The following is a 57,671-nucleotide window of genomic DNA, read 5'->3' on the forward strand; positions in this document are numbered from 1 at the left end:
GAGTTGCCTTAGCGACTCAAGGGAAGCGAATCTTACGCTTTCCTGTGCTTTTGTCAACACTTAATTTTAAGTTTTATAAAAATCTAAACTCAAGTTTTACTCGACTCACTAAGTGACTTGCTTGCAGCTTAAGCGTTGCCTGCTCTGCCGTCTCAGTGGGGTCGCATTATAGGGAGCCGCGAATTTAACGCAAGCCTTTTTTAACTAAAAAAGTGATTTAAATTGCACCCCAAGCAAGCGCACACCCTAAACACAAGTTACTCACAAAACCCTGTGTATAACTTTACTTTTTAAGCTGATTTTCTCTGCTTTAACATCTAAGAGTCATCAATAAAAAAGCACCTTTAATAAAGGTGCTTTTATTTAGCCGGACTTATAATCAGCTTTTAATATAAAATACTGTATAGCTTTCTACGATATTTAGCTGCGAGCGCATCGCCATCTGGTAGAGAAGCTATTATAGCTAAAAAGCTTGGTTTAGCTTCGTTATAGTTAAGGTCCTTTTGTAGTACTTTGAATAGCACTTCTAATGCCTCTTCTTTTCTTCCTGCTTCGTTTAATAAAGCACTGAGCTCTTCTTTAAGTTCTAAATCGTTCGGATACTTATCTACTTGCTGTTGCTTTTGTTGTATCTCTGGAGAATCTTTTGCATCTAAAGCAGCTTCGCATTTTGCTTTGATGTTATTGAAGTACGCATCTTGATCTTGCGAATCAATCGTTTCTATTAATGCTTGAGCTTCATCTAATTTGTGAATTTGAATACAAATATCTGCAAGCACTAATTTAATACGTACATTAGTATTATCTATTTCGTATGCTTGCTTTGCATAATTAAACGCTGCATTGAGGTCTGATTTAAGTAGAGCCTGCTTAGCTTGTTCTAATAGCAAATCCTGTTGAGCAGGTAAGTGCTTAGATAGGGCTTCCCGTATTTGTGACTCAGTTTGCGTACCTGCAAGCAAATCGACAGGGGCAGAGTCTTTTAATAGCACAAGCGTAGGCAGCGTTTGTAAGCCAACCTGTTGTGCTAATTGTGAAGCTAATGCTTGCTCTGCATCACAATCTAAATTTGCTATTACTATATGGCTTGTATATTCAGCCGCTATTTTATCTAAAATTGCAGCCTGCCCAATACAATCAGGACTTTGAGGTGAGAAAAAGTTAAGTAATACTAATTTTTGTTGTGATGTTTCTCCAAGGACCTGCTGAAGGTTTTGTGCATTAATACTTACTATATTACTCATTGAATTGATTGCCATACTTATCTATTTAGGGTTTTATATGGTGATTAACATAATAAATACAAGTCGTATAACTAAATCACTCGGCATACATAATCAATTAATGAGGCAAATCATGAAACTATCTTACCTTAGCGCTGCATTTTTATTTGCAGCTCCGCTTTTGCAAGCTAAAGGACTTGACCTAGACCTAAACAAAACAATGCCTAGTATTGAAAAGTTTTACCTCGATTTACATCAATCGCCAGAACTTTCATACAGCGAAAAAAATACAGGTAAAAAAATAGCTAACAAGCTTAATATGCTTGGATTCGAGGTTACAGAAAATGTAGGTGGGTATGGTGTTGTTGGTATTTTTAAAAATGGCAATGGCCCAACAGTTATGATACGCACTGATACGGACGGCTTACCTATTACCGAGCAAACAGGTAAACCCTACGCTTCAACTGTAAAAGTTATTGACGAGCATGGTGCAAAAGTTGGTGTTATGCATGGCTGTGGCCATGATATTCATATGAGCTCATTTATAGGCACTGCCGAGCAACTCATTACTCATAAAAATAAATGGAAAGGTACATTAATGATGGTTGCACAACCTGCAGAAGAGGTTGGAGGTGGAGCTAAAGCGATGCTAAATGAGGGGTTATTTAGTAAATACGCAAAACCCGACCACGTTATTGCATTGCATGTTAGTGCCAGTGTACCTGCTGGTAAAGTAACTATGAAAAATGAATATACCATGGCTAGTGTGGATTCTGTTGATATTAATATAAAAGGTAAAGGTGGCCATGGCGCTTACCCTCATACCACTATTGACCCGGTAGTTATTGCTGCGCGCACAGTACTTGCTTTACAAACGATTACAAGTCGCGAACTTTCACCTTTAGAACCATCTGTTATAACAGTCGGTTCCATACATGGCGGCTCTAAACATAATGTTATTTCTGATGAAGTGAAACTGCAACTTACACTGCGTAGTTACAACCCAGATGTACGCAATGCACAAATTGCTGCAATAAAACGCATAACCGCAGGTATTGCGCAAAGCGCAGGGCTTGATGAAAGTGATTACCCCGCTGTTATAGTCCATGAGGATGAATCAATTCCATCTACTTATAATAACCCTTCGCAAACTAATATAGTACGAAGTGCTATCAAAAATGCGATAGGCGACACAAACGTACTTGAAACCCAAGCCGTAATGGCAGGTGAAGACTTTGGTCTTTATGGCCGCACCGACGAAAATATCCCAATTACATTATTTTGGTTAGGCGGTGTTAATCAACAGCAATACGCAAAAGCAATAAAAAACAACGAAACACTTCCTTCATTGCACTCAAGTAAATTTGCACCAGATTATAAAGTAGCTTTACCTACTGGTATAAAAGCCATGAGTAATGCGGCAGTTGCATTATTTAATACAAAATAAATCCCACTTAAGGGCTCAGCCATTAAACTGTTGTCGAGCTCTTTTTATAATTAGATTTTTTATTTTTACTGCGCTTGGCAAAACGCTTTTTAGGCGGTGTTTGGGGCAGTTTTGAAAATACATGGCTATCGCAATTAGCTGCTTGCATTACAAAGCCTTCAAGCTCCACCAGTAACGGTTGTAAAAATTGTTGGTAGCTCATTGCTTGTTGAGCAATGCTGCCTAAACTTGCCTCCCACTTTGCTGTTAAGTCAGGACTTGCTAAACCTTCAGGCAAAACACTAATTAATGCAAGGCCTGTTTCGGTGGCTTTGATTGTTTTGCCTTCACGCTTTAAAAAGCGCCGTTTAAATAACAACTCTATAATGCCTGCACGAGTAGCCTCTGTACCTAAACCATCAGTATCTTTTAATATTTTTTTGATATGTGGATCTTTTACATAACGGCTAATCCCTGTCATAGCACTCAGTAAAGTTGCATCAGTAAAATGAGCGGGAGGTGAAGTATACTTTTCTACTACATTACCTTGTGTACATATCAGGTCCATCCCTTTTTCAAGGTAAGGTAAAGTAGCCTCTTCTTTTAATTCTGATTTACCCATTAATACCTTAAAACCCAAACTGACTTCTTGTTTAGCGTTGGCTTTAAATAACCCACCAGCAATTGTCACCTCTGCTTTAGTTTCGTTATAAATACAGTCTGGGTAAAACTGGATCAAGTAGTGCCTACAAATAAGCTGATACACTTTTGCTTCATCCTTGGCTAAGCGAGCTGAATTTAATTGCTTTGCCGTAGGTACTATAGCGTGATGCGCAGCTACTTTTGAGTCATTAAAGCACTTACTGCGCAGCTTATCATTTGCACCATTTACTAACTCCACTTTTTGACCGTCATTAGTTGCAACTGCTTTTAAAATTGAAGGTGCATCTAAATGATGTTCCTTAGGCAAATATCGATTATCTGAGCGAGGATAAGTAATTAATTTATGGCGTTCATAAAGTGTTTGGCAAATATCAAGCACCTGTTGGGCAGCCATACCAAATGCCTTTGCTGCATCTATTTGCAGTGCTGATAGATTATAAGGTAGAGGTGCACTTTGCTTTTTTTGTTTTTGTTCAAGCGCTGTCACCTCTCCTGTTTGGTTAGTGATACGCGAAGCCACGTTTTCGGCCAATGCTTTATTTAGCACTCGCCCCTCTTCATCTTGATAAGGTTCGCAAGCTTTACTCGGTACCCACTTTGCTTTAAATACCTGCTTCTCAGGAGTAACTAAACTAGCTAGCACCTCATAAAATGGTTTTGATATAAAATTAGCTATCTCAGTGTCACGATTTACCACTAAGCCCAAAATTGGCGTTTGTACGCGCCCAACTGAGAGTACATTACCAAACCCTGCTTTTTGTCCCGCTAAAGTATAAGCCCGAGTGAGGTTCATACCAAAAAGCCAATCAGCTCGAGAACGTGCAAGTGCTGATACACTTAGTGGAATAAATTCCCGATTAGAGTGCATACTACCAAGCGCTTTTTTAACTGCAGCTAAGTTTAAATCGCTTATAAGTAGACGCTGAATACCTTGCTTTTTAGCTTTGCTTATTTTGGCTTGTTCTATCACTTCATCTACAAGTAACTGCCCTTCACGGTCGGGATCGCCAGCATGAACTAACGTTGATGCCTGTTTGATTAGCTTTTTTAAAATAGTTAATTGCTTACGAGTTTTAGGTTTAGCTTTTAACCGCCATTGCTCAGGTACTATAGGGAGATGTTCTAATTGCCATTTTTTATAGCGTTCATCGTAATCATCAGGTTCAGCTTGTTCTAACAAATGGCCAATACACCACGAGACACAATCACCATTTGCGACTTCAATGTAACCGTCGTGTTTTTTATGTGGTTTTGGGAGCGCATCTGCAATTGCACGTCCAAGTGATGGTTTTTCTGCGATGTAGAGTTTCATGCGCTGGCCTACAACTGGTTATATAAACAGTAGTTTAGCATAACTATTTTAAAGAGGGAGAGTTTTTGATTTATTGTCAGGTTCAATAAGTAGATGCTGGTAATAATTTGCAAAACTCAAAGCTGGGCTACTAATTAAGCCCAGCTTTATAATTTGAGCATTACCTCACATCAATAGGGTCAGACTCTTTCGCCTTACCTTGTAATATAGATATTTCAACTCGGCGATTCCGGCGTCGGTCTTCATTTGTCTCGTTAGGCACAAGCGGCCGAGTTTCAGCTCGCCCTACAACCATCATTCGTGTTTTATCAAACCCTTGAACTGTTTGCAATTCGCTAGCAACAGCCACTGCACGCTTAGAAGACAAATCCCAGTTATTTACGTATAACTCGTTTGATACCTGAAAATCATCTGTATGCCCTGATACTGTAATTTCACCTGGTACGTCTTTTAAAAGTTCGCCAATGTCTTGAATAATCGGTTTAAACTTAGGTTGTAAAAAAGCACTGCCCGAAGGAAACGAGCCATTTTCTCTAATACGAATAATAATTTGCTGACCTAATGATTCAAGTTCTATTGCACCATCTATTATTTGCCTTTCTAACTGCTGCGCTATTTTTTTAACCAGCTCATTTGTTTGCTCTTGATCTGCAGCGGATATTGCTTGTTCTGATGACTGCTCTTGTGAGGTACTTCTAGATTCACCGCCACGTTTATCGCCTCGCTGTTCTTGCCTGCCGCCCGCTGAACTTTCATCACCAGCCTGAAACTCTAGCATTTGCTGGGTCATTTCAACGGTTTGCTGTTGAATAGTTTCAATTGGTGTAGGCTCTGGCTTACCTGGAGTAAATTCCATAGCGATAACCGATGTCCCTTTTGGGATATCTTTAACTTCAATTTTATTTTGCACACCAAAAGCAAACTTCATTGAACCTGCAATTTGTTTAAATTTAAGTACATCCATTTCTGAGAATGCCAATAAGAGTACAAAAAAGCACATCAATAGCGACATTAAATCAGCAAATGTACCCATCCAAGCAGGCAAACCGGGTGGTGGGCATTTGCACTCTTCATCAGACATGGTTACTCCTCGGTATCAACTTTACGCTTAGACTCAGCCAAGTAGTTTTTCAAAATACCTTCAATAACTTTGGGGTTTTGACCATCTTGAATTCCTAAAATAGCATCGAGAATCAAACGCTGATTCATCGCTTCTTCGTCTTTACGCAGCTCAAGTTTTACCTGAATAGGAATTGCTACTACATTCGCCAAAAATGCACCATACAGAGTGGTCAATAGTGCCACGGCCATTGCAGGTCCAATAGCTTTGGGGTCGTCCATGTTTGATAACATGGCAACTAGGCCTATCAATGTACCAATCATTCCCATTGCGGGAGCTATGTCGGCAAGTGCTTTAAATAAGCCAGCACCTAGTTCATGACGGGTCGTGGTTAGGGAAATATCCTTTTGAAGTGTAGCGCGCACAACATCTGCGTCATGACCATCAACAAGCATGTCAACGCCTTTACGCATAAATGGATTTGGAATTTCAGCTTCTTCGAGTGCTAAAAAGCCACCTTTACGAGCAGAATCCGCAAGCTCTACTGCTTTTTCTATTAACTCTTCAGGCGACTCAATTTTAAACATGAATGCCTTACCAACCACCTTACCTATCCCTAAAAACTGAGACATAGTGAAGTTTGATAAAACAATAAACAGCGAGCCACCAAATACAATTACACTTGAAGGCGCATCGGCAAACATGCCCATTTCACCGCTACTACTCATAAACATAGACATGACAATTAAGCCTATTGCGCCTAGGATCCCTATTATGGTTGCTAAATCCACATTTCCTCCAGAGATTTCATGTTTAAATGCCTTATCATAAACTTTTTATTATTAACTGCTTATCGGCAACATACTGAATTGCTTAAGTCATTTTTGTAAATAAACATAAAAGTTATATTTATTATTTTATATCAAGTTAGGCGCACTGCCTAATTATCGAGTTTTCCTGACTAATAGCACTGATTAACACGCGATTAATCGCTCTAAATGTAAAAAACTCATATCATCCTTTGACCTAGTTTAGCATTCCCCCTAAAATTGGCTCCTAAATTTATCATGTAAGCTGAAATAAAGATGGCGACTAAAAAACCTGAAAACTTAAGTTTCGAAAAAGCACTAGAAGAATTATCAACAATTGTTAGTGAAATGGAACAAGGTGATTTATCGCTTGAACAATCATTAAAGCAGTTCGAGCGTGGTATTGCACTCGCTGGTGCGTCATCTGAAAAACTACAGCAAGCAGAACAAAAAGTATCTATTTTAATGGGTAATAGCGAAAAGTCAGCACTTACAAACTTTAATAATGATATGGAATAGTTGTGAGCATAAAAGACTATATTGAACGTGCTCAAATAGATGTAGCTACTACACTCAATAGCTACTTTGAACAACCGCTCGATAGCGATAAAACAATAAAAGAAGCCACTCATTACAGCTTATTTAATGGTGGAAAAAGGCTGCGCCCTTTTTTGGTGTACGCTGTTGGTGAAATGCTAGGCGCTAAAAAAAGTGACTTAGACGTTTTGGCTGCAGCCATAGAATGCATTCATAGTTATTCATTAGTACATGACGACCTACCAGCTATGGATGATGACGATTTACGCCGCGGCTACCCCACTTGCCATATTGTGTATGGCGAAGCGCAAGCCATTTTAGCGGGTGATGCATTACAAACTCTCGCCTTTGAACTTATAGCCACACATAACTTTAATTGCTCAGCGCAATCACAAGTAAAAATGATTGCTGCACTTGCACATGCATCAGGTATTGAAGGGATGGTTGCAGGACAAGGTTTAGACATTGCCGCAACTGACAAAGTTGTTTCTGTACAAGAGCTTGAGCGCATCCATAAGTTAAAAACCGGTGCACTAATTAACTGTGCTATAACACTAGGTGCACTGTGCAGTGAAAAAGCAGATGAACAAACTTTAGAAAACTTGAGCGTTTTTGGGTATGCTATAGGGCTGGCATTTCAAGTACACGACGATATTTTAGACGTGGAAGGTGACACCTTTATACTAGGTAAACCACAAGGCTCAGATATAGAAGCGAATAAAGCGACATACCCGGCGTTATTAGGTATGCTAGGCGCTAAAGAAAAGGCGCAAAATTTAATAACACAAGCCCACGAAGCGTTAGCACTTATTGATGCAGATACTACGCTTCTTGCGTCGCTGGCAAATTACCTTATTGAACGTGACCACTAGTCACAGTTTAAGCGTATTGCAAATAGCACTGACATTATTACTTAACATTCGTTGTTCACTCCCATTTGAAAGCGAATGTGATCGAAGGATATAAAAAAGCCATGACACTTGATAGTAGCAAGTATCCATTACTTAACTTGGTTGATAAACCAGCTCAATTACGAGACTTAGCGCAAGATAAACTTCCCGAGTTTAGCAATGAGCTACGTGAGTATTTACTTAACTCTGTATCGCAAAGTAGCGGTCATTTAGCGTCTGGTTTAGGCACAGTTGAGCTTACAGTTGCACTTCATTATGTATATAACACACCAGAAGATCGTGTAGTGTGGGATGTTGGGCATCAAGCCTACCCGCATAAGATCTTAACGGGTCGCCGCGACCAAATGCATACTATTCGCCAAAAGGATGGTCTGCACCCATTCCCATTTAGAGATGAAAGTGACTACGACACATTCAGTGTTGGCCATTCTAGCACCTCAATTTCTGCAGCTTTGGGCATGTCAATTGCTGCGCAAAAAGAAGGCGCAGGGCGTAAAACGGTTGCAGTTATTGGTGATGGCGCTATTACTGCGGGTATGGCATTTGAGGCGATGAACCATTTAGGCGATGTAAAATCAGACATGCTTATTATTCTAAATGATAACGAAATGTCGATTTCAGAAAACGTTGGCGCATTAACCAACCACTTTGCGCGTATTCTATCTGGTAGCTTTTACACCAACATTCGCGAAGGAAGTAAAAAGTTACTGTCTGGCGTACCGCCTGTTAAAGAGCTTGCCAGCAGAATGGAAGAGCATCTTAAAGGCATGGTTATCCCTGGTACGTTTTTTGAAGAACTTGGCTTAAATTATATTGGCCCAATTGATGGGCACGATGTAAACATGCTGGTTGATACATTGCGTAATATGCGTAATTTAAAAGGCCCACAACTTCTTCATATAAAAACGCAAAAAGGTAAGGGTTACAAGCCAGCTGAAGCCGACCCTATTGGTTACCACGGCGTCCCTAAGTTTGATCCAAACACATCTAGCTTGCCTAAATCAAAACCGGGCGCCCCTACATTTTCAAAAGTATTTGGCGACTGGCTATGCGACATGGCGCAGCAAGATGATAAATTAATGGCTATCACTCCTGCCATGCGTGAAGGCTCGGGCATGGTGCGGTTTTCAAAAGAACATGCTGATAAGTATTTTGACGTCGCGATTGCTGAACAACATGCCGTAACTCTAGCCGCAGGTTTTGCATGTGAAGGCTTAAAGCCTGTTGTTGCTATCTATTCAAGCTTTTTACAGCGCGCATACGATCAGCTCATTCACGATGTTGCATTACAAAACCTCCCTGTATTATTTGCTATTGACCGAGCAGGTATTGTTGGTGCCGATGGCGAAACACATCAAGGCGCATACGATCTCAGCTTTATGCGTTGTATACCTAATATGGTTATTATGGCACCTAGCGATACTAATGAATGCCGCCAAATGTTGTACACCGGTTACAAAGCTAATTGCCCGGTTGCTGTTCGTTACCCTCGCGGAAGCGCTGGTACGGCAGATATTCAGAGCGATATGCAACTTTTCGAAATTGGTAAAGCAAATACAATAAAAGAAGGTTCAAAGATTGCCATTTTGTCATTTGGTACATTGCTTGAAAACGCACAACTTGCTGCAAATGAACTTAATGCAACGCTTGTTAACATGCGCTTTATAAAGCCACTTGATACTTCACTGTTAAACGACATTATTAAAAATCATGATGTCATTGTTACACTTGAAGATCATGCCATTGCCGGTGGTGCAGGCTCTGCGGTTAACGAATACTTAGCCAGCCAGCAGGCCAATGTTAAAATACTTAACTTAGGTATTCCTGATGAGTTTATTAAGCACGGCACGCAAGACGAAATGCACGATGAAATGGGCTTAGGCGAGCAAGGTATTTTAAGTTCAATAAGGTCATTTACTGCTTAGTTAATTATTTTAACTGTTTATAAAAAGGAGCCTGTTGGCTCCTTTTTCGTTTTTATCATTATTTTTTGCATCCAATTTAACTTTTAAGCCGTTATTGCTGTGAGGTTAACATGTAAATAATCAGTGCTGCTTAGTCTGTGCTTTATAAGCAAGCCCTTTATTTACCTAAATTTAATGGAATATTTAAAAGGTAAAAATGATGAATAATGCTAATTTAACAACTCATACAGCACAAAAAAACACATTGAAACACACGCTTAGTTTTTCAGCGTTAACACTTGCAGTATTAATCGGCATTACAGGCTGTAGCTCAGACGATGGTAAAAACGGCGTAGATGGTATTGCAGGCACCGACGGACAAAATGGTACCGATGGAACAAATGGCAACCCAGGCTTTGCATCAGCCACATTTATTTTGGCAAACAATGGAGAAACTAACACGGGTACCATTGATTTAATTGACCAAAGCGCTTCTAAATTAAAAACTTTTAACACAACAGCTAACGAAGGCGCCGCTTTTGATAGCTTAGGTAATTTATTACAAGCAAGCGACAGCGAAAGTGGCAGTATTAAAACTATCTGTCAGCTTGCTAACCGTGCTGATGGCAGCAGCTATGATGCAAATACTGATCGCGAAATAACAGGTGCTAACACTACGCTCGTAAACCCTAAAGGAATTGCCGTAGCACAAAAAAGTGGCCTTATTTTTATTGCTGACTTTGGCGCGATGCAGGTAACGACTTTTGGCGCTACAGCCGCAGGTAACGCAATGCCTTTAGGCACAACCATAACAGAAGCTGCACCGTGGGATGTTGATTATGATGAAACAAATGACCGTCTTTATGTAGCACTTACAAATGGTGATGTAGCCGTTTACGATAATTTTGTTGGTGGTGAATTTGCCGCTATGCCAAGTCGTACAATTACCCCTAGCAATAATGATGGTACGCAAATATCTGTAAATATTCATGGCATTGTTTATGATTCAAATACTAATAAACTTATTTTATCTGATGTAGGCAGTGCCTCAGATGCAACCGATGGTTCGTTATTTGTAATCAATAATGCATCAACCGCAGACGGCTTAGTGAGCGTTGCACGCAGTATTGCCGGCCCAGCAACAATGCTTGGTAACCCGGTTGATATTAGCCTTGAAGGGAGTGACTTGCGTGTAGCCGAAAAATCAAATGATGCTGTTCTTGTATTTAGCAATATTTTTTCAGGTGAAAGCGGCGATATTACTCCAGACTTAGTCACTTCAACTATTAAACCTGAGTCAATTACTAAAGTGGGTATGCAAAATGTAATGGCTGACATTTCAGATAGTGATGCCGCTAATATGGCGCTTTTAGGAGTTGCCGTTAGCAGTAACCCGGGTACTACAGGTGAAACAACGGGGCAAATTAGTCGATTAAGCTCTCAACTTAGCACAGAAGTTGGCAACTATAATGCGGGTCAAACTATCGAGAGTGTAACTTTTGATAAAGCGGGTAATAGCTATACAACGTTCGATAACAGTACAACTTCTATTGGCGGTATTGTCATTTCAAATAAAGTGGCAATAAACAGAGATGGGCAAACGTATAATACAAACCAAGACAGTGTTATTACAGGGGCAAATACAGGCCTTATATCTCCTAAAGGTCTTGATGTAGCTTCTGATAGCGGTATGATTTTAGTTGCAGAAAATAATGCAGATACACCAAGTATCTCAATATTTTCAACGTGTACCACAGGAGATGCAAGCCCATTAATGACGCTTACTTTTGCTAACGGTGCGCGTCCTTGGGATGTTGATTACGATGCAAACACTGACCGTGCTTTTGTCGCACTCACAAATGGCACCGTTGCTGTATTCGACGAAGTCAAAAGCAAGCTTATGGCCGGAAATGCAAATATTGCTGTTGAAGACAGACTTATAACACCTGCTAATGCTGGAACCGCGGTAGAAGCGCCAAGCAATATACATGGCATCGATTACGACTCGCTTAGTGGCTCGTTAATTCTCTCTGATGTGGGTAGCGCCGCGGTTGCTGACGATGGAAAAGTATATGTATTAAATAACGTGGCAATGGCATCGGGGTTGGTAAACATCAGCACCACGATTAGCGGCCCAAATACCCTACTGGGTAACCCTGTTGATATTATGTATACCGGGACAGATTTATACGTAGCTGAAAAATCAAATAATGTAGTTATGCGTTTTAATAATATTTTAAGTATTACCGGAGGCGACATTAGCGCCGATGCAAGCACTGCATTTACGGCACCTGAGTCAGTTGCAATATTACCAGCTTGGCTTAATCAATAGCGTTAACCTCACCATACCTGACCAATCACTTTGGTCAGGTATTATCGCATCCACACTTTTATATCGGCCAAACCATTTTTCTGTAGCATACCCAGTTGCTGCTCTACATTAGAGTTTTGTTCAAACTCAAATGCATCTAGCTGCTCGTCGAAAGTAATATGCGCTACACCGTCTCCACCGCGTTTTTTAACTTGATGAAGCGAAATGTCAGCTAAATTAATAGAGGTTTCCCAACTAATTACTTGCCCACCAAGTAAGGGTAATGGGTAGAAAGACCAACCAATTGAGGCTGTTATATTTGTCATATTTCCGTTAGGTAATTGGAAAGAATACTCTGCAATCGCTTTACAAAGCTCTGAAGAGTAACTGTCTATTTTATTGCACTTAAAATCACGTAAAAGTAATAAAAACTCATCGCCACTCCAGCGCGCTACATAGTCAGAGCCCTGCGTACGCGAGTTTAATAGCGCAGCCATTTGCTGCAAACAGCTGTCACCTGCAATTGGACCAAAGGCATCATTTATACGGCTAAAGTTATCTAAATTAATAATAACCAGTACAAGTGATTTCCCTTGAGCCTGTAATGACTGTGAATTACGTTGAAAATGCTCAATATCTTTTGGTAATTGATCAAACAAGAAACGACGGCTACGCAAACCTGTAAGCTCATCAGAGTGGCTTACAAGTTTAAGTTGTGAGTTAACTTGCCCAAGCTTATCATTCGCTTGTCGAAGCTCTAACGTACGCTCTGTAATTAAACCTTCAAGCACTTCTTGTTTTCTGCGCTCTTGCGCTTTAAGCACCCAAAATACTAAGTAAAGAAGTAAAATAAAGCCACTGGTGATCAGTAATCTAAAGTAAATCGTTTCATCAAACCGCTCTGGCACAATAAACTCATACTCTACGTATTGCGCCTTTGACCAATCTTCACCTTGGCGTTTTGCCTCTAACTGAAATAAAAATGCCCCAGCTGGTAAGTTGGTATAAATAGCCTCGCGGCGCGTGTTTGCATAACGCCAATCATTGTCCAAACCACTTAACTGATACCTAAACTCAATACTGTTTGGCGCATAATAGTCTATCGCCGTATAGGTTAGTGTTATGTCTCGCTCGTCAGTTTCTAAAGTCGGCTTTTTACCTAGCGCAGCCGTTGTTAAATTACGCTCAGGAGTTGTAATTGTTTCAATAGTTGGTTTTAACGACAGCACCCCAAATAGCTCTACATTTTTAGGTATCTCAACAACACCTTGTAGGCTCGGATACCACATTGAGCTGCCCATATTGACAACTGCATCATGGCCTAAACCACTACAACACTGGTTAGCTTTGCCATCAAGCTGGCGATCGAATGACGAAATCACCTCTTCTACTTTTAAACTTTCTATGTTTGTTTTGAACTGCTCCGCTGGCATTCTGTAAACACCTTTCATGGTGCTCACCCACACGTTATTTAATTTTTCGTCGTACTCTAAGCTAAATATAGAGCCATACGGTAACCCATTTGCGGCATCAAGCTGTCGCCATTGGCCCTGCGTGCTTCGGTAAAATAATCCATCATTAAGCGAGCCTATTAAAATACCCACGCCATCAATATGCAAAACACTTGTAATATAAGCACTTTCAAGTGAAGTTTGATCCCCGACCTTTTCGATACCGCGATCAGTAAAGTAATACGCACCTTTACTGGTACCTATGACACCAAAGTTTCCTTTGTCTAAAACATAAGTTATAAATTTGCTGCCTAAAAAGGCGTTATAAGCAAAGGGAGTTAAACCTGCAAAGTTGAGCCTGTAGAGCCCACGGCCGGTGCCAATCCAAAACCCACCTTTACTAGAGCGACTTATAGCAAAAACGGGATTATCACGCAGTGCACGCCCAGGCACACTAAAGAGTTTATCGTCTTCGTATACGAACAACCCTCGCCCTGTGGCGATGTATACGCGCTCTCCATCAAACTGTAAATCGTGTACTGAGGCACGCCCATACTGACTACTTGGAATTAAATTAATATAACTTTTATTCAAGTCAAAATAACCAACACCACTTTTATTAGCGACCCATAATTTACCATCTGGAGCTTGGCTCAGCGCCATAACCGCTTCAGTCATTTGTGAAACAGCAGCGTGCCTTTCTACTCGCCCTTCGTGAGCAAGCCACAACCCTTCACTGAAGCTTGCTAACCAAATATTATTTTTATCATCTCTAAAAATATCAGCAAACCAAATACTTTGATCTAGCTGGCTCGGTTCAACCCATTGCCATTGGCTGGATTTATCTCTGAATAACAAGCGCCCATAGGTGGAAATCCATAAACCACCATCGCTGTCACTCATAAATTTATACACTGCAGAGTTATTCGCGTTGGGTAATGGAAAGGGCCTTAACTCGTCGTCTAAATCTAAAAAGTAAGCGCCTAGCTCCGAAGCTAAATATAAATTCCCATTTAAAAATGCAAGATCATGAACGATCGTTTGAGCTAAACGCTCGGGTAACGATATTTTAGCAGTAAGCTCTAAACGCAGTTTGGCAAAATCGGAGGAGTTTTTAGTTAAGCGTAACAAGTGACGATCGTTTACAAGCCAAATACCTTCTGGCGAAAGCGCCATTTGGCTCACTGAACCCACTATTTGAGTTATAACGGTTGCATTAGCCGTTGGTAAAATAGCTTTAGATTGACCGCGTAAGTTAACTTGACCACGACCAACGTAATATAACCCGTTTGCGGCTATCCAAGTGCCCCCTTTGGAGTCTTCTAGAATATCCCTTACAGGGCCTTTAATGTTAAATGCCTGCGCTGCAAAGGTCGCTGGATTAATAACCACTAAACCACTTCTAGTACCAACCCAAAGTAATCCATTCGAATCGATTAAAAGCTTATTAATGCCATTGCTTGGTAAAAAAGCGCTATTTTGGGTATTGTAGTTTGTAAACGTAGTGCCATCAAAGCGGCTCAAACCAAACTGTGTGCCTAGCCAAATGTAGCCTTGCTGATCTTGCACTACGCTTTTTAATGATTGTGACGGTAAGCCGTCTTTAATATTCCATTGTTTAACAACATAGTCAGTAATTGAAGCCCCACTTGGCATTGCGCACAACATCAGTACACACACCAGTAAAAATCGCATCATACGCTGCCACCTAGTTAAACTAATCAAATATAAACACTAAAAGGGTAGTAAACCTGCTTTTATTAATGCTTGCAAACAAATCAATGAAAAAATACCCGCTAACACGTCATCCGCCATAATACCAAAACCACCATGTACGCGTTTGTCTAACATACGAATCGGGCCTGGTTTTGCAATATCAAAAAAGCGAAAAAGTAAAAAGCCAACTAATAAAGTTTGCCAATTTAATGCTGCACCTATCATGGTGATGTAGTAGCCAGCGACTTCATCCCACACAATAGCAGGATGGTCATGCACACCCAGATCATCAGCTGTTTTACCGCATGCCCAAATACCAAATACACTGATCACAACTGCAAATACTATTTGTAACCAGATTGGATAATGCATTGTTATAAATATAAATGGCAATGCTGCAAATGTGCCAAATGTACCCGGCGCTTTTGGTGCAAGGCCAGTACCAAACCCTAAACCAAAAAACTGGTGTGGGCGTTTTAAGTTAAATAATCGGTTTTTATTCAAACCTGCTCCTTTGTAAAATGCTCAAAACCCTGTTGCTCAAAGTTAAACATTTCACCATTTTGTAAAAGCTCAATCTTACCGTTACCACTTTTTATCTGCCCAATACAGGTAATATCCACACCATATTGGCTTAGCTTTAAATCAAGCATACCTTTATTGTTATCGGGAACAGTAAAAATTAATTCATAGTCATCGCCGTAGCTAAGAATAAACGGTAATTGCTTATTAAAATCTAAGCTTGCTTTCATTGCCTCTGATGTAGGAATACTCTCAACATTAATCTCTGCATTTACTTGCGACATTTCAAGAATATGTGTTAAATCGGCAAGTAATCCATCTGATACGTCAATAGCTGACGTTGCAAGCCCACGGATGACCTGACCCGCAGCAACACGCGGTGTTGGGTAGTCAAATCGATTGTTTAAGTATTCTAAATGCGTTGGATCTATATTAATACCTTGCTTACGTGCTTCAATAGCAAGACCCGCGTCCCCTAAAGGACCCGTAACATAAATCCAATCACCTACTTTTGCACCACTTCTGCGTAGTGCCTTACCTTCCGGCACAGTACCTTTAGCGCAAATAGTAATGGTGAGTGGCCCTTGAGTGGTATCGCCACCAATAATTTGTACATTAAAGTATTCTGCAATTTCATGCATGCCTTCAGTAAATTCTGCAATCCACTGAGAATCTATTGTCGGTAACGTTAGTGCAACAGATACCCACGTAGGTTCAGCACCCATTGCAGCTAAATCACTTAAATTAACAGCAAGCGCTCTATGCCCCAATGCGCGAGGAGAAATATCTTCAAAAAAGTGCACGCCTTCAACCAAAGTATCGGTTGTGACTGCAAGTTGGCAGTTTTGTGGAACAGTGACAAGCGCGCAATCATCCCCTATACCTAGGTTAACATCACGACGAGAAATACCGCGACCTTTAAAGTAGCGGTTAATTAATTCAAATTCCTTCATACACAAAAAAGCCGACCTATGCCGGCTCTCCTTTTAACGGTTATATAAAGTAAATCTCTGAAAGCAAAGTCAGAGAAAAATACTATTACTTGCGTAAATGCTTTACAGCTTTATCAAGTACACCGTTTACAAATTTATGACTATCTTCTGCGCCAAATATTTTGGCAAGCTCAATACCTTCGTTGATAGCAACTTTGTAAGGTACATCTTCACGGAACTTAAGTTCGTAGCTGCTTAAACGTAAAATTGCTCGCTCAACCATATCTAAGTCATCAAATGGACGCGTTAAATGAGGTGATACTGATTCATCAAGTAGCTTATAATTTACAGCTACACCTGAGGCTAAATCTTTAAAGTATTCAACATCAATTTTAGTAACGTCGTTTTCGATCAACATTTGTTGCTCGATGTCGGCAATTGCATTACCGCTTAATTGCCAAGAATAAACGGCTTGAAGTGCTAAGATACGTGCTTTACGTCTTGCTGCTGGTTTCACAAAAATTCCTTAAACTTAAATTTTATCTAACACATTAACCATTTCAAGCGCACCCAAAGCAGCTTCGCCGCCTTTGTTACCCATTTTGGTACCTGCGCGCTCAATAGCTTGTTCAATGCTTTCAGTGGTTAATACGCCAAATGCAACCGGTATATCATACTCAAGTGATACTTGCGCAAGACCTTTGTTTGACTCGCCAGCAACTAGGTCAAAGTGTGGTGTTCCACCTCTGATCACTACGCCTAAAGCGATGATTGCATCATACTCTTTTTTTGCCGCAACGCGTTTTGCCGCTAAAGGTAATTCAACTGCACCCGGTACATAAATCACAGTAATGTCGTCATCAGATACACCACCGGTACGTTTTAGCTCATCAACAGCACCTTCAAGTAGGCTGCTACCAATAAAGTCATTAAAACGAGAAATGACAATGGCAAATTTTTTGCCCGGTGCGTACTTATTACCTTCAATAATTTTCATTTGATAACCCTAAAAATAAGTTCAAGCGGTTGCGATTGCGCAAAAATTGCTGCGCATCATACCATAATAATAATAAAATAGCCTAGTTTAAGCGTTTGCCTATTGTGGCTCAATGTAATCAATAACTTCTAAATGAAAGCCCGAAAGTGCATGGTATTTTTTAGGGCGACTCATTAATCGCATTTGCTCAATTCCTAAATCTGCAAGAATTTGTGAGCCTACACCAACAGTACGAGAAGTACCTTGAAATTTACGCGGTGTAACATTTTCACCAGCGTCTGCAGCAGCAAATGCTTTAACTGTTGCTTCAAGCTCTTCAGTACTTTCTTGTTTACCTAAAATGACTAGCACACCGTCATTTTTAGCTATGTATGCCATTGCATCCGATAAGCCCCAGCTTCTGTCTGCGCTTCTATCAGAAAGTAAAATATCGTTAAATGTACTTTGTAAATGCACACGCACCAAGGTTGGTTCTTGCGCTTTAATTTCACCCTTGAGTAGTACGTAGTGTAACTGACCGTCAATAGTGTCTTTGTAAGTGACTAAGTCAAATTCACCATGCTCTGTTGGCAGTTTACACTTAGCCACTTTTTCGATTGTGGTTTCGTTTAAATTGCGGTATTCAATTAAATCAGCAATTGTGCCAATTTTAATGTCGTGCTCTTTAGCAAAAACTTCTAAATCAGGGCGGCGTGCCATGGTGCCATCAGCGTTTAAAATTTCAACAATAACAGAAGACGCTTCAAGCCCTGCTAAACGCGCTAAATCACAACCAGCTTCTGTATGACCTGCACGTGTTAATACACCACCTGGCTGTGCCATAATCGGAAAAATATGACCCGGCTGTACAATATCGCTAGGAACAGCACCTTTAGCGATAGCTGCTTGTACCGTGCGTGCTCTATCTGCTGCTGATATACCTGTGGTTACGCCTTTTGATGCTTCTATCGACATAGTAAAGTTAGTTGAAAACGCAGCGCCATTATTTTTAACCATTAAAGGCAAGTCTAGTTGCTCACAACGCTCTTGTGTCATCGTTAAACAAATTAAACCACGGCCATGAGTAGCCATAAAGTTAATTGCTTCTGCGCTAATATGTTCCGCAGCAATGATTAGATCACCTTCATTTTCTCTGTCTTCATCGTCCATTAAAATAACCATTTTACCGGCTTTAATGTCATCTATAATTTCTTGTGCGCTGTGTAAATTCATAAATTCGCTCGTGTAAGTTGTCAGTTTCGTTATTTAATAAAGCCCGCTTTTGCGAGTAAGCTTATTGATATATCTGTGCCGGTTGGCTGCTCTGCGCCTTTGATAAGACGCTCTAAATAACGTGCAATTTGATCGACTTCTAAATTAACTTGAGTGCCTACTTTAAAGTCGGCAATCGTTGTTTGACCGCTGGTGTGCGGCACAATTGTTAATTTAAATTTATTACCTTCAACAGCGTTAACTGTCAGGCTTATACCATCAATACATACCGACCCTTTGTACGGTATGTATTTCATTAAATTTTCACCGGTTGTCAACCAATATTCAGTAGCTCTTGCATTAGCTGTAATCGCCGTTATTGTTGCAATACCATCAACATGGCCAGACACTAAATGTCCACCTAAACGCGAAACCGGTTGCATTGCTTTTTCAAGGTTAACTGTTTGCCCTATTGAATAATGTGCAAAACCAGTTAAATGAATTGTTTCGTTAGATAAATCAGCGCTAAAACCATCAACATGTTTATCAACTACCGTTAAACACACGCCATTTGTTGCAATACTGTCACCCAGCTTTACGTCACTCATATCAAGGTCGGCGCTTTGAATACGAATGGCTAAATCGCCTTGTTTTTTTTGTAATAAAGCAATTTTGCCTGTGGCTTCTATTATCCCAGTAAACATAGCGCTACTCTTCTTTGTTAAATGATTTTAATGCGTGCGTTTTTAACGCGTTGATACGTAAATCGTCACCAATACGAACACACTCATTAAAAGATAAATCGATAGTATCTTGCATACTCGTCAATTCAGGGAAGTTTACTAAACTTTTAGCATCATAACCCATCAGTTTTGGTGCGATATAAAAAACATACTCGTCAATTAAATCAAGCTCGGTCATTTTCCCCGCAAGGGTTGCCCCAGCTTCCAGCCATATATTATTAAACTGATGCTTTGCTAGTGTTTGTAATACATCGGTTAAATCAACCTTACCCTGTTGCTCGCGCACCGCTATGTGCTTAACAAAATGCGGCCACTGCATTGAATTATCAACCTTGGTAGTAAATATAATTATCGGGTGCGCTATTTTAAATAGCGCAAGGTCAGGTGTTAATCTGTTTTGCGAGTCTATTATAACACGCACCGCCTGACGTAGCGGTAAGTTGGTTGGTAATGAATACGGTAATTCACTTGGTCGAACATTGAGTTTTGCATTATCAACAAGAACCGTATCGGCCCCCGTTAAAATGGCACAGCTTTGAGCGCGGTATAGCTGCACATCTTTTCGTGCAGCAGGGCCTGTGATCCACTTACTTTTTCCGTTTTTTAGCGCTGTTTTACCGTCTATACTGGCTGCTAATTTACAAGTTACGTAAGGAAGCCCCTGCTCCATACGCTTAAAAAAGCCAAAGTTTAATGCGCGCGCCTCTTGTTCAAGCAACCCATGAGCAACTTCTATTCCGGCGTCACTCAATATTTTAAGGCCTTTACCTGCCACTTGCGGGTTGGTATCAACCATGGCTGCAATCACCTTTTTAATACCAGCAGCCTTAAGTCCTTCAGCACAGGGGGGCGTGCGCCCGTAATGGCTACAAGGTTCAAGTGTTACATAGGCAGTTGCACCCTGTGCTTTTTCGCCGGCTACAGCAAGTGCATTTACCTCTGCATGTCCTTGCCCTGCTAACTGATGAAACCCTTCACCAATTATTTGATTATCTTTTACAAGTACACAGCCAACATTAGGATTAGGCGTTGTGGTAAACCGACCTTTTTTAGCAAGCTCAATAGCACGCGCCATATATAGTTTATCGTGCTCAGTAAATGCTGATTGGCTGCTCATGCTTATTCCCCTAAACGGGCAATTTCTTCGCCAAACTCTCGTATATCCTCAAACGAGCGATATACTGACGCAAACCTTACATAAGCGACTTTATCTAACTTTTTAAGCGCTTCCATAATACATTCACCCACCAAATGGCTTGAAATTTCTCGCTCACCCGTTGCGCGTAATTGCGACTTTATTATATTGACTACTTCATCAACTTGTTCTGTACTGACGGGACGCTTCTCAAGCGCACGATTTAAACCATTTAGTAACTTATCTTCATTAAATGGTTCGCGACTGCCGTCTTGTTTTACAACACGCGGCATAACCAGCTCCGCCCCTTCAAACGTGGTGAAACGTTCATGGCAATCATTACATTCACGACGTCGGCGAACTTGATGGCCACCGCCAACAAGGCGGGAATCTATAACTTTGGTGTCTTTTGCTGTACAAAATGGGCAATGCATAACTAAAGGTATCCGTTTTAAAAACAAAAAAGCCGCTAAAAAGCGGCTTTTATAATAGCATGATTGCTTATGTGATCTAAATTACCGTTTTACTTTATTAAGCGTAAACAGGTAGTTTTGCACAAATTGCTTTCACTTTTTCTTTTACTTGTGCTTGAACAGACTCATCAGCAATGTTGTCTAGTACATCACAAATCCAGCCAGCAAGCTCTTTAGATTCAGCCTCTTTGAAACCACGGCGCGTGATTGCAGGAGAACCAATGCGTAAGCCAGACGTTACAAATGGAGAACGCGGATCATTAGGAACTGAGTTTTTGTTAACCGTAATGTTCGCATTACCTAATGCTGCATCAGCATCTTTACCCGTAATATCTTTATCGATTAAATCAAGTAAAAACAAGTGATTGTCTGTTTTACCAGAAACAACTTTGTAGCCACGCTCTTGTAATACGCTAACCATTGCTTGCGCATTTTTAACAACTTGTGTTTGGTATTCTTTAAACTCTGGTTGTAAAGCTTCTTTGAATGCCACTGCTTTTGCAGCAATAACATGACATAAAGGACCACCTTGGCCACCAGGGAATACAGCACTGTTAAGCTTTTTGTAAATTGCTTCGTCGCCACATGCAGAAATAATTAAACCGCCACGAGGGCCTGCTAATGTTTTATGCGTTGTTGTAGTAACAACATGTGCAAATGGTACTGGGCTTGGGTAAACACCCGCAGCAATTAAACCTGCAACATGCGCCATATCAACAAACAAGTAAGCATCTACTTTGTCTGCAATTTCGCGAAACTTAGCCCAATCAACAATACCTGAATAAGCAGAAAAACCTGCGATAATCATTTTTGGCTTGTGCTCTAGTGCTAACGCTTCAACTTGTGCGTAATCAATTTCGCCAGTCTCTTCGTTTAGGCCATACTGAATCGCGTTATATGTTTTACCTGAAAAGTTTACGTGTGAACCATGAGTTAAATGGCCACCGTGTGCTAGGCTCATGCCAAGTACTGTATCAAGCGGGCTTAATAAGGCTTGGAAAACAGCGGCATTGGCTTGCGAACCTGCATGCGGCTGAACGTTTGCGTAGTCAGTACCAAACAATTCGTTTGCGCGGTCAATAGCTAATTGCTCAACCACGTCTACGTGCTCACAGCCACCGTAGTAACGCTTGCCAGGATAACCTTCCGCATATTTGTTAGTAAGTTGAGAACCCTGTGCTTCAAGTACGCGTGGGCTACAGTAGTTTTCAGATGCAATTAACTCAATGTGCTCTTCTTGACGTGATGTTTCTTTACTCATCGCGTCAAATAACTCTGGATCAAAGTCCGAAATATTCATGCTACGTTCTAACATTGGGGGCTCCTGGGCAACGTGTATGGTATTTTTTAGAGGCTATATTGTACGCTTAAAACCGCACTTTGCCTACGTTCTTAAGTTGAGGATATTTAATCAGGGATTGAAACTATTTCACACCCTTTTTAAGATGATATTTTTAAATAACTTACATAATTATTTTAAATGTTTTTTATTTATTACATTTAATTAGTTAATTAAAAAAGCTATTTCACGGTTTAAAATGTGCAAAAAAGCGGCCATAGCCGCTTTCGTGTTTACTTAATATTTAAGCTAACTTAGCCAGTATTTCTGTACGCAAAGCGTCGTAATCGGCGTTTATGTCGCTTGCAAGACATGGTTTAGCCAATGCGTCGCTCAATGGCTTTGGCATATCAAGTTCAATATTTAGTATACCTTCTACACTTTCTTTAAACTTAGCTGGATGTGCAGTTGCTAAAAAGATGCCCGCAGCACCCGGAGCTCGGTTATTGACTAAACCTTGGTAGGCAATTGCTGTATGTGGCTCTGCAACATACCCTGTTTGATGAATATTTTTCATCACCGTTTGAGTGTTTTCTTCGTCAACACTAATTGAGTAAAAGTTGTCGTAACTAAACCAGTTGTTGTCCAACATAGTTTGCACACGTGGCCAGTTATTTGGCTTACTCACGTCCATCGCATTTGAAAGCGATTCAAGCGTTGCATTAGGCAACCAATTTTTATCAAGTATAAAACGAGGAACGGTGTCGTTTTGGTTTGTTGTTGCACTTAACTTTCCAACTGGCAACCCTATTACAGCGCCAATCATTGCAGCGCATACATTACCAAAGTTACCACTTGGTACAGAAATATGCGCTGTTGCACGCTTTTCTTTTGGCAGTTGTGCAATCGCTTCGAAGTAATAACACACCTGAGCGACTAAGCGGCTTATGTTTATTGAATTTGCTGAATTTAAACCAAGTGTAGATTTAACTTCTCCATCTAAAAACGACTTTTTTACAAGTTCTTGGCAATCGTCAAAACTGCCATCAACCGCGTAACAATGAATATTGTCACCTAAGGTAGTAAATAGTTTTTGCTGAGCAAGTGAAATTTTTCCTTTGGGATAAAGAATAACCACATCAATGTTTGGTTTATTGTAAAATGCATGTGCAACCGCTGCACCAGTATCACCTGATGTTGCTGTTAAAATAGTCACCTTTTCACCTTGGTTAAACTGCGCTAAGCATTCAGCCATAAAGCGCCCACCAAAATCTTTAAAGGCAAGCGTAGGACCATGAAATAGCTCCAAACAATAGGTGTTTTCTTCTACCTCGACTAACTTAACAGGAAAATTAAACGCATTTTTAACCATGTCGGCAACAGTGCTACTTGGCAACTCATCACCAATTAAATGTGATAAAATTTTGCTACTGCGCGTAACAAAATCCATATCAAGTAATGCGTCAACATCAGCCATAGGCGCTAACGATTCAGGAAAAAACACACCTTGGTTACGCCCAAGTCCTGTTTTTACTGCTTCAACGAACGACACTTTTTGTGAGTTATCTTTTAAATTATGTAATTGCATGACTTCTAATCCTATAAAACATTTAATTGACGCGTGCCGTCGTTATCTAACTTACAAATATGGCAAAAACCTTGCTCATTTATATAATTATTTTTTAACCATTTAGCGCATTGCTCGGCCGCTTCAAGTGTTTTACATACAGTAAATAAGGTAGGTCCTGCGCCTGAAATACTAACTACCTCAGCTCCAAGTGCGGGTAAACTTGCTTTCGCCTCGCTAAAACCAGTAATAAGCGGTGCACGGTAAGGTTCTGCTATTTCGTCTCTCATTATGCTTAATGCATCGTCAAAACGTGCTGTTAATAACAAGCTACTAAAAGATGATAAACGCTGCGCAAACTCAACGCTTGCATGCATGCTAAGATCTTTTGGCAAAACAGAACGCGCTTTTGCCGTATTAAGTGAAAAGCCTGGAAACGCCGCAACGTAATACCAGTTTTCATCAACCGGTAGTTCTATAGATTTATTAGGAATTAAATCGCCAGTTAGCTGCAAACCGCCCAAATAACAGGGCGTAATGTTATCGTAATGGCGTCCGCCACTTACAACGGCTTCAAAATCTGCCATCAACTCAATTAGCTGTACTTGACTTAACTGTGTTTTTGCAAATTTATCAAGCGCTGCAAATGTAGCAACCACCGAACAAGCGCTCGATCCTAACCCAGAACCAATTGGCAGGTTTTTTTTAAGCTCTAGCTTTACCGTTGGCATATCTGGTGCGACATGAGCTCTAAAGTGCACTAGACACTGATAAGCTAAGTTCTCTTTCGCATCGCTTGGTAATTTATGAGCATATTCGCCTGAACAAACAAACTCATCACAAGGGGCTGCGCTAACAAGTGCTACATCCCCCAATAAACTACCATCAATTGGCGCAAGAGCAGCACCTAGCGCATCAAATCCAACTGCAAAATTACCAATAGATGCAGGCGCATATACTTCAATCATTTTCGACTCCTAGCGCGATAATGTTTTTAAAACGTCTGCAAATACACCTGCAGCAGTTACTTCAGAGCCAGCGCCGTAACCACGAATTACAAAAGGACGTGGTTGGTAGTATTGACTTAAAATTGCAAGCGCATTTTCACCATCGCGAATAACATTAAGCGCATGTGATGAATCAACCGCCTCAATACCTACTTTACAGTGGCCTTCTTTAATTGTGCCAACGTAACGAAGAACTTTCCCTTCACTTGCCGCTTGCTCAATACGTGCGTTAAAGTCAGCGTCTAAGCTAGGTAATTTTGCCATAAACTCATCAATACTGTCTCCTTCGGCAAACCCTTGTGGTAATACCGACTCTACTTCAATGTCGGTTAGCTCTAATTTCATACCGGCTTCACGCGCAATAATTAACAACTTACGCGCAACATCAGTTCCCGATAAATCATCACGAGGATCTGGCTCTGTAAAACCACTTTCTTTTGCTTTAATGGTTGCCTCTGACAGTGATAAACCATCTTGCAAAGCACCGAACATGTATGACAATGAGCCCGATAAAATACCGCTAAATTCAAGTAATTCATCTCCTGCACCAAATAAAGACTGCAAATTATCGATAACAGGAAGGCCTGCACCTACGTTTGTTTCGTATAAAAACTTGCGGTTATTTTTTTGTGTAGCAGCAATTAAATCTTGATAATACGTATATGAGCTAGTTGTTGCCTTTTTATTGGCTGCAACAACATGAAAACCCGCATTTAAAAAGTCAACATATTGCGCTGCAAGTGCATCAGACGATGTACAATCCACCAGCACAGGATTAACTAAGTGATTTTGCTTAACAAATTGCTCAACCAGTTTTAGGTCAAATGACTGCTCTGATACTGCTAATTTTTGCTGCCAATCACTAAAGGCGATACCCTCGCTATCAAGATGTAACTGACGAGAGTTAGCAACGCCGTACAAATTAAGTTTAATGTTACGCTTTTCAAGCCATGCTTGTTGGCGCTCTAATTGAGATATCAGTTCTTGCCCTACTAAGCCACAACCTAGTAAAAACACATCAATTGAAGGTACATGCGTGAAAAAGTTCTCATGGCATATTTTCACTGCGTCGTTACATAACTCACCGTCAATCACAGCTGAAATAGCACTTTCAGTAGAATCCTGTGCAATTGCCACAATGTTTACTTGTGCTTGAGAAAGGGATGCAAAAAACTTAGCGGCTAAACCACGGTGTGCGCGCATGTTATCACCCACAAGCGTTACTATGGCTAAATTACGCTGTACTTGAACAGGCTCAATTAAACCTGCTTGAGATTCAAGCTCAAACGCTGTTTGTAAAGCAGTTAAAGCAAGGGCTAAGTCGCTCTCATGTACACAAAAGCTAATGCTAAATTCACAAGACGATTGCGTGATCAACACAATAGATACGTTATCGTGGGCAAGCGCATTAAAAACTTTAGAGGCCATGCCTACTTTGCCTTTCATTCCTGGACCCGAGACAGTCAGCATAGCTAAATCTTGCAGGCTTGAAATTGCTTTTACGGGCTCGTCTGATGAATAATCATTTCCGATTAGCGACCCTTGGGCATCAGGGTTATGCGTATTTTTTATTTCACACGGCACGCCCGCTTTGGCACAAGGCAAAATAGTTTTTGGGTGAAGTACTTTAGCACCAAAGTAAGAAAGTTCCATTGCCTCTTTGTATGACAAAAAGTCAACTTTAGTGGCTTTTTTGATATAACGAGGATCTGCGCTGTAAACACCATCAACATCAGTCCAAATTTGGCAAACATCTGCCTCTAAACACGCCGCTGCAATAGCCGCTGAGTAATCAGACCCATTGCGCCCCAATGTTGTAAGCTCGCCTTTATCGTTGCTTGCTGTAAAACCGGGCATAATATAAATCGTGGCTGGCTTTTCTTTTAATGCCGCTTGAAAATGCGCTTTACTTGCAACTAAATCAACTTCAGCATCAATAAAACCACCTGTTGATGCAACGCAACTTGTCGCCTCTAAATAAACCGCCTTATGTGAGTTTAATAAGCGCTGCATAAGCGACACACTCACTCGTTCGCCAAAGCTTATAACAAACGCACGCACTTGATCGGGGCAGCACTTAATTAAAGATACACCATCAAGCTTACTTTTTAGTTCTTCAAAATTTGGCCAGTGGTCAATTGGGCCATACCCTTTTTCCACGGCTGCTTTTAGCTCGTTACAACGACTCGTTAAAGCCTCCCATAAAGAGCTAAAGTCTTGGCCTTGTTCTGCCGAACTCGCTAGAGCAACTAGTGAGTCGGTCATTCCACCGGGCGCCGATAATACCAAAAGCATTTCATCTTTTAATTGTGCTTTAACTAATTGAGCTACCTGCTCAAGGCAGGCAAAGTCGGCAAGTGATGATCCACCAAATTTTAAAACGCGCATTGTTTATGTTCCTCATCCCATAAAACGAAAAAAGGCCTGTGTTCTGAGTGAACACAGGCCTTTAAATTTGTTGCACCGACCTATGCCACTATCCAGAAAGAATGGTGGTTGTAATAATAATGGTCAGTACGCGATTAATTGTTTTCATGGGGTAAGACTGCCTTAACAAAGGCTATGCTGTCAAGTGCAAATTAAAAGATAAAACAGCCTTTTTCGATATAAAAAAACCTAATGAATGCCAAATTTATGCAAAATATTGTCCATTCTTGTTTTATCTATTGGTTTATTAATAAAATCGATAGCACCTAACTGAGCTACACGTAATTTCATTTTCTCTTGTATATCAGCAGAAATCACAAGTACAAAACACTCAATCTTGTTTGTTTTTATGTATTCAAGAACGCCAACGCCGTCAATCTCAGGCATAGTTAAATCCAAGCATAGCAAATCAAAGCGGTTAGTTTTCAGTAATTCAATAGCTTGTGCGCCATTTGTAGCTTGCTGAATATCTGCATCTATACACTGTTGCAAACATCTGATTACTTGTTTTCGTGCAACTGTTGAGTCATCACACACTAAAATAGAAAAATTCATATTATAAAACTACTAAATAAGCATAATTAATGTCGTTAAGGGCGGTTGTCGTTGGTAAGCTCATACCCCAGTGCAATAGTACCTATATTTACAACATAATACCTGGGCTTTTTGTCCACATTTTGTAACAATCTATTATTGAATAAACTTAACAAGCCAAAAGGGATAGTTTATTATTACTTGAAAGTATAAAAAACAAACAAAAACTAGTTAATCAATAATATACAAACACTCTTAAGCAGTTAGTATGTGGCAAACAAAAGCAAAAATCAGCCCTTATTTATCATAAAATAAATCATTTATTATTTGTTTTTAAGCATTTATTGACTAAATTTTAAATAGTAGTGTAAATACTTAATTATATCTCAAGGAATTGTTGACCTCTCATGCTACAGAAAAGCCTTTCTAAAAGATTATTGACCAGTGTGTTATCGGTCTATTTTTTGCTTACCTTTGTAGTGACATGCGGACAGGTGCTTGCTGAGTATTTAAACACTAAAGATTACATAAAAGATGAATTAGCAACCTTACAAAAAACCTTCAGCCGTAGCTTAACACGAGCTATTTGGGAGCTTAATACAAAACAAACAATCACCACCGCAGAAGGGCTACTCGCTATCCCCATGATAGAAGGGATCATAGTGCGTGATGACAGTGGTGAAGTTATTTCGCAGCTTGGTCGCTCTTTAGATATTCATAAACTCTATAGCCAGCAACTTGTCCAAGAAGAAGCCATGCTTGAAGACTCTAAATCAGGCTTGTTTGGTTATACATTTCCACTCATATTCGAATTTTCAGGACGAGCCACCCAAGTCGGTGATGTTACGTTATTTTCAAGTCGAGAAGTTGTATTAAGCAGAATAATGGTATCAATCTACTTTTTGATTGGAAATGCCATGATTAAGACTACATTCTTAATTATTTTATTTTTAATGGCCTTTAGAAAGCTACTTACCGACCCGCTTTATCAGCTCACCGAACAAATTGAAAACCTGCAACTCGATGAGCTAGAAGGGCAGCACATCGAAATTGAAACTGAAGAACACAATGAGCTTAAGGTAATGGAACACTCGTTTAATAACTTAATCGATAAGGTGGTTCAGTACAGAAAAGAGCTTGAACGAACTCAAAACAAATTAATTGTTAGCAACGAGAAGTTAGACCAACATAACATACAATTAGAGCAGGATGTTGCGCGTAAAACGTCTAACTTAAGTCAAGCAATGATGGAATTACAACAGCAAAAATATGAATTAGAAAAACAAAAAATAGTATTAACAGATGAGGTAGACCTTCGCCGCAGTACCGAAAAAGAACTGATCACCAAACAAGCGGAATCTCAACGCTATATTGATGAATTAAAACTGGCTCAAGAGCGGCTCGTTGGTACAGAAAAAATGGCGGCATTAGGCGGCCTCGTTGCAGGTATTACACACGACATAAACACGCCTATTGGCATCGGCGTTACTGCAGTATCATTTTTAGAGGAGCGTTTAAATAAGTTAGAAAGTGCCTATGCTGAAAAAACACTTTCGCCCAAGGCGTTGGAAGAGTTTATTAACGAAGCCAAACAAAGCACAAGCTTGCTTACAACAAATTTAGATAGAGCCTCTGACCTTATTGCAAGTTTTAAGCAAATTGCTGTAGACCAAGCCAGTGAAGCTGTGCGTACCATAAACTTTAAAGATTATGTAAATGAAGTAATTCGATCGCTTCACCCTAAATTGAAAAAAACATCGCACACTATTAATCTACAATGCCCTGATGACCTAGTATTAAATTTGCCAGCCGGCGCCATAAGCCAAATATTTACTAATCTCATCGTTAATTCGCTTATTCATGGTTTTGAAGGTAAAGACAATGGTGTTATGGACATTAACATCACAAGTGACGAAACCAACCTAACCATTAACTACAAAGACAACGGCAACGGAGTCACCGCTGAGCAGCTGGAAAAATTATTCAATCCGTTTTTCACCACAAAACGAGATGAAGGTGGTAGTGGTTTGGGCACTCACATAATGTTTAATTTAGTTAAACAGACATTAAGCGGCTCAATTGAAGCGACAAGCGAACCTGGCCAAGGATTGCACTATTTTATACAATTTCCTAAAAACATGGCTAAGCCTCTGTCTATATTCAATCAAAGCTAATTCAAATAGTCGTTAATCAGTCATTTCGAGGAGCGACTTTTATTGCTATGATTGAGCAAATTTTTCAGATGGATTATCTCCCCTATGTGGTTTAGTAACCTTATTTGTTACCGCTTTAAACAAGATGTTTCGTACACACAAGAAGACTTTGATAAAGCATTAGAACAAGATCTATTTCGTCCTTGCACAGGTCAAGAGCTCTCTACGTTTGGCTGGACGAAAGCATTTGGAAAGCATAGCGAAGCACTTTCTCACTTCTCTCAAAAAAGTATTTTAGTGTGTGCTAAACGCGAAGAAAAAGTATTACCCGCATCAGTCATCAACGAATTAGTTGCCGAAAAAGTTGATCAAATTGAAGCTGAAGAAAACCGCCCCGTTAAAAAGAAAGAAAAAGACGAACTTAAAGAAAATATTCTTCACACCCTACTTCCGCAAGCATTTAAAAAGTCGAGCTTACAATTTGCATTTATTGACCAAGAAAACGGTTGGGTTGTGGTTAATAGTGCAAGCTTTAATAAAGCTGAAGAGCTGTTAGCACTGTTACGTAAATCGTTAGGTACGCTTCCAGTTGTGCCTGCATTTGCAAATTATGACCTTGATGTATTTTTAACCGATTGGCTAACTAACTTCAGCACACCTGAAGGCTTTGCAATTGGTTCTGACGCTGAACTTGAAGAAGCTGATGATAGTGGCGCGCAAGTTAAATTAAAAGGCCATGACTTGTCATGTGATGAAGTTAAATCACATCTTGAAAGTGGTAAACGCGTTACTAAGCTTGCACTTGATTGGCAAGAACGTGTTAAATTCATGCTTCAAAATGATGGGTCAATTAAACGTCTAAGTTATTCAGATACACTGAAAGAAGAAAACGCTGACATACCTAAAGAAGATATGGCAGTAAAACTTGATGCTGACTTCATTTTAGCATCAGAAGAAATTAAACAATTGTTAGAAGAGCTAACCCAAGGTTTAGGTGATGCAGATGATTTAGCCAATCCATAACCGAAAGTTTAATAGCAATAAAAAAGCACGATTAAATCGTGCTTTTTTATTGCGCTAAATTTAAGGCTTAATTAGCTAAACATGTCTTTTACATCTGCAAGCATTTCATTGTATTCATCGCTTGAGAACAACTGCATAGATGAAATAACACCTTTATCTATATACGTTTGTAAAGCAGCTGATTTATCAGATACCTGTAAAGTCCCCTCTAAAATAGCCCCAATTCGAATAAAATCTACATAACTTATTTGTTCTGGTTTATAGCTTGGATCTGCCCAACTTAGTGCTACATCGGAGAACTCTGCAGGAAATTCCCACGCATCCATGATTGATGAGCCAATTTTACCACTTAGTTTTTGAATGGCATGTGCCAAGAAGCTAGGATTTGCAAACACTTCAGGGTGACGCTCAGCCTCAGTTAAGATAGGCAGCACACCAATATTATAAACTAAGGCAGCTAAGGTAATTGAGTCGCGATTTAACGAGGTACGTTTATTATTTTGTAAGTAAAACTCCATTAGCGTAATGGAATGACTCGCCACAGTTAATGTTTTTTGCCACGCCTTACCCATATAGCCTTTAATAAGGTCGTTGTTAGAAACAAATAGTTGTTCCATTGCCATCGCTGTCGCTATATTTTTAATTTGGCGCAATCCAATACGGGTGACTGCTTGATGTAAGGTAGATACCTTAACCGCACGTCCCATGATTGCACTATTAGCCACTTTGATCATACGAGCAGATAACGAAGGGTCTTGTGAAATAACTTCCGACATTTGCATCAAATTAACTTCAGGATCGTCTGCAGCTTGGCGAACTTTAATCGCAACCTCAGGGAGTGTAGGTAATACAAGCGTATCGTTATTTATTCTATCAACTAATATTGTTAATAATGCATTCTCTGTAGACATAAAGCAGTCATCCTTTTTAGTTGTAATATTACTACACGCTACAACAGTTAATTTTTATAATAATGAACTTACAATCAGTATTGCCTAACTTACCGTTAAAGTTAAGAAAATTTTATAACTTTATTTCTGTCTCTCATTTTCAACGACACTATTGCCCATACACCGCCTAATACTTGCTATTTACTGTTCAGGTTTGCTTTAATGCTGGCACAATATAGTAGCGTGCCGTCAACGAGCCTCCCAACAAGCATCTACTTATCATTAAATTAACTTTTAAATAGGCAAAATAATGATCTTAAATAAAATTAGCCAAGCCATTTTACTCTCTGGTGTTGTTTTTCTGAGTGCGTGTTCAGATAAACCTTCGTCACCTGCCGAGACCACATCGCAAACACCCGTAAAAGTAATGGGGCCTGAGCTTATTAATGTTGATGAACAACGCTTAAATATATACACCGACTTTAGCTTACAAAGCGATTTATCACACTTAAGTGACAATCAAAAAGCAATGATTGCCATCCTTATAGATGCATCAAAAATAATGGATGCCTTATTTTGGAAACAAGCATTTGGTGAAGATAAAGAAACATTTTTAGCAAAGCTAACCGATCAACAAATTCGCAAATTTGCTGACATAAACTACGGCCCGTGGGATCGTTTAAATGGCGATGAAACGTTTCTTTCAGGCTATAAAGAAAAGCCACTAGGTGCACAGTTTTACCCAGCGGATATAACTAAAGAAGAGCTTAATAACGCGGACGTAGAAGACAAAACAGGCCTATACTCAATTATCAAACGCGACGAACAAGGTAAGCTTTACAGCGTACCTTATTCAAAAGAGTACGCAACAGAACTTGCTAAGGCAGCCGACCTTCTTCGCCAAGCCAGCAAACTTGCCGACAATAAAGAATTTGCAAATTACTTAAATCTTCGTGCGGACGCGCTGCAAAAAGATGACTTTCAGGTTTCTGATTTTGCCTGGATGGACATGAAAAACAACCCCATTGATGTTGTTATTGGACCAATTGAAACGTACGAAGATCAACTATTTGGGTATCGTACTGCCTATGAATCTTATGTATTAATCAAAGATTTAAAGTGGAGTGAACGTCTTGCTAAGTTTGCAGCCTTTTTGCCTGAACTTCAAAAAGGTTTACCTGTTGATGACAAATACAAACACGAAGTACCTGGTTCAGATGCTGACTTAAATGCCTACGACGTTGTTTATTATGCAGGTCATTCAAATGCAGGCAGCAAAACCATTGCAATCAACTTACCTAACGATGAACAGGTACAGTTAGAAAAAGGCACGCGCCGCCTACAACTTAAAAATGCTATGCGCGCTAAATTTGATAAAATTTTAGTGCCTATTTCAGAGCAGTTAATCGTGCCTGAACAACGAAAGCACATTACCTTTGATGCTTTTTTTGCAAACACAATGTTCCATGAAGTAGCGCATGGTTTAGGCATTAAAAATACGATTACGGGTAAAGGAACGGTTCGCCAATCATTACAAGAGCACGCAAGCGCACTTGAAGAAGGTAAAGCCGACATTTTAGGCTTATACATGGTTGAGCAATTATTAAATAAAGGCGAGATCAGCGAAGGAACCATTGAAGATTACTACATTACTTTTATGGCCGGTATTTTCCGCTCAGTGCGCTTTGGCGCGTCAAGTGCACACGGTAAAGCGAATATGATTCGCTTTAACTTTTTTGCACAAGAAGGAGCATTTTCTAAAAATGAAGAAGGCTTCTACCGCGTCAATATGGAAAAAATGAGTATTGCTATGGCGAAGCTTTCTCGTCTAATTTTAACTTTGCAAGGTGACGGCGATTACCAAAAAGTCGACCAGCTGATTGCAACCCATGGTGATATTAAAGAGTCTCTAACCAAAGATTTAGAAAAACTAAGCCAAGCAAACATCCCTGTAGATGTGACCTTTAAACAAGGTAAAGACGTACTTGGTCTTAACTAACTAAAACTAAAAAGGCGTTACAGTTAACCTTGTAACGCCTTTATTTTTATTTGCTTATAACATCACGTACTTTAGATCCAAGGCTTTTCATCCCCCAACGTCTTCCTTTTTCGAGTGCTTCGTCAACGCTTAATCCGTCTTCATAGGCTGATATAGCGACTAAAGCACCGACCCGATTACTACTTGCACAATGAACCAAAACTGGCTCACCGTTTAACTTTTTAAGTAAACTGGCTAAGTTGCGGGCATTTTCTACTGTAATATCTTGCGCGCCAGAAATAGGTAATGCGTGATAATCCATACCAAGCGCCTGAACAAACTCGCCTTCATCCCAATCTTGTTCATTTGCTCCACGTAAATTTATAACGTGCTTCACATCTGCTTTAGACAATTGCTTTAATTGCTCTTTACTCGGCTGCGCAGCCGAGTACACAAGGTTGCTATGAGCAGCAAAGTTCTTAATATCTGCCTTTTTTACAACCTCAGTATTATTTAGCGGCTCAGTAGCTGTAACATAACCGCCCGATAGCGCAATAATAAATAAGCTAGTACTCAGGGTTTTAAGTAATTTCATATTAATCCTCACTTGTGTAAATGTTTTCGCTTTTAAAAACGTGTTTTTATTTTTTCTATTTGCTCTTCAGTGTAAGGGACCGCCGCAAACTTACCCCATATTGGCGCAGGCCACGCCTTATCAGTTTTAAATCGTGCAATATGATGAATGTGTAATTGCGGCACCATATTCCCCAAAGCCGCGACGTTTAATTTATCTGGGTTAAAAACCTCAATAAGTAACTTACTTAGTTTTGCAGACTCTTTTAAATACACCACTTGATCGTCTTCAGATAAGTCGATTATTTCTTTTAAACCAGCTTGCCTTGGCACTAATACAAACCACGGGTATAGGCTATCGTTTAATAAAAGCACCTTGCACAGTGGCCAATCGGCTAACTCTATACAATCTCGTTTAAGTTCAACGGCCAGTTCAAAGTCGCTATCTGTCATTGTGTTTTTCCTTGTTAATCTTTAATAATTGCTACTTTATAGCATTTAGTTGCAGTTGCACACGCTTGGCTTTACCATTCAAAATAATATTTATACTGAGCTAAGGTAACCTTGTGCTAAAAAAAATAAAACACCTCTCACTCGCTGTACCACTGATTGTGGGCGCTATCAGTGTTCAAGCAAAACCTTTATCGCTAGAGCGCATTTTTGATGATCCAAGCCTCTCAGGCAAATCTCCCGTTCAACTTAAATTTTCGCCAGATGGAAGCCGTGTAACTTACCTACAGGGTAAAACTGACGACTACAACCGCTACGATTTGTGGGAATACAACTTAGAAGATAACACTAATCGTGTATTGGTCGATTCAGCCGAATTATTTTCTGGCCCTGAAAACCTATCAGACGAAGAAAAAGCACGCCGCGAACGCCAACGTATTTTTGGCAAAGGTATTCTAGAATACACATGGTCAACCGATGGCAAAGCACTTTTATTTCCGCTTAATGGCGATCTGTACTACTACGACTTAGCCTCAGCTAAAAGTAAAAAGCTAACTAACACAGATGCATTTGAAACCGATGCACGCTTTTCGCCAAAAGGAAACTATGTATCGTTTATACGCGAACAAAACCTATACGCGTTAGCTCTTAATTCAGGTAAAGAAATTCAATTAAGCCAAGACGGTGGCGGCGTTATTAAAAATGGTATGGCCGAATTTGTAGCGCAAGAAGAAATGAGCCGCATGACTGGCTACTGGTGGTCGGGCGATGAAACTAAAATTGCTTATACACGTGTTGATGAGTCACCTGTTAAAGAAGCTATTCGCAACGAAATATACGCTGACGAAGTAAAGCTATTTAATCAACGTTATCCATTTACCGGTACCGACAACGTTAAAATTCAACTCGGTGTGGTTAAATTAAACAACCAACATGTTGATTGGATTGATTTAGGTAAAGACGAAGATATTTACATTGCACGCGCTAAATGGTTAAAAGACAGCAAAACACTTTCTTACCAGTGGCAAAACCGTTCGCAACAAACACTCGAACTTCGCTTTTATGACTCTGAGTCTAAACAGCAAAAAGTAGCCCTAACCGAAAACAGCGATACATGGATCAACCTACATTTTGACCTCGTTTTTTTAAAAGACAAAAAACACTTTGTGTGGGCTTCTGAGCGTGATGGGTTTAAACACCTTTATCTTTACCGCACAAATGGACAATTAGTTCGTCAAATTACATCGGGTGACTGGGCTGTTGATAGCCTAAAAGGCATTGATGAGAAAAAAGGCATTGTGTACTTTGCTGGCAGAAAAGACACACCACTTGAAAGCCACTTATATAGCGCACCTTTATTTAAAAAAGGTGACTCTAAACGAATTACTGAAGAAGGCCAGTACCACAACGTAGTGCTAGCAAAAGATAATAAAACCTTTATTGACACAAGTTCTTCTGTTAATAAGCCTAAGTCGGCAGCACTGCGTAAAGTTAACGGCGAATTTATTACTTGGCTTGAAGAAAACAAGCTAGATAACAGCCACCCACTTACACCTTATTTGAGCAATTTAGCAACACCTGAGTACGGCACGTTAAAAGCCGACGATGGACAAATAATGCATTACCGCTTATTCAAACCAACTAATATGAGTGCGGGTAAAAAGCACCCAGTCATTGTTAACGTATACGGCGGCCCGCATGCTCAACGCGTTACAAACAGCTGGCGCAGTAAAAATTTATACTTTCAATATATGGCGCAGCAAGGTTATGTAATTTTTCAACTTGATAACCGTGGTTCGTACAACCGTGGTAAAAAGTTTGAAGACGCGATATACAAAAACCTAGGTGACGTTGAAGTAAGCGACCAAATTAAAGGCGTTGAATTTTTACGTACACTTGACTACGTAGATGCTAAACGCATTGGTATTTACGGCCATAGCTACGGTGGCTATATGGCGCTTATGACCATGTTTAAAGCTGGTGACTACTTTACTGCCGGTGTATCAGGTGCTCCGGTAACTGATTGGGCATTATACGACACTCATTACACAGAGCGTTATTTAGGTCACCCTGATACAAATGCAAAAGGTTATGAAGCTAGCGCAGTATTTCCATATACCGATGGTCTTAAGGGACCACTAATGATTTATCACGGTATGGCAGACGACAATGTATTGTTTACTCATGCAACTAAACTATTTAAACAACTACAAGACAGTGAAAAACAGTTTGAAATGATGACCTACCCAGGTTCAAAACATAGCTTGCGCGGTAAGCAAGTTCAAACACATTTACACCAAACTATTACAAATTTCTTTAACCGTCATTTTGATGTTAAATAACAAACAGTAACTAACTTATTAAGGCTGATTTTTAATCAGCCTTTTTTATTTAAAAAGAGTCTTAAACTCAGCCTTAGTTAAATGCCCCAAATACAGCTTTAAATTTAACCTCGAAATATAAACTAGCCCTAGATTAAACCCATATTTTTACTAAACTTATTTGGTGCACTTTTTTGTGCAAATAATTAAAGGATACGCACATGCTTAATCTTCGACGTTTTAGTATTTTTCAGCGTTTTGCTATGTTGGTTGGCATTGTTATTTTTGGCTTGATTGTATTGAGTGTTTCTAGCTTAAACAACCAATATAAAGCCCTTAAATACGAACAATACCTAAAAACACAAAATGTAGTGGAAACCGCTTATAGTATTATTGAACACTTTCACACACTTGAACAAAACAACACACTCACACAGCAGCAGGCACAAACGCAAGCAATGAATGCAATTCGTGCTTTACGCTATGACAAAACTAATTATTTTTGGATAAACAACTACCAACCAGAAATGGTAATGCACCCAATAAAACCCGCCCTTGAAGGTAAAGATTTAACTAACAATAAAGATCCAGACGGTAAAGCGTTGTTTGTTGAAATGGTTAATATTACTAAAAAAGATGGCGAAGGCTTTATTCCTTACAAGTGGCCAAAACCCGGTGAAGAACAACCCGTTGATAAAGTTGCCTTTGTAAAAGGGTTTAACCAATGGCAGTGGATAATTGGCTCAGGTGTATATTTAGATACCATAGATGCTGCTTTTTCGTCTCAACGTAACCTTATTATTTTAAACGCCGTAGTGATGATCATAGCTGTTATTGTGTTTAGTTACTTTATAGGGCGTAGTGTATTACTACCAACACGACTTGCCGCCAACATGATGAAAGATATTTCGCAGGGTGAAGGCGACTTAACCCGCACTTTAAATGAAGAAGGTAACGATGAAATTTCGAAGCTATCGCATTCATTTAATTTATTTGTTTCAAAAATGCGTGAATCGTTAGTACATGTGTCGCAAAGCGCAAACGATGTTAACGAACACGCACACACAGTTGATGACTCAACAAAAACTAGCCAATCATTCATAGAGCTACAAAACGACAGCTCGACACAAGTTGCAGCGGCAATGGAGCAAATGACCCATCAAATACATGATGTGAGCAGCAACGCAGAAGCCGCAGAGCAAGCCGCTAATGATGCAGCACATAACGCTTTAACGGGTAAACATGTAGTCGCAGAAACAATTACCGCCATAGAAACACTCTCGGCAAACATCGAGACAGTAAGTCGTGTAACAGAAGACTTAGCAAATGAAAGTCAGAACATAGGCTCTGTACTGGATGTAATTAGAAGTATTTCTGAACAAACAAACCTACTCGCGCTTAATGCTGCGATTGAAGCCGCACGTGCTGGTGAGCATGGTCGGGGTTTTGCAGTCGTTGCCGATGAAGTACGTACGCTTGCCAGTAGAACAGGACAAAGCACTGACGAAATTCAATCAATGATCAGTAAACTACAAGAAGGTACCCGGGCGGCTGTAGACGCAGTTAAAGCCAGCCAAACGCTTTCTGTATCAACCGTTGAACAGGCATCCTCTGCTAATAACTCACTCAATGAAATTGAACGACTCGTATCTGTTATCACTGAAATGAACAGCCAAATTGCACGTGCAACAGAGCAGCAAACTCAAGCTGCAGATGAAGTGAACCTGCGCATAAACGATTTATCTCAATCAACTGAGCAATCGTTAGATAATACCAAGCAACTCAATAGCGCCAGTGACAAGCTCAAACAAAGTAGTACCGAACTTTCATCTATTGTTAATCGATTCAAATTAAACTAAGTAAAAAAAAGCCCTGTTGAACAGGGCTTTTTCATTTAAATAGTTAACTGTTTATAAGCAGTAACAGGCAAATAAACTAGCAACAGATGCGGCTGTTGGTTTGCCATGTTGCCAATCACCACCTTCAACACCACTACCGGCAATATCCATATGCACGTATGGCAACGGCTGTGTAGAGTCTGTTCCGTGCTTGTCTAACCCGCCAACAACAGCTAAAAACGCCATAGGGAATTGGTGACCACGTGCCGTTACTGCAGAAGCTGCGTTGTTACTTGAAAGCACATCATCCGCCAAGGTACGAGGCTTAATAAAGTCGTAATCTTCACGGCGCGATCGCGATACTTCTGCACCATCAGCCCATAAATCGCCACAATCAGCAATTTGGCGCGAAACTTTAGCAAGCCTTGCTGGGCCATTTTCTACATAGGCACCATAAGGACCCATTGCTCGTGCGGCATGACCTGTAAGCGTTGCAACAGTAAATAATGTAGGGTTAACCTCTGTTTTAGCTAAATCTTTCATTTCGCTTAGTAGATCACCCATTGCCAAGCGCCCTTCAGCATCCGTGTTACCAATACGCACGCGCACACCTTCACGGCTTGTAATTATCTCATCAGGTACAAAACAGTCAGACCCAATTGAATTACGCACAACCGCTAGGTAAGCAATAACCTTCACACCTTCTGGTTGGTAGTCAGCCACGGCTTTCATAAACCCTGCAACCGAGGCAGCACCGCCTTTGTCACGGCTCATACCCGCCATATAACCACCCACTTTTAGATCTGCACCGCCGGTATCGTAAACTAGGCCTTTACCAACAAACATAAGAGTACGGGTAACTTCGCCCTCAGGCACATACTCAAGCTTAACAACTCGTGGATGATGACGCTCAACCGCATAAGATGCACGCGCAACAGTACTTAACATAGGGTAATTTTTATCAATAGCCGTAATATCGTCTATTACATCAACGGCTATATTTGTGCCTTTAAATAAATCAACACAGTAATCAGCAAAGCGAGGTGGCGCCATGCGCTCAGGCTCGGTACCACATAAATCACGAGCAGCATACTGCCCAGCCGCAATAGCATTAACAGCTTTAACTGTTTGTGAACTGGCATTAATTAGCCCAATAGTGGCTATCGGCTCAATCTTTTCGCCGTGGTACTCACGCGCTTCTAAAGGCTGCCAAAGTGCTTGGCACATACCTAAAAATGAAACTTCTAACGCATGCTGATAACGGCTATCGCCTGACAAACTTGGTAAAAACAATGCTGGATTAACACTACCTGATAACTTGGCTTCATTGATTGCCAGTTTAGCGGCATCAAAATAACGACGAACATCGTCGTAGTCTCTATTTAGCGGCCCCGTTGGCGCTAAAATTACACGCTTATTTTCAATAACAAGTAAGGTTACCTGCTTGCCAATGCGCGCATCAATTTTTGACTGAGCTAAAACGGCATCGCGAAGAGAGTTATTAGGTAATTTAGAAAAGTCATCACTTATGATGATCAGTGCGTCATGTGATGCACATTCAAGACTAGCGCTTGTTAATTGGGCTAACACAGCTTTAGGGTATGCCATAAATACAGATCCTGTTAAAAACATAGACCTTTATTATCGTCGATTTGTATATTGAAGACCAGTAAGATGCGATAAGCGTTTAATTTATCTAAAACGCTTTGTAAATGCGTCACGCATCAATCCAAAATACTCAATTGTAAATTATGCTCAGGCTGGCTTTTAATACCGACGCCAATGCCTAATAACCTAACAGGTTGCTGCAAACCACGTTGATACGCTTTAGTAAGTAACTGAACAAAAATTTCAGTATTTAATTGATGATAAGCCTGATCGGCTGAGGTCACCACAAAATTAGCAAACTTCACTTTTACACTTAATTTATTAATACGATTTTGTAATTGTTGCTTATCAAGCCTACGCGTTAATTCATCTATTAAGCTAGGGATCTGATCCAAGCATTCTTGCAGACTGGTTTTATTGTATTCGTAGGTATGCTCAACACTTAAAGACTTACGTATTCGCTCGGTTGAAACGCTACCAATGTATTCTCCCGCACATTTTTGATAAAGCGACACACCAAAATTACCAACGTGTTGCTGCATCCAGTTCACCCCTTTTCCACGCACATCTTTCCCTGTATAAAGCCCTTTAAGATTTAATCTCTCTAGTGTCACTTTACCCACACCGGGAATTTTTCCTAGCGGCAGCTGTTCTAAAAATGGGTCAACCTCATTAGGCAGTACAACAAATTGGCCATTTGGCTTATTTTCATCACTGGCTATCTTGGCAATAAATTTAACTGGGGCCACACCAGCAGAAGCAGTTAGCCCTGTTGCGTTATATATATCAGCTCTTATTTGCTTAGCAATGAGTGTCGCACTGCCTTTACATGCTTGGCTGTCAGTAACATCAAGGTAGGCTTCGTCAAGAGAAAGTGGCTCTACAAGGTGGGTGTAACGACTAAACACTTCGCGTATTTGGCTCGATATTTCTTTATAAACAGCCATACGTCCGGGCACAATAACCAAGTCGGGACATAATTGCTTAGCATGGTAATTAGACATCGCAGAGCGCACGCCAAACTCTCTGGCTATATAGTTGGCGGTAGATAGCACGCCACGCCGACTGTTGCCGCCAATAGCAAGCGGTACATTTGCGAGCTTTGGGTTGTCTCGCATTTCTACCGCCGCATAAAAGCAGTCCATATCTATGTGTATAAACTTTTTCATCACCACAATAAAGACTGTTTATTTATACAGTCATTATTATGTAATCCCTATTTATAATCAAGCTCAGTGGCAATTAAAAAAGACGTTTAGTGCTTTCTTGCTCTTTCATACTTCGTAGCCAAAGCAAAACTTCAAAAAAGAACCCTGCCAAAATAAGAATAATAGCACCAGAGGCGTTACCCATTGCATAACAGGTAAACGACGCTATAAAAACTAAACTAGCTAATAACCAATTAATTATATTTTGCATGTGTGTGCTCCTGTGTGTGTTTTTTAACTGTATACCAAAATCAATTGGTTACAAAGTTTTTAAAACCACCTAATTATAAATTCCCTTGAGCTCACTAGTTCATATTGATAATCTAAGTGCTTTAAAGTTAAGAGCTATAAGTACATGCAAAGGTTCAAAGATAATCACCCTATTCATACCGACATCACTGTAGCATGGGCCGACATGGATGCCCTTCAGCACGTTAACAACGTGGTATACCTGCGTTATTTTGAAATAGCCCGAATAGACTTTTTAAATAAACTAAACTTATTCGACACCATTAAACCCGGTGGAGTTGGCCCTGTTATAAGTGAAAATACTATTCGCTATAAGCGCCCCGTTACCTTTCCCGACACTCTAACTGTTGGGGTCACTATTTCAGATATTAAAACCGACCGATTTGTAATGAATTACAGTGTATTTAGTCACGCACAAAGTGCGATAACCACCACGGGCACATCAAAAGTAGTGATGTTTGATTTTAAAACGGGTGCAAAAGCCCCAATTACAGAACCACTTTTATCAGCCTTACTAAAATACGCACAAGACGAGTCATAAGGAATTCCTATGCAATACAGCCCACTTGGTAGCAGCGGGGTTAACGTTTCAAGAGTCGGTCTAGGCAGTATGACTTGGGGCGTTCAAAACACTCAACGCGACGCAGACGATCAAATAGCCTATGCATTAGAGCGTGGCGTAAATTTTATTGATACAGCTGAAATGTATGCCGTACCTCCCTCGCCTGAAACCTACGGTAAAACAGAGCAAATTATTGGCGACTGGCTTTCTCGTAATCAACAAAAACGAAGCGACATAGTACTGGCAACAAAAGTAGCGGGTAACGGCCTATCGTGGGTACGAGAGGGTGGCGATATAACCCGCCAAGCAGTTATAGAGGCGGTTGATAATTCCCTTAAGCGCTTGCAAACCGATTATATTGATTTGTACCAATTACATTGGCCTAATCGTTCAACACCCCACTTTGCAAGGCAGTGGCCAGGAATACTTAAATTTAGTGATGTAGATACACAAGCTCACCAAGCTGGCATGCTTGATATTTTAGAAGGCCTTAACGACTGTGTTAAAGCGGGCAAAATTAAACATTGCGGACTGTCTGATGACACACCTTGGGGGATTAGCCAGTTTGTAAGTTTGGCAAAAGAGCACAACTTGCCACGCATGGTGTCGATTCAAAATGAATTTAGCTTAGCTCATGCTAAAGATTGGCCTTATTTGATTGAGCAATGTGTACATGAAGATATTGCTTACCTGCCTTGGTCACCTTTAGCAGCCGGTTTGCTAACAGGTAAATATCTAGAGGGTGCTCGTCCAAAAGGCTCGCGGTGGAGCTTCGCACAACGTAATGGTATTTTTAGAGATACCCCTAATGCCCAACAAGCAACAAAGCTATATGCAGAGCTTGCTCATGCAAACAATATGACGCCAGCACAACTTGCTCTTGCGTGGTGTAATCAGGTAGATGGAGTAACGTCTTCTATAATTGGCGCCACAACTATGGCGCAGTTAAAAGAAGACATAGACGCTTTTAATATCACTTTGAATGAAGAAACCTTAACGAGCATAGGGACTATTTTCAAAAACTATCCTATGCCTTACTAACTTTAGTTTTTTAAAAGTATAAAAGCAGGTAAATCACTACCTGCTTTTTTTAACTAATAAAAAATGATTGTTTATTATTGTTAATTACTATCTATACTAAAAGTATTACTTTTTAAAGAAAGTTTATGCAATGGTAAAACGCGTATTAATAATTAGTTTGTTATTTTCATCGTTCACAGCACTTGGTAAAACTAAGCAAGCAGAGCCCATTAAAGAAATAATTTGGCTACAAAGCTACACCCCCCCTTTTCACATAACTAAAAGCGATAAAGCGCCACAAGGTGGGCTTTGTGACAACTTAACAGAGCAACTAATTAACACAATTACTGATGTAAAGCATACACGGCTAGTTGTGCCACAGCAGCGTATAAATAAATATTTAAATGAAGGTAAAAATGTATGCTTTCCATGTGTTATTTATAAAAAACAAAATAATCACATACTCAAACTATCAAACCCAACCACTGTCTACCCGCCATTCTCCGTATTAACAACCACAGAATTAGCCCCAAAATTAACAAAAAAACACGGCTTACCAATTAATTTAATTAATTTATTAGCCGATCAAAACTACATTTACGGCCAAGCCGCGGCACGCAAATTTTCAAATAGAATAAACACAATTATTAGCAATACAAAACTTAATAATAGCTCGTCATTTAGCTGGAGTAGCGAAAACGAAAGCCAAGCCGTGATTGCGCGCTTAAGCCGTGGCTTTTTAGACTACTCTATTGATTACCCATTTATGGCTGACTACTTTAATAAACAAGGAAGGTTTAATAACATAACCAGTATCCCTTTGGCTGAAGAGGAAGATGGCTTTATACGAGGTGCAGTGGGCTGTGCTGTAAAAGCAAAAAATAACTTTGCAACTCAAGCAATAAAAAGGATTAACAATGCATTAAAAACAACCATTTTACAGTCACCTGAGTACATAAAAAGTCAGCATGCTTTTTTAAACCCTAGTTTTGCTGACTTCAACAAACACTATCAACAGCAGGTTATTAACTTTAAGCTACCTGCCACTGATGCTCAATCAAACACTGTTCATTAGCGTACAGAGCAACAGAAAAAGTACTGTTTTCAGCCACTTCACCAACACCTGAAGGCGTACCAGTCATGACTACGTCACCATCGTCTAAGCTCATAAACTCGCTGATTTCTTGTAAAATAGCATCGGGTTTACTTAGCATGAAGTGAGTATCGCCTTGCTGAATAACGGCGCCGTTAATTTTTAATTCAAATTTAAAGTCATGTACGCTGCCACTTAATGCAACAAACTCACTAAAAACAACTGAGCCATCAAACGCCTTTGCGCGCTCCCATGGTAATCCTTTATTTTTTAGTTTACTTTGTACGGTGCGTTTTGTTAAATCAAGCCCAAGACCAACACCTACAAATTTTCTGTTTTTTACTACAAAGCATAACTCTGTCTCGTAGTGCAAAACATCGCCATTATGCTGGGCTCTTAGAGTGTGTGTAATTGCGCTGTTAGGTTTATTAAATAACACCATTTCATCGGGAGTTTCGTTATTTAACTCTGCAATGTGGGCTGTATAATTCCTGCCAACGCAGACGATTTTTGAAGGCGTTAATCTTTCAGAGTCTAGTGTTATAAACTGCATATAATTTAAACCTCACGCTTTAACTTATAAGTGTTTCTAATAAGCCTAAATTAATAGGTTTTAATAAAACACGATCAATATTTAAATCTTTTATCTCTTTTGGATCAGGTTCCGCACCACTCACAATAACTAATCGCAACTCAGGGTATCGCTCGTTAACCTGCTCACCTAAGTCAATTCCGCTGCCATCTGGTAAATGCATATCTAACAATACTTTATCAAATTGCTGATCGTGGTTAAGTATTTGCAAACACTGCGCACAGCTTGACGCTATAACCGTCTCTACTCCTAAGCTTTCTAAAAGCAACTGGGTTATTTGTGCAGCATCGTCATCATCTTCTACCAATAAAAAGCGCTGCCTTTTTTCACTTAGCGCTTTAACTTGAATATCTTTTGCCTGAGGCGCATTTTCAGGCGAAACTAAGTAATCCTGAAGGCATTGATATAACGCACTGCTGTCAACTGGTTTTGGTATTACGTCATTAAAACCTAGTGCTGCAAGCTCTTCATGTATTCCTTTCATTGTGGCAGCTGTAAGCGCAATTATTGGCCCTTTGTAGCCCATTTTTCTAAGCTCAATGGTTGCTTCTTTACCACCCATTATTGGCATATGAATATCAATAAAAATAATATCGTATGGCGCTTTATAGGCGTCGGCTATACGCACTTTTTCAAGCGCTTGCTGGCCATGCTCTGCATAGTCTACTCGCGCGCCGCAGCTACTGATCATATGCCCTACCAGCATTCGTAAATCGCGCAAATCATCAACAACCAGTACTCGCCCGTGGACTTTACTGGGTGTTAATTTACTTTGTAACTGTGGGGCACTGCTAAAGTTGAGCACTTGTCGCTCAACATCACTTATGTCACCTGGGTATACCGAAATAGTAAAGGTCGACCCTTTGCCTATTTCTGAATGCAAACTTATATTACCTTGCATACGAGACAATAGCTCGGCACATATTGCCAAGCCCAAACCTGCACCGCCAACTGAACGCGACTCTACATCGGCTATTTGTTCAAATGGTTTAAAAATAAGCTGTTGCTTTTCGGGGGCAATCCCCATTCCTGAATCTTTAATGCTAAAAAAGAGCATCTCTGTGCCGTCAACATGCTGCGTCCAAGCCTTAACAACTATCTCGCCTTTATCTGTAAACTTAACGGCGTTATTAATTAAATTTATTAGTATTTGACGAACACGCGTCGCATCAAGGCGGGCAACTAGCGGGAGCGCTTGGTCTGATTCAAACTTAAGTGCTAACCCTTTATCAAGCACTGATACACGCATTAACGTGTATACATCTGCAAGCATGCTATCGAGGTTTACTTCACTGGGTGTGAGCTCTAGTTTATCTGCGGCTATTTTTGATAAGTCTAATACGTCATTAAGCAGGCTAAGTAAGTGTTTACCATTTCTGTAAATAACCCCTAACTCGTTTTCGGCTTGTTGACTAAAGTCGCTTTGCATTAACAATTCTGTGTAACCTAAAATTGATGAAAGCGGTGTACGTAACTCGTGGCTTAAATGCGCTAAAAAACGGTCTTTTGAGCGGTTTTCAGCTTCCGCTTTTAAACGTTCTACGCGCTCACCCTCAACATCTTTTCGGGCAAGGGCGTAACGAATTGCACGGGCAAAACGGCTTGAGCTCATTTCTCCTTTAATCAAGTAATCAACAGCTCCAGCGTCAAGTGCCGCAGAATCTAGTTCATCATCCGATTGCCCCGTAAGCATAATAATAGGCCCGCTAAAGCCATTAGCTATCGCTTCTTTTAAAACATCGAGCCCATTAGATGCCCCAAGGCGGTAATCAAGCAAACAAATATCGTGCTCGTTTTTACTTAGCGTTTCTATTGCTTGCTCTGGAGAGCTTACCCATTGAACGTTAAACGTATGTGAGTCTAATTGCTCCAAATAGTCGCAGGTGAGTATGTAATCATCTTCATCGTCTTCTACAAGTAGCAACTGAGTCACTTTATCTAACATACAATCTCCATTAATCGTTAAACGTACTTGGCAACTCTACAAACTCAACCCAATATTTCCCAAGGGTTTTCATCAAATCAACTAAGCCATCAAAAGTTACAGGCTTAGTAATGTATGAAGCTGCACCTAAGTTATACCCTTTAACCATATCTTCTTCTTGTTTCGATGTGGTTAAAATAACAACTGGAATCCCTTTTAAATTTGGGTTTGCTTTAATCGCCTCTAACGCCTCGCGGCCATCCATTCTTGGCATGTTCAAATCAAGTAAAATTAGCCCAGGACGCGGCGATACTTCTTTATCAGCAAACTTTCCTTTGCGCTCCAAATACTCAAGTAACTCAACACCATCTTCTACAAAGTGCAGCTCGTTAAGTACTCGGCTTTCAGCAAGTGCATCTTGCGTTAATAAACGATCATCTTCGTCGTCGTCAGCCATTAAAATAGTAATTGGTTTAACTTTTGTGTAGGGCATTTAAGCCTCTCCTTGCAAGGTGAAAAGCGCAGCTTCCACTGGTAGTTTTATAATGAAGGTTGCACCTTCACCGTCTTTACTTTGAGCTGTAATAGTACCGCCATGGCGCTCTACAATCCGTCTGCACACAGAAAGACCAATACCTGTCCCTTTATATTGTGAGCGACCATGCAAACGCTGAAACGGTACAAATATTTTATCAGCATAGTCTTGAGAGAACCCTATGCCATTATCCTTTATGGTAATTACTTGAAAGCTTAATTCTGCATTGTGATCTTCATTAAAAATAGCCTCATGTTCGTAACTAATTTTTATATGCGGACTCACATCTTGGCGTCTAAACTTAACCGCATTCGAGAGTAAGTTTAAAAAAAGTTGCTGCATTTGGCTTTTATCTGCTTGAATAACAGGCAACTCTGCCACTTCAATTTGTGCATCTGACTCTTTTATTGCAATCTCTAAGTCGCTAAGAATATCGTCAACTACTTCATTTAAGTTAGTATCATCAAAGTCTTTACCACGCGTAGTAACACGCGAAAACTCTAACAAGTCGTTAATTAAGTTCGACATTCGCTGTGCGGCGTTTTTCATACGGCCAATATAATCCAAGCCTTTTTCGCCTAAATCATCTTTGAACATGGTTTCTAACCGGTCACTAAATGCTTGAATTTTTCGAAGAGGTTCCTGCAAATCATGGCTTGCCACAAAAGCAAACTCTTCCAACTCCCGGTTACTTCTGCTTAACTCGTCTGAATACAAGGTTAGCTCTTGCGTGCGTTCAGATACTTTACTAGCCAATGTTTCGTTTTGTTTCTCAAGATCAAATCGATATTGAGCGGCATTTCTGAGGTTTAAGCGTGTCATTACAAACATGCCTATAATCAGTATTGCACTAGTAATCGCGGTAATCGCAAACGTAATTTTGGCCTCGTTTTTGATTTGAGCAAGCTTTGAAAAATGGCTCACTTTAAACAGTAGTTCGCGATCTTGTATATCATTTACACGTTCACGAATTTGCTTGTAAAGCTCTCGGCCGTTGTGGGTATTTAAAATAGCTAAAGCACGGCGCTCTTTATCATCAAGCGCTAAGTTAACTGTTTTTTTAAGCTCTTTAATTTTGCTTTCTGCCAGAACAAGTAGCTGTGCTATCCGCTCTGATTGGCCATCAATTTCCGAATGCAGTGATTTAACATGATCTATTTGTGCTTCTAACTGGCCAATTGCATCGAAGTAAGGTGTAAGGTAATCATCTTCTTCCGTTAATAAATAGCCACGCTGCCCAGACTCAGCCTGTACAATAGATAAATGCAATTGCTCTATTGCCGAACTTAGCATGCTAGTGTTGTCTAAGCTTTTTTGTGTTTGGGTTAACCCTTGAATTGTATTTAATGCCAAAAATGCATTGCCCACAATAATAGATAACAACACAACTATAAAAGCCGCCCACGTAACATTCGCTTTACCTTGTTGTTTTTGCATGCTTATTTACTTTCCTGTTTGCGCATAAAACACGCTTTCATCATTGTGAATCAACAATTTTTTGTAAGCTTTCACTGCATTGTTGGCAATTGCTAATAATTTTATTTAGTGCCTCGAGTGCCTTTTCTTTTGGCATATCGTTTTCAAGTACTAACTTAATTAGCTCAGCATTCATTGAAATACGATTTAAAGGGGCTCTTGCGTCATGAACTAATTTATTAAGCGGCTCCGGTTGATTGTTCTGTGTCATGTTACCTCTCAACTTATTTATACTCGCCAATACCACCGTAAGCATTAAGGCGGTTATAAAGTGTTTTAGTGCTAATTCCTAGCATTTGTGCGGCAAGTGTTTTATTCCCTTGTACCTTGTCGAGCGTTGCATGAATGAGCTCTTTTTCAACTTCTTCTATGGTTTGTCCAGCCGACACTGCGTTATCAGCACTTTGATTATTTACACGTGAAAATGGCGACTCTAGATTATCTGGCAGTGTCACTTCGCCTGATTTAGGGTCACTCATGATAAAGGCACGGTGAATAGCATGGCGAATTTCACGCACATTGCCCGGCCACTCATAACTTTGCAGCTCTTTAAGCTGTGCAGCAGTCCAACTAAATGCGGTGCCATTCTCATCGTTTAGCTGATCTAAAAATGCTTTTGCTAACAGTGGAATATCGTCTTTTCGATCTCTTAAAGGCGGAATATCAATAGGAAACACTGCGAGTCTAAAGTAAATATCTTCACGAATAACGTTGTTTTGAGCCAAGTCTTCTAACGTTCGGTTAGTTGCAGAGATTACTCGACAATTGGTTGGAATTTCTTTATTGCCCCCTACACGCGTTACTTTTTTAGTCTCAAGAACACGTAATAAATTAGGCTGCATATCAATTGGCATTTCGGTTACTTCATCTAAAAACAAAGTACCGTCGTTTGATTGCTCAAACACCCCTTCTTTGCGCGCAATTGCACCTGTAAATGCGCCTTTTTCATGGCCAAATAATTCACTGCCAATCAGCTCTTTCGAAAGTGCACCACAGTTACTAGCCACTAATGGGCCTTCGCACTGGCTGGCATTGTGTATTGCCTGAGCCACAACTTCTTTACCTGCGCCACTTTCGCCCATTAACATGACATTGGCATTTGTTTTGGCTACTCGCTCAATCATATTGTAAAGTTTGTGCATTGGCTCTGACTCGCCAATTAAGCTGCCAAAATGACGCGTAATACCACTGGTTTTTGCCTTTTTAACGGCTACTTTTTTAGGGCCATTTAAAACAAGCTCTAAATCTTCGCGTTGAAGGGGTTTTAGAAGGTGCCCAATATTAGGCTCACACATATCAGCCAATATTCCCTTCACTGAAGGGTGGCCCGATATGAGTGTAATTTTTGGAGATTGGCCAATTATTTTTAAATGGTCAAGCAAATGAAGTCCGCTTCCATCAGGTAACATGAAATCAAGTAACACATGATCAAAGGTATTATTTTCAAACCATTGGTGTGCTTCTTTTAAACTGGTTGCGGTGCTTATATTGTGGCCGAGGAATTCGACTATGTGGCAAACAACGTCACTAAATTCAACGTCATCATCTACTAAAAGTATGTTTAACATGATAAATCCCTGTTCTTTTTTTTTATTCTACGCACCCTAAGAACTAATTTAAAGGTGCGTATTGAGCTAATCTTTTAAAATAACTTAAATGATTTATTGTCCTATTATATCAACCCTCTATTTACGTAAGCTGAAAGCATAACGATCACAATAAAAACAATTTTTATTTGCAAGTAACACTTATACAGCTGATATACTCGTATGTTAATAAAAGGAGATGAAATGCAGCAATTAAAAACCTTAATCCACTCTGGTATTAATATAAACCAAGGCACTCATTTCACACGTATTACCGCTCGTGCCATTGTAATAAAAAACAATAAAATATTACTTATGTACACAAATCGTTATGAAGATTATAGCCTACCTGGCGGTGGTGTAGATGAGGGCGAAAGCATTGAACAAGGCTTAATTCGCGAGTTGAGCGAAGAAACCGGCGCTAAAAATATTACTGTGGTTAAAGATTTTGGTCTCTACGAAGAGTATCGCCCTTGGTATAAAAACGACTTTGATATTATTCATATCAAATCGTATTGCTACGTGTGTAATATTGCCGATGAATTTGGCAAAGCAAAATTAGAGCACTACGAACAGCAAAATGGCATGACCGCAAAGTGGGTTGATATAAACGATGCAATTGCACATAACGAACGCACATTAGCCAATAGTGAAAAACAAGGCCTTTCTATTTTACGAGAAACCTACCTGCTCAAACAAATTGCACAAACGCTATTTTAAAGCCAAGTATAATTTATTAATCAGTTTGTAAATTTTGCACTGACCAGTACTTTTTACTTTATCTAATTTACAAAATTATAAATTAAAAAAGTAAAACAAGACTTTAAAAATAAAATAGCCAATAACAATCAACAAGTTAAAACAAAACCATTCCTGCGATTATATTGGCCTTTGATTTGCACCTATCTGCTTACATAAATTGTAAGGAGATAGGAATGAGCAATACAGTTAAAACGATTAATCCGGCAACTGAGCAAACCATCGATACCTACACGCTACTTTCTCAACATGAGGCTGAGCAAGTAATCGAAAAATCTCACGAAACATATTTAAAGTGGCGTTTAACGTCATTTAGCGAACGCGCAAAACATTTAAATGCCCTCGCAACACTTTTTGAAGAACAAAAAGAAGCCATTGCTAAATTAATGACCGAAGAAATGGGTAAAGTTTACGAGCAAGGCTTTCAAGAAGTTGAACTATGTGCCGGAATTTGTCGTTATACAGCTGAAAACGGCCCACAAGTTTTAGCGGACGAAGAACGAGACATGGACGGTGGCCGCGCCATTATTAGTTACCAACCTACGGGCGTTTTATTAGGCATTCAACCTTGGAACTTCCCGCTTTATCAAGTTATTCGCTACAGCGTAGCTAACATTATGGCCGGTAACACGACCGTGCTTAAGCACGCAGGTAACGTTTTTGGCATGGCTGAAAAAATCGAAGCCCTATTTAAACAAGCCGGTTTCCCGGAGCATTGCTTTAGCAATTTACTTATTGATGGTAAAACAGCAAGCAGCCTAATTGCCCACAAAGCAATTAGCGGTGTAACCTTTACAGGCAGTGATGGTACGGGTAAAAAAGTAGCCGAAGAAGCCGGTAAACACGTTAAAAAAACAGTACTGGAGCTTGGCAGTAACGATGCTTACTTAGTACTGGATGATGCCGATTTAGAACTTGCCGTTAAAACCTGTGTAACAGGACGTATGATCAACAACGGTGAAACCTGTGTATCAGCAAAACGTTTTGTTGTAGTTGAGTCACTTTACGATGACTTTAAAGCACAAATTAAAGAACAATTTGAAGCCCTTAAAATGGGTGACCCCATGGCTGATGACACAGACCTTGGCCCAATGGCACGTGAAGATTTACGCGACGGTATTCATGACCAAGTCATGCAATCGGTTAAAGCAGGTGCAAATATTGTAACGGGTGGTGAAATTCCATCGCAAACGGGTTACTACTACCCGCCTACAATTCTCGATAACTTATCGCCGGGTATGCCCGCATACGACGACGAATTATTTGGCCCTGTCGCTTCACTTATTAAAGCAAAAGACAACGACGATGCTATGCGCATTGCCAACGACTCTCGCTATGGTTTAGGCGGTGGTATTTTTTCAAAGGATGAGAAAAAAGCCATCGAACTGGCTAAAAAGCACTTTGACACCGGTATGATCAACATTAACGGTTACGGCCTTGCACAGCCTAACCTACCGTTTGGTGGTGTTAAAGAAAGTGGCTACGGCCGAGAGCATGGTGGCTTTGGTATGCGCGAATTTGTGAATATTAAGAGCATTATGATTGCCAACGCATAATAAATGCAACATACCTGTTATTGAATAAAATAGCAGCAATAAATATTAAGCCTAAAAGCGAACTGCCGCTTTTAGGCTTTTTTATGCTTAACAAATAAAAGCTCGCTAAGCGCTAATAATCAAAAATAGTTTAGCAAACATACACTGTTACAAATTTAGGGTTTTAAGCCAGCTTAATGGCTGCTAACTTATTTACTACTCATTAAATATTTCATAAAAAGCTGAGTGCCTTAATAGCAAAAGTCTCAATTAAGTAGAGCAGCATAAAGGATTAAATATGAATAAAACGATAAAAAAATTAGTCGTTATTGCAGCGGTTGCATTGTCAGCAGGTGCTTTAGCACAAACCTACAATGCATATAACCACAAAAAAATGGCTGCCATTGAATGCGGTGGTGAAAAAAACATAAAAAGCGTTTCAAGTAAAAAGTTTGAATGTATTGAGCAAGCTAGAAAAACACTATAAATGCGACAAAATCAGAGCTTAAAAATAAGATAAAAACCCGAGGGTTGGCCTAAAAGGCAACGATGAATTCACAATGCAAAGCAACCTTTACCAAGGTGAGCGCTAGTTTGGGAATAATAAGAGGAAACTTTCCTTTTTTCTACATGCTTAAATAACCTACATTAAGCATAATATTTATAGCTGGCAATAAGTTACACTATTTGCTAATAATAGAAACTCATAAAATAAGGACCTTTTTACGCAAATATGGGGAAAGTGTCCTTTGATTAAATTGTTATGTTTTACGAGTAATTATGAGTAAAATTTTTATTGTTTTCCTTTTTATATCAGGTGTTGCATTGGCTGAAAAATATCCAGAGTCTTACGATTCCGTTGAGTTGAAATATCAACTTGTTGGCATCGATGGTTTGAGTGAAAAAGAAAAGGCCATATTTGCTATTTGGTGGTTGGAAGCTGAAGTAAGCAACGGAGGGTTTCATCAATATTTTTGGAATTCCGCAGGTGATAATGCAGGGTTGGCTTTGGATTCATTGAATAAAATAGGCGCTACCGAGACAGCAAAATTGCTTAAACAGGCTATCGATATTGCTTTTTCTGGTTCACTACCTCTAACTCGCACTGATAGACAAATGGAATTGGAAATTGAAGAAGACAAGAAAATTGATGAACTGGGTAAGTTAGATTCTAGCTTTTATGAATATCAAGAGGACTTTTATAAAATGCTAAATAACTTTAGAGTAAAGTAAAACATAACAATCCATTCAACCGGCCCCATACTCGCGGCCATTGTTCGTGCCTCACAAAGTGTAGGCCACAAGTCTGTGCCGTTTAATAGGGGCGTTAGGAGTGCTGATGAGGCTGCATATTTTTTTACTATCGTTGCTAATGTCAGGTACCGTATTTGCAGAAGATAAAAGCAAATATACGCCAGAGCAATTGTTCGTGATCGGTACAGAGCTATTTAAAGAAGACAGAAAGGAATTTGATCCTAATTTGGGACTTGAGTTCCTACTAGAGTCAGCGAAATTTAAATACGAATTCGCTCCGTTTGGTTTGTGTGTTTCATTATCAACTGAAAAACCAATACTAGACTTACAAGAAGCTTATGCATGGTGTTATGTCGCGCAAAAAATTGGGAATAAATATTCAAACATGGCTTCTCAAAGAAGCGATGAAATATTAGGTAAAATCCTTTTAGATAGTGGTGTTGTAGCAGTTGAGAAAGCTAAAAAACTCGCTATCTCTAGATATCAGGAGTAGGCACTCCTAACAAACGCATTAAAATGGACGCCTAACAGTTGGCTGGCGCTCATTCTTCGCTAAGTTTAGCCAACTGTTATCCGCCATTTATGCGGAGCGTTAGGCATACAGGGAAAGAATGAGAGATATTGCCAATAATGAGCACTATTCTGAAATGCTCAAAATTCAGGAAGAGTTAAATCATAAACTCCGTAATGATTTTGAAAATGAAAAAGATCATGGTCGTGAGCATTTAGCACGCTTTTTAACTGAGAGAGTGAATGCACTGGTTGATGAACTAAATACTAGTGGTTATTCTTTTGGACCATGTGACTACAGTGGCGATATAAATTTTGAAAACAGCGAGCAAACATTTAGCAATGGAGCTGAAATGGGAGAAGGTATTATTCTTCACTTTCATGGTTATTCCGTACAAGTATCTTGGGAAGGTGGTGATAAGTATGCCTAACAAGTTGCTCAAGTTCGTTCGTAAACTCACAGGGACAATTAACAGTTGGCTTGGCGCTTCGCGCAAGTATAGCCAACACTCAATTGCCCCTTAGCAAAGCGTTATATTTACAAGGAGGTTTAATGTTTTATTTTAATTTATATGATGACAAAAGATTAAAAGGTCTCAAGCAAAGTGAAAAAATAGAGATCGTAAATAGCGCAGTTAAACAATTCAGAGAAGACAAACCTATAAATATTTCTCGCCGGTTGCTAATTATGTTTCTTTGGTGCGGAATACCAGCTTTAGTCTTCTTAATACTTTTTAATTTTGGTTTCGCTATTGGCTGGTTTGCTCTTTCCATACTCATTCTTGGGATTAAGACCGCTAATGATGAAAGTGCTGAAATCGAACCTTACTTAGATAAAGTATTAAAGTGACATAAATATAACAAGTCACTGAAGAAAGACTCGTCACGGCTTGAGCGAGTTCCTTCGTCACATAAGTTTAGCAAGCCTAGACCGCTTCTTGATGAAGCGTTATATTTCAAACGAATTGGAGCATTAAATGAATTCAGAAGTTAAAATCGATATCTTATTTGCTGGGCTATTATTGATTCCAGTATTGATCCTTGCAATTCCTTATATTAAAAATAAGCTAGTGATCCTTTCTCGCGGTAAAGCTTTTTCAATTATCTCATTACCAATATCAGCATATTTAATTTATGACATATCAATTGAAAGCAATGTTTTCGGCTTAGTCGGTTTGTGTGTGGCGTATATCGCTTTCTTTTCTACTTATGCCGCTTCAATATCACTATTGGCTGTTTCAACCAAAAAAGAAGACTTGGCGTAATAAAGAGATACAAGGCACTCAAAAGGGTAATTACTCCTCACCCATTTTAGTAGACTCCTCCTCATCATTTTGAGGAGGCTAAAATGCCTAGATATACCCAATCTAGATAGACATCGTTTTACCCCGTTAATTTCAAAATCAAAGCAGTCGAACTAAGCTTACGATACGATGTCATGTCAAAGGACGTTGCCGAGGCGCTAGATATTTATCTGTTAATGCTTAGTCGTTGGCGCTTCGCTTATCCGACCTACACAACCTAATAACAATTACTATTTTTCAAACCTGGGGACTTTTCGCTTATCGGCTTTGCTCATGGTAAGTTCTGCTACTTCTTCTTGCTTTAACTCGTCGGGTTTGTCCTCTAATGACTGCTGACTGGCATTTTCATAAGAAAGCTCGGTAAGCAGCGCAAAGTGGTCTGAGCCATATTTAGCTAAGCGCTCAATACGCTTAACCTTAAAACCCTGGCTATGAAATAGGTGGTCGAGCGGCCAGCGCATAAAAAAGTAACCAGCGTGGAATGTGTTATAAAAGCCGCGACCTTTACGGGGATCTAAAAAGCCACTTATTTGCATAAATAATCGCGTACTGCGCGACCATGCTACGTCGTTTAAATCGCCCGCTACGATTGTTGGACGAGTTGGGTTTTTAACTGCTTTGGCAACCATTATTAGTTCTGAGTCGCGTGGGCGCGATGAATCTTCTTCAGTTGGGCTTGGTGGTGCTGGGTGAATAAAGTGCCCTTGCATTTCAAGGCCTTCGTCGTTTTCAAATAAAATATGAATTGAAGGAATATCATCTTCAATGAGCTCACATATTTGCGCATCGAGTAATTTAAATTTGCTGTATAAATGCATGCCATAGCGATTGTCTTTAGGGCATTCAATATAATGAGGGTAATCTTTTTTAAGGACCGATAGCTTTTCTTCCCACCAGCTATCGCTTTCAAGTGTAATGAGTAAGTCAGGTTTGTGCTGATTCACCAACGCTATTAATTGCTCACTATTGTGGTTTGACATAAGCACATTAGCCGACATTATTCTTATGCTATGCTCGCTGTTTTTGCTCGCGCTTTGTACTTCTTTTTTTGCAAGCCAAGTATAAGGAAAAATCCATTTACCTTGTAAAACCATAATAAT

General features: G+C 39.9%; 52 protein-coding genes and 1 pseudogene (1 of these 53 running past the window's edge). 22 read left to right on the forward strand and 31 right to left on the reverse strand.

Going from position 1 to position 57,671, the window contains the following annotated elements:
• Positions 1-386: 386 nt before the first annotated feature.
• Positions 387-1,244 (reverse strand): tetratricopeptide repeat protein, encoded by an 858-nt coding sequence (locus AC27JL_RS10540; RefSeq protein ID WP_006794254.1) that lies wholly within the window; start codon positions 1,242-1,244, stop codon positions 387-389.
• Between the two features lie 112 nt (positions 1,245-1,356).
• Between AC27JL_RS10540 and AC27JL_RS10545 the strand changes: the two genes are divergently transcribed.
• Positions 1,357-2,670, forward strand: a complete 1,314-nt coding sequence (locus tag AC27JL_RS10545) for a M20 metallopeptidase family protein (protein WP_487195599.1) — start codon at positions 1,357-1,359, stop codon at positions 2,668-2,670.
• Between the two features lie 22 nt (positions 2,671-2,692).
• On the opposite strand, the gene AC27JL_RS10550 is transcribed toward AC27JL_RS10545, so the two are convergent.
• The 3 genes from AC27JL_RS10550 to pomA all read right to left on the reverse strand — a co-directional run bounded on the left by AC27JL_RS10550 (position 2,693) and on the right by pomA (position 6,475).
• Positions 2,693-4,624 (reverse strand): DNA topoisomerase III, encoded by a 1,932-nt coding sequence (locus AC27JL_RS10550; protein WP_487195600.1) that lies wholly within the window; start codon positions 4,622-4,624, stop codon positions 2,693-2,695.
• Between the two features lie 160 nt (positions 4,625-4,784).
• Entirely contained in the window at positions 4,785-5,705 is a 921-nt protein-coding gene (locus tag AC27JL_RS10555; protein WP_006794258.1) for a flagellar motor protein MotB, read from the reverse strand.
• Between the two features lie 2 nt (positions 5,706-5,707).
• Positions 5,708-6,475: a flagellar motor protein PomA gene (pomA, locus tag AC27JL_RS10560; protein WP_008132143.1), complete on the reverse strand. Its 768-nt coding sequence runs from the start codon at positions 6,473-6,475 to the stop codon at positions 5,708-5,710.
• Positions 6,476-6,769: 294 nt separating this feature from the next.
• On the opposite strand from pomA, the gene AC27JL_RS10565 reads away from it, so the two are divergent.
• From AC27JL_RS10565 to AC27JL_RS10580, 4 genes are all read left to right on the forward strand, one after another.
• The gene (locus AC27JL_RS10565) at positions 6,770-7,012 is read left to right on the forward strand and encodes an exodeoxyribonuclease VII small subunit (RefSeq protein ID WP_006794260.1); all 243 of its coding nucleotides are present in this window, start codon (positions 6,770-6,772) and stop codon (positions 7,010-7,012) included.
• Between the two features lie 2 nt (positions 7,013-7,014).
• Entirely contained in the window at positions 7,015-7,902 is an 888-nt protein-coding gene (gene ispA / locus AC27JL_RS10570; protein WP_006794261.1) for a (2E,6E)-farnesyl diphosphate synthase, read from the forward strand.
• A gap of 101 nt (positions 7,903-8,003) precedes the next feature.
• Positions 8,004-9,866, forward strand: coding sequence for a 1-deoxy-D-xylulose-5-phosphate synthase (dxs, locus tag AC27JL_RS10575; protein ID WP_487195601.1), 1,863 nt, complete (start codon positions 8,004-8,006; stop codon positions 9,864-9,866).
• Positions 9,867-10,065: 199 nt separating this feature from the next.
• Complete coding sequence (locus tag AC27JL_RS10580) at positions 10,066-12,177, forward strand: hypothetical protein (RefSeq protein ID WP_487195602.1); 2,112 nt, start codon at positions 10,066-10,068, stop codon at positions 12,175-12,177.
• A 41-nt stretch (positions 12,178-12,218) separates the two neighbouring features.
• Here the strand turns inward: AC27JL_RS10580 and AC27JL_RS10585 are convergent, their stop codons facing one another.
• From AC27JL_RS10585 to AC27JL_RS10650, 14 genes are all read right to left on the reverse strand, one after another.
• Complete coding sequence (locus AC27JL_RS10585; protein WP_487195603.1) at positions 12,219-15,305, reverse strand: diguanylate cyclase domain-containing protein; 3,087 nt, start codon at positions 15,303-15,305, stop codon at positions 12,219-12,221.
• 36 nt (positions 15,306-15,341) lie between these two features.
• Positions 15,342-15,827 (reverse strand): phosphatidylglycerophosphatase A family protein, encoded by a 486-nt coding sequence (locus AC27JL_RS10590; RefSeq protein WP_006794265.1) that lies wholly within the window; start codon positions 15,825-15,827, stop codon positions 15,342-15,344.
• Complete coding sequence (gene thiL, locus AC27JL_RS10595) at positions 15,824-16,798, reverse strand: thiamine-phosphate kinase (protein WP_006794266.1); 975 nt, start codon at positions 16,796-16,798, stop codon at positions 15,824-15,826. Before thiL ends, AC27JL_RS10590 begins: the two co-directional genes overlap by 4 nt.
• Positions 16,799-16,883: 85 nt before the next feature.
• Positions 16,884-17,294: a transcription antitermination factor NusB gene (gene nusB / locus AC27JL_RS10600; RefSeq protein WP_006794267.1), complete on the reverse strand. Its 411-nt coding sequence runs from the start codon at positions 17,292-17,294 to the stop codon at positions 16,884-16,886.
• Positions 17,295-17,309: 15 nt separating this feature from the next.
• Positions 17,310-17,774 carry a 6,7-dimethyl-8-ribityllumazine synthase gene (gene ribH / locus AC27JL_RS10605; protein ID WP_006794268.1) on the reverse strand — a complete coding sequence of 155 codons (465 nt, stop codon included), beginning with the start codon at positions 17,772-17,774 and terminating at the stop codon, positions 17,310-17,312.
• Positions 17,775-17,873: 99 nt separating this feature from the next.
• The gene (gene ribBA / locus AC27JL_RS10610; RefSeq protein WP_006794269.1) at positions 17,874-18,986 is read right to left on the reverse strand and encodes a bifunctional 3,4-dihydroxy-2-butanone-4-phosphate synthase/GTP cyclohydrolase II; all 1,113 of its coding nucleotides are present in this window, start codon (positions 18,984-18,986) and stop codon (positions 17,874-17,876) included.
• A gap of 29 nt (positions 18,987-19,015) precedes the next feature.
• Positions 19,016-19,669, reverse strand: coding sequence for a riboflavin synthase (locus AC27JL_RS10615; RefSeq protein WP_487195604.1), 654 nt, complete (start codon positions 19,667-19,669; stop codon positions 19,016-19,018).
• A 4-nt stretch (positions 19,670-19,673) separates the two neighbouring features.
• Positions 19,674-20,825 (reverse strand): bifunctional diaminohydroxyphosphoribosylaminopyrimidine deaminase/5-amino-6-(5-phosphoribosylamino)uracil reductase RibD, encoded by a 1,152-nt coding sequence (gene ribD / locus AC27JL_RS10620; RefSeq protein WP_487195605.1) that lies wholly within the window; start codon positions 20,823-20,825, stop codon positions 19,674-19,676.
• A gap of 2 nt (positions 20,826-20,827) precedes the next feature.
• A complete protein-coding gene (gene nrdR / locus AC27JL_RS10625; protein ID WP_006794272.1) occupies positions 20,828-21,277 on the reverse strand; it encodes a transcriptional regulator NrdR in 450 nt (149 codons plus the stop codon).
• Positions 21,278-21,374: 97 nt separating this feature from the next.
• Positions 21,375-22,631, reverse strand: a complete 1,257-nt coding sequence (glyA, locus tag AC27JL_RS10630; protein WP_006794273.1) for a serine hydroxymethyltransferase — start codon at positions 22,629-22,631, stop codon at positions 21,375-21,377.
• A 268-nt stretch (positions 22,632-22,899) separates the two neighbouring features.
• Positions 22,900-24,183, reverse strand: coding sequence for a threonine synthase (gene thrC / locus AC27JL_RS10635; RefSeq protein WP_487195606.1), 1,284 nt, complete (start codon positions 24,181-24,183; stop codon positions 22,900-22,902).
• Between the two features lie 11 nt (positions 24,184-24,194).
• Positions 24,195-25,130: a homoserine kinase gene (thrB, locus tag AC27JL_RS10640; RefSeq protein ID WP_487195607.1), complete on the reverse strand. Its 936-nt coding sequence runs from the start codon at positions 25,128-25,130 to the stop codon at positions 24,195-24,197.
• Between the two features lie 9 nt (positions 25,131-25,139).
• Positions 25,140-27,557, reverse strand: a complete 2,418-nt coding sequence (gene thrA, locus AC27JL_RS10645; RefSeq protein ID WP_487195608.1) for a bifunctional aspartate kinase/homoserine dehydrogenase I — start codon at positions 27,555-27,557, stop codon at positions 25,140-25,142.
• A gap of 228 nt (positions 27,558-27,785) precedes the next feature.
• Positions 27,786-28,151, reverse strand: a complete 366-nt coding sequence (locus AC27JL_RS10650; protein WP_006794277.1) for a response regulator — start codon at positions 28,149-28,151, stop codon at positions 27,786-27,788.
• Positions 28,152-28,537: 386 nt separating this feature from the next.
• Between AC27JL_RS10650 and AC27JL_RS10655 the strand changes: the two genes are divergently transcribed.
• Complete coding sequence (locus AC27JL_RS10655; protein ID WP_010557802.1) at positions 28,538-30,304, forward strand: ATP-binding protein; 1,767 nt, start codon at positions 28,538-28,540, stop codon at positions 30,302-30,304.
• An 84-nt stretch (positions 30,305-30,388) separates the two neighbouring features.
• A complete protein-coding gene (rdgC, locus tag AC27JL_RS10660; protein WP_006794279.1) occupies positions 30,389-31,306 on the forward strand; it encodes a recombination-associated protein RdgC in 918 nt (305 codons plus the stop codon).
• A gap of 71 nt (positions 31,307-31,377) precedes the next feature.
• Here the strand turns inward: rdgC and AC27JL_RS10665 are convergent, their stop codons facing one another.
• Positions 31,378-32,217 (reverse strand): HDOD domain-containing protein, encoded by an 840-nt coding sequence (locus AC27JL_RS10665; protein ID WP_006794280.1) that lies wholly within the window; start codon positions 32,215-32,217, stop codon positions 31,378-31,380.
• Between the two features lie 289 nt (positions 32,218-32,506).
• Between AC27JL_RS10665 and AC27JL_RS10670 the strand changes: the two genes are divergently transcribed.
• Positions 32,507-34,195 carry a dipeptidyl-peptidase 3 family protein gene (locus AC27JL_RS10670; protein ID WP_138740797.1) on the forward strand — a complete coding sequence of 563 codons (1,689 nt, stop codon included), beginning with the start codon at positions 32,507-32,509 and terminating at the stop codon, positions 34,193-34,195.
• 46 nt (positions 34,196-34,241) lie between these two features.
• Here the strand turns inward: AC27JL_RS10670 and AC27JL_RS10675 are convergent, their stop codons facing one another.
• Both AC27JL_RS10675 and AC27JL_RS10680 read right to left on the reverse strand, forming a co-directional pair.
• Positions 34,242-34,769, reverse strand: coding sequence for a protein tyrosine phosphatase family protein (locus AC27JL_RS10675; RefSeq protein ID WP_487195609.1), 528 nt, complete (start codon positions 34,767-34,769; stop codon positions 34,242-34,244).
• 32 nt (positions 34,770-34,801) lie between these two features.
• Complete coding sequence (locus AC27JL_RS10680; protein ID WP_203986219.1) at positions 34,802-35,200, reverse strand: HIT domain-containing protein; 399 nt, start codon at positions 35,198-35,200, stop codon at positions 34,802-34,804.
• A 113-nt stretch (positions 35,201-35,313) separates the two neighbouring features.
• Between AC27JL_RS10680 and AC27JL_RS10685 the strand changes: the two genes are divergently transcribed.
• Positions 35,314-37,539 (forward strand): S9 family peptidase, encoded by a 2,226-nt coding sequence (locus tag AC27JL_RS10685; protein WP_006794284.1) that lies wholly within the window; start codon positions 35,314-35,316, stop codon positions 37,537-37,539.
• Between the two features lie 200 nt (positions 37,540-37,739).
• Positions 37,740-39,377: a methyl-accepting chemotaxis protein gene (locus AC27JL_RS10690; protein ID WP_487195610.1), complete on the forward strand. Its 1,638-nt coding sequence runs from the start codon at positions 37,740-37,742 to the stop codon at positions 39,375-39,377.
• 51 nt (positions 39,378-39,428) lie between these two features.
• Here AC27JL_RS10690 and AC27JL_RS10695 read toward each other — a convergent pair whose 3' ends face one another.
• The 3 genes from AC27JL_RS10695 to AC27JL_RS10705 all read right to left on the reverse strand — a co-directional run bounded on the left by AC27JL_RS10695 (position 39,429) and on the right by AC27JL_RS10705 (position 42,383).
• Positions 39,429-40,964 carry a M17 family metallopeptidase gene (locus AC27JL_RS10695; protein ID WP_203986214.1) on the reverse strand — a complete coding sequence of 512 codons (1,536 nt, stop codon included), beginning with the start codon at positions 40,962-40,964 and terminating at the stop codon, positions 39,429-39,431.
• Between the two features lie 116 nt (positions 40,965-41,080).
• Positions 41,081-42,133, reverse strand: a complete 1,053-nt coding sequence (dinB, locus tag AC27JL_RS10700; protein ID WP_203986210.1) for a DNA polymerase IV — start codon at positions 42,131-42,133, stop codon at positions 41,081-41,083.
• A 73-nt stretch (positions 42,134-42,206) separates the two neighbouring features.
• Positions 42,207-42,383, reverse strand: coding sequence for a hypothetical protein (locus tag AC27JL_RS10705; protein WP_006793665.1), 177 nt, complete (start codon positions 42,381-42,383; stop codon positions 42,207-42,209).
• Between the two features lie 144 nt (positions 42,384-42,527).
• Here AC27JL_RS10705 and AC27JL_RS10710 point away from each other — a divergent pair, with 144 nt between their 5' ends.
• The 3 genes from AC27JL_RS10710 to AC27JL_RS10720 all read left to right on the forward strand — a co-directional run bounded on the left by AC27JL_RS10710 (position 42,528) and on the right by AC27JL_RS10720 (position 45,078).
• Positions 42,528-42,962: an acyl-CoA thioesterase gene (locus AC27JL_RS10710; protein ID WP_006793666.1), complete on the forward strand. Its 435-nt coding sequence runs from the start codon at positions 42,528-42,530 to the stop codon at positions 42,960-42,962.
• A gap of 9 nt (positions 42,963-42,971) precedes the next feature.
• Positions 42,972-44,024 (forward strand): aldo/keto reductase, encoded by a 1,053-nt coding sequence (locus AC27JL_RS10715; RefSeq protein ID WP_203986201.1) that lies wholly within the window; start codon positions 42,972-42,974, stop codon positions 44,022-44,024.
• 130 nt (positions 44,025-44,154) lie between these two features.
• Positions 44,155-45,078, forward strand: a complete 924-nt coding sequence (locus tag AC27JL_RS10720) for an ABC transporter substrate-binding protein (RefSeq protein WP_203986199.1) — start codon at positions 44,155-44,157, stop codon at positions 45,076-45,078.
• On the opposite strand, the gene AC27JL_RS10725 is transcribed toward AC27JL_RS10720, so the two are convergent.
• From AC27JL_RS10725 to AC27JL_RS10750, 6 genes are read right to left on the reverse strand one after another with little or no spacing between them, the layout of a single operon-like run.
• Complete coding sequence (locus tag AC27JL_RS10725; RefSeq protein ID WP_203986196.1) at positions 45,035-45,649, reverse strand: fumarylacetoacetate hydrolase family protein; 615 nt, start codon at positions 45,647-45,649, stop codon at positions 45,035-45,037. The two genes, AC27JL_RS10720 and AC27JL_RS10725, sit on opposite strands and share 44 nt — an antisense overlap.
• Before the next feature lie 19 nt (positions 45,650-45,668).
• Positions 45,669-47,633 (reverse strand): response regulator, encoded by a 1,965-nt coding sequence (locus tag AC27JL_RS10730; protein WP_058430250.1) that lies wholly within the window; start codon positions 47,631-47,633, stop codon positions 45,669-45,671.
• Positions 47,634-47,643: 10 nt separating this feature from the next.
• Positions 47,644-48,105, reverse strand: a complete 462-nt coding sequence (locus tag AC27JL_RS10735) for a response regulator (RefSeq protein ID WP_008126515.1) — start codon at positions 48,103-48,105, stop codon at positions 47,644-47,646.
• Positions 48,106-49,590, reverse strand: a complete 1,485-nt coding sequence (locus tag AC27JL_RS10740) for a sensor histidine kinase (RefSeq protein WP_277054656.1) — start codon at positions 49,588-49,590, stop codon at positions 48,106-48,108.
• 34 nt (positions 49,591-49,624) lie between these two features.
• Positions 49,625-49,834: a hypothetical protein gene (locus AC27JL_RS10745; protein WP_006793673.1), complete on the reverse strand. Its 210-nt coding sequence runs from the start codon at positions 49,832-49,834 to the stop codon at positions 49,625-49,627.
• A gap of 13 nt (positions 49,835-49,847) precedes the next feature.
• A complete protein-coding gene (locus AC27JL_RS10750; RefSeq protein ID WP_006793674.1) occupies positions 49,848-51,191 on the reverse strand; it encodes a sigma-54-dependent transcriptional regulator in 1,344 nt (447 codons plus the stop codon).
• A gap of 222 nt (positions 51,192-51,413) precedes the next feature.
• Between AC27JL_RS10750 and AC27JL_RS10755 the strand changes: the two genes are divergently transcribed.
• The 9 genes and pseudogenes from AC27JL_RS10755 to AC27JL_RS10795 all read left to right on the forward strand — a co-directional run.
• Positions 51,414-51,929 carry an NUDIX hydrolase gene (locus tag AC27JL_RS10755; protein ID WP_006793675.1) on the forward strand — a complete coding sequence of 172 codons (516 nt, stop codon included), beginning with the start codon at positions 51,414-51,416 and terminating at the stop codon, positions 51,927-51,929.
• 215 nt (positions 51,930-52,144) lie between these two features.
• Entirely contained in the window at positions 52,145-53,524 is a 1,380-nt protein-coding gene (locus AC27JL_RS10760) for an NAD-dependent succinate-semialdehyde dehydrogenase (RefSeq protein ID WP_008126503.1), read from the forward strand.
• A 277-nt stretch (positions 53,525-53,801) separates the two neighbouring features.
• On the forward strand, positions 53,802-53,990 hold the full coding sequence (locus tag AC27JL_RS10765; RefSeq protein ID WP_203986193.1) for a hypothetical protein: 189 nt from the start codon (positions 53,802-53,804) through the stop codon (positions 53,988-53,990).
• Between the two features lie 293 nt (positions 53,991-54,283).
• Positions 54,284-54,736 carry a DMP19 family protein gene (locus AC27JL_RS10770; protein ID WP_243531545.1) on the forward strand — a complete coding sequence of 151 codons (453 nt, stop codon included), beginning with the start codon at positions 54,284-54,286 and terminating at the stop codon, positions 54,734-54,736.
• Positions 54,737-54,875: 139 nt separating this feature from the next.
• Positions 54,876-55,250, forward strand: a complete 375-nt coding sequence (locus tag AC27JL_RS10775; protein WP_243531547.1) for a hypothetical protein — start codon at positions 54,876-54,878, stop codon at positions 55,248-55,250.
• A gap of 118 nt (positions 55,251-55,368) precedes the next feature.
• Positions 55,369-55,698, forward strand: a complete 330-nt coding sequence (locus AC27JL_RS10780; protein ID WP_277053569.1) for a hypothetical protein — start codon at positions 55,369-55,371, stop codon at positions 55,696-55,698.
• A 122-nt stretch (positions 55,699-55,820) separates the two neighbouring features.
• Positions 55,821-56,117: a hypothetical protein gene (locus AC27JL_RS10785; protein ID WP_243531549.1), complete on the forward strand. Its 297-nt coding sequence runs from the start codon at positions 55,821-55,823 to the stop codon at positions 56,115-56,117.
• A gap of 127 nt (positions 56,118-56,244) precedes the next feature.
• Positions 56,245-56,532 carry a hypothetical protein gene (locus tag AC27JL_RS10790; RefSeq protein WP_006793683.1) on the forward strand — a complete coding sequence of 96 codons (288 nt, stop codon included), beginning with the start codon at positions 56,245-56,247 and terminating at the stop codon, positions 56,530-56,532.
• An 83-nt stretch (positions 56,533-56,615) separates the two neighbouring features.
• Positions 56,616-56,774 (forward strand): annotated as a pseudogene (locus AC27JL_RS10795) (transposase); the annotation flags it as partial.
• A gap of 27 nt (positions 56,775-56,801) precedes the next feature.
• Here the strand turns inward: AC27JL_RS10795 and AC27JL_RS10800 are convergent.
• A protein-coding gene (locus tag AC27JL_RS10800) for an endonuclease/exonuclease/phosphatase family protein (protein ID WP_487195611.1) crosses the window boundary here: on the reverse strand, positions 56,802-57,671 show its 3' portion. 207 nt of this gene lie beyond the right edge of the window; the window shows 870 of its 1,077 coding nt (coding positions 208-1,077); its start codon lies off the right edge, out of view; the stop codon is at positions 56,802-56,804.

Source organism: Pseudoalteromonas sp. 4NS20-0020, assembly GCF_057554385.1.

What these genes read in the sequence shown, in the direction of transcription:
- AC27JL_RS10540 (WP_006794254.1), bottom strand. Translation starts at nt 1,244, where the DNA reads ATGAGTAATATAGTAAGTATTAATGCACAAAACCTTCAGCAGGTCCTT.
- AC27JL_RS10545 (WP_487195599.1), top strand. Translation starts at nt 1,357, where the DNA reads ATGAAACTATCTTACCTTAGCGCTGCATTTTTATTTGCAGCTCCGCTT.
- AC27JL_RS10550 (WP_487195600.1), bottom strand. Translation starts at nt 4,624, where the DNA reads ATGAAACTCTACATCGCAGAAAAACCATCACTTGGACGTGCAATTGCA.
- AC27JL_RS10555 (WP_006794258.1), bottom strand. Translation starts at nt 5,705, where the DNA reads ATGTCTGATGAAGAGTGCAAATGCCCACCACCCGGTTTGCCTGCTTGG.
- AC27JL_RS10565 (WP_006794260.1), top strand. Translation starts at nt 6,770, where the DNA reads ATGGCGACTAAAAAACCTGAAAACTTAAGTTTCGAAAAAGCACTAGAA.
- dxs (WP_487195601.1), top strand. Translation starts at nt 8,004, where the DNA reads ATGACACTTGATAGTAGCAAGTATCCATTACTTAACTTGGTTGATAAA.
- AC27JL_RS10580 (WP_487195602.1), top strand. Translation starts at nt 10,066, where the DNA reads ATGAATAATGCTAATTTAACAACTCATACAGCACAAAAAAACACATTG.
- AC27JL_RS10585 (WP_487195603.1), bottom strand. Translation starts at nt 15,305, where the DNA reads ATGATGCGATTTTTACTGGTGTGTGTACTGATGTTGTGCGCAATGCCA.
- thiL (WP_006794266.1), bottom strand. Translation starts at nt 16,798, where the DNA reads ATGAAGGAATTTGAATTAATTAACCGCTACTTTAAAGGTCGCGGTATT.
- ribH (WP_006794268.1), bottom strand. Translation starts at nt 17,774, where the DNA reads ATGAAAATTATTGAAGGTAATAAGTACGCACCGGGCAAAAAATTTGCC.
- ribBA (WP_006794269.1), bottom strand. Translation starts at nt 18,986, where the DNA reads ATGAATTTACACAGCGCACAAGAAATTATAGATGACATTAAAGCCGGT.
- AC27JL_RS10615 (WP_487195604.1), bottom strand. Translation starts at nt 19,669, where the DNA reads ATGTTTACTGGGATAATAGAAGCCACAGGCAAAATTGCTTTATTACAA.
- ribD (WP_487195605.1), bottom strand. Translation starts at nt 20,825, where the DNA reads ATGAGCAGCCAATCAGCATTTACTGAGCACGATAAACTATATATGGCG.
- nrdR (WP_006794272.1), bottom strand. Translation starts at nt 21,277, where the DNA reads ATGCATTGCCCATTTTGTACAGCAAAAGACACCAAAGTTATAGATTCC.
- glyA (WP_006794273.1), bottom strand. Translation starts at nt 22,631, where the DNA reads ATGTTAGAACGTAGCATGAATATTTCGGACTTTGATCCAGAGTTATTT.
- thrC (WP_487195606.1), bottom strand. Translation starts at nt 24,183, where the DNA reads ATGCAATTACATAATTTAAAAGATAACTCACAAAAAGTGTCGTTCGTT.
- thrB (WP_487195607.1), bottom strand. Translation starts at nt 25,130, where the DNA reads ATGATTGAAGTATATGCGCCTGCATCTATTGGTAATTTTGCAGTTGGA.
- thrA (WP_487195608.1), bottom strand. Translation starts at nt 27,557, where the DNA reads ATGCGCGTTTTAAAATTTGGTGGATCATCACTTGCCGACTTTGCCTGC.
- AC27JL_RS10650 (WP_006794277.1), bottom strand. Translation starts at nt 28,151, where the DNA reads ATGAATTTTTCTATTTTAGTGTGTGATGACTCAACAGTTGCACGAAAA.
- AC27JL_RS10655 (WP_010557802.1), top strand. Translation starts at nt 28,538, where the DNA reads ATGCTACAGAAAAGCCTTTCTAAAAGATTATTGACCAGTGTGTTATCG.
- rdgC (WP_006794279.1), top strand. Translation starts at nt 30,389, where the DNA reads ATGTGGTTTAGTAACCTTATTTGTTACCGCTTTAAACAAGATGTTTCG.
- AC27JL_RS10665 (WP_006794280.1), bottom strand. Translation starts at nt 32,217, where the DNA reads ATGTCTACAGAGAATGCATTATTAACAATATTAGTTGATAGAATAAAT.
- AC27JL_RS10670 (WP_138740797.1), top strand. Translation starts at nt 32,507, where the DNA reads ATGATCTTAAATAAAATTAGCCAAGCCATTTTACTCTCTGGTGTTGTT.
- AC27JL_RS10675 (WP_487195609.1), bottom strand. Translation starts at nt 34,769, where the DNA reads ATGAAATTACTTAAAACCCTGAGTACTAGCTTATTTATTATTGCGCTA.
- AC27JL_RS10680 (WP_203986219.1), bottom strand. Translation starts at nt 35,200, where the DNA reads ATGACAGATAGCGACTTTGAACTGGCCGTTGAACTTAAACGAGATTGT.
- AC27JL_RS10690 (WP_487195610.1), top strand. Translation starts at nt 37,740, where the DNA reads ATGCTTAATCTTCGACGTTTTAGTATTTTTCAGCGTTTTGCTATGTTG.
- AC27JL_RS10695 (WP_203986214.1), bottom strand. Translation starts at nt 40,964, where the DNA reads ATGGCATACCCTAAAGCTGTGTTAGCCCAATTAACAAGCGCTAGTCTT.
- dinB (WP_203986210.1), bottom strand. Translation starts at nt 42,133, where the DNA reads ATGAAAAAGTTTATACACATAGATATGGACTGCTTTTATGCGGCGGTA.
- AC27JL_RS10705 (WP_006793665.1), bottom strand. Translation starts at nt 42,383, where the DNA reads ATGCAAAATATAATTAATTGGTTATTAGCTAGTTTAGTTTTTATAGCG.
- AC27JL_RS10710 (WP_006793666.1), top strand. Translation starts at nt 42,528, where the DNA reads ATGCAAAGGTTCAAAGATAATCACCCTATTCATACCGACATCACTGTA.
- AC27JL_RS10715 (WP_203986201.1), top strand. Translation starts at nt 42,972, where the DNA reads ATGCAATACAGCCCACTTGGTAGCAGCGGGGTTAACGTTTCAAGAGTC.
- AC27JL_RS10720 (WP_203986199.1), top strand. Translation starts at nt 44,155, where the DNA reads ATGGTAAAACGCGTATTAATAATTAGTTTGTTATTTTCATCGTTCACA.
- AC27JL_RS10725 (WP_203986196.1), bottom strand. Translation starts at nt 45,649, where the DNA reads ATGCAGTTTATAACACTAGACTCTGAAAGATTAACGCCTTCAAAAATC.
- AC27JL_RS10730 (WP_058430250.1), bottom strand. Translation starts at nt 47,633, where the DNA reads ATGTTAGATAAAGTGACTCAGTTGCTACTTGTAGAAGACGATGAAGAT.
- AC27JL_RS10735 (WP_008126515.1), bottom strand. Translation starts at nt 48,105, where the DNA reads ATGCCCTACACAAAAGTTAAACCAATTACTATTTTAATGGCTGACGAC.
- AC27JL_RS10745 (WP_006793673.1), bottom strand. Translation starts at nt 49,834, where the DNA reads ATGACACAGAACAATCAACCGGAGCCGCTTAATAAATTAGTTCATGAC.
- AC27JL_RS10750 (WP_006793674.1), bottom strand. Translation starts at nt 51,191, where the DNA reads ATGTTAAACATACTTTTAGTAGATGATGACGTTGAATTTAGTGACGTT.
- AC27JL_RS10755 (WP_006793675.1), top strand. Translation starts at nt 51,414, where the DNA reads ATGCAGCAATTAAAAACCTTAATCCACTCTGGTATTAATATAAACCAA.
- AC27JL_RS10760 (WP_008126503.1), top strand. Translation starts at nt 52,145, where the DNA reads ATGAGCAATACAGTTAAAACGATTAATCCGGCAACTGAGCAAACCATC.
- AC27JL_RS10765 (WP_203986193.1), top strand. Translation starts at nt 53,802, where the DNA reads ATGAATAAAACGATAAAAAAATTAGTCGTTATTGCAGCGGTTGCATTG.
- AC27JL_RS10770 (WP_243531545.1), top strand. Translation starts at nt 54,284, where the DNA reads ATGAGTAAAATTTTTATTGTTTTCCTTTTTATATCAGGTGTTGCATTG.
- AC27JL_RS10775 (WP_243531547.1), top strand. Translation starts at nt 54,876, where the DNA reads ATGTCAGGTACCGTATTTGCAGAAGATAAAAGCAAATATACGCCAGAG.
- AC27JL_RS10780 (WP_277053569.1), top strand. Translation starts at nt 55,369, where the DNA reads ATGAGAGATATTGCCAATAATGAGCACTATTCTGAAATGCTCAAAATT.
- AC27JL_RS10785 (WP_243531549.1), top strand. Translation starts at nt 55,821, where the DNA reads ATGTTTTATTTTAATTTATATGATGACAAAAGATTAAAAGGTCTCAAG.
- AC27JL_RS10790 (WP_006793683.1), top strand. Translation starts at nt 56,245, where the DNA reads ATGAATTCAGAAGTTAAAATCGATATCTTATTTGCTGGGCTATTATTG.